The sequence below is a fragment of the Moheibacter sp. genome, from assembly GCF_049672845.1.
GTDB lineage: Bacteria > Bacteroidota > Bacteroidia > Flavobacteriales > Weeksellaceae > Moheibacter.
In genome coordinates this window covers 1-57,671 of sequence record NZ_JBATWT010000005.1, presented here as the reverse complement: position 1 = coordinate 57,671, position 57,671 = coordinate 1, and the positions used below count along the sequence as shown (strand labels likewise).

At 38.5% G+C, this 57,671-nt stretch carries 51 protein-coding genes, 1 pseudogene and 1 riboswitch (1 of these 53 running past the window's edge); of the genes and pseudogenes, 12 read left to right on the top strand and 40 right to left on the bottom strand.

The features are described 5' to 3' along the window. On the bottom strand, positions 1–1,205 hold the 5' portion of the coding sequence (gene lon / locus WBF63_RS00410) for an endopeptidase La (protein WP_424367709.1). Its footprint begins 1,228 nt before the window's first position; the window shows 1,205 of its 2,433 coding nt (coding positions 1–1,205); it begins with the start codon at positions 1,203–1,205; its stop codon lies off the left edge, out of view. A gap of 228 nt (positions 1,206–1,433) precedes the next feature. Here lon and idi point away from each other — a divergent pair, with 228 nt between their 5' ends. Next, positions 1,434–1,961, top strand: a complete 528-nt coding sequence (gene idi, locus WBF63_RS00405) for an isopentenyl-diphosphate Delta-isomerase (RefSeq protein WP_424367708.1) — start codon at positions 1,434–1,436, stop codon at positions 1,959–1,961. Next, positions 1,945–2,355, top strand: coding sequence for a 6-pyruvoyl trahydropterin synthase family protein (locus tag WBF63_RS00400; protein ID WP_424367707.1), 411 nt, complete (start codon positions 1,945–1,947; stop codon positions 2,353–2,355). The genes idi and WBF63_RS00400 overlap by 17 nt, the downstream gene beginning before the upstream one ends. Before the next feature lie 67 nt (positions 2,356–2,422). Here the strand turns inward: WBF63_RS00400 and WBF63_RS00395 are convergent, their stop codons facing one another. The 3 genes from WBF63_RS00395 to WBF63_RS00385 form a co-directional block, all read right to left on the bottom strand. Beyond that, complete coding sequence (locus WBF63_RS00395) at positions 2,423–2,983, bottom strand: inorganic diphosphatase (protein WP_424367706.1); 561 nt, start codon at positions 2,981–2,983, stop codon at positions 2,423–2,425. Position 2,984: 1 nt separating this feature from the next. Next, a complete protein-coding gene (gene crcB, locus WBF63_RS00390; protein ID WP_424367705.1) occupies positions 2,985–3,353 on the bottom strand; it encodes a fluoride efflux transporter CrcB in 369 nt (122 codons plus the stop codon). Between the two features lie 26 nt (positions 3,354–3,379). After that, a riboswitch (Fluoride riboswitch) is annotated at positions 3,380–3,446 on the bottom strand. A gap of 17 nt (positions 3,447–3,463) precedes the next feature. Next, positions 3,464–4,084 (bottom strand): YiiX/YebB-like N1pC/P60 family cysteine hydrolase, encoded by a 621-nt coding sequence (locus WBF63_RS00385; RefSeq protein ID WP_424367704.1) that lies wholly within the window; start codon positions 4,082–4,084, stop codon positions 3,464–3,466. 225 nt (positions 4,085–4,309) lie between these two features. On the opposite strand from WBF63_RS00385, the gene WBF63_RS00380 reads away from it, so the two are divergent. The 5 genes from WBF63_RS00380 (at position 4,310) to gcvT (ending at position 8,068) form a co-directional block, all read left to right on the top strand. Next, complete coding sequence (locus WBF63_RS00380; RefSeq protein ID WP_424367703.1) at positions 4,310–4,894, top strand: hypothetical protein; 585 nt, start codon at positions 4,310–4,312, stop codon at positions 4,892–4,894. 179 nt (positions 4,895–5,073) lie between these two features. Further along, on the top strand, positions 5,074–5,568 hold the full coding sequence (locus WBF63_RS00375) for a hypothetical protein (RefSeq protein ID WP_424367702.1): 495 nt from the start codon (positions 5,074–5,076) through the stop codon (positions 5,566–5,568). After that, complete coding sequence (locus WBF63_RS00370) at positions 5,541–6,296, top strand: sensor histidine kinase (RefSeq protein WP_424367701.1); 756 nt, start codon at positions 5,541–5,543, stop codon at positions 6,294–6,296. Before WBF63_RS00375 ends, WBF63_RS00370 begins: the two co-directional genes overlap by 28 nt. Next, entirely contained in the window at positions 6,286–6,924 is a 639-nt protein-coding gene (locus WBF63_RS00365; protein ID WP_424367700.1) for a response regulator, read from the top strand. The genes WBF63_RS00370 and WBF63_RS00365 overlap by 11 nt, the downstream gene beginning before the upstream one ends. Positions 6,925–6,991: 67 nt before the next feature. Next, complete coding sequence (gcvT, locus tag WBF63_RS00360; protein WP_424367699.1) at positions 6,992–8,068, top strand: glycine cleavage system aminomethyltransferase GcvT; 1,077 nt, start codon at positions 6,992–6,994, stop codon at positions 8,066–8,068. A gap of 149 nt (positions 8,069–8,217) precedes the next feature. On the opposite strand, the gene WBF63_RS00355 is transcribed toward gcvT, so the two are convergent. The 4 genes from WBF63_RS00355 to cdd form a co-directional block, all read right to left on the bottom strand. Further along, the gene (locus WBF63_RS00355) at positions 8,218–11,175 is read right to left on the bottom strand and encodes a T9SS type A sorting domain-containing protein (RefSeq protein ID WP_424367698.1); all 2,958 of its coding nucleotides are present in this window, start codon (positions 11,173–11,175) and stop codon (positions 8,218–8,220) included. Between the two features lie 82 nt (positions 11,176–11,257). After that, the gene (locus WBF63_RS00350; protein ID WP_424367697.1) at positions 11,258–12,847 is read right to left on the bottom strand and encodes a 2-oxo acid dehydrogenase subunit E2; all 1,590 of its coding nucleotides are present in this window, start codon (positions 12,845–12,847) and stop codon (positions 11,258–11,260) included. 3 nt (positions 12,848–12,850) lie between these two features. After that, on the bottom strand, positions 12,851–13,852 hold the full coding sequence (gene pdhA, locus WBF63_RS00345) for a pyruvate dehydrogenase (acetyl-transferring) E1 component subunit alpha (RefSeq protein ID WP_424367696.1): 1,002 nt from the start codon (positions 13,850–13,852) through the stop codon (positions 12,851–12,853). 55 nt (positions 13,853–13,907) lie between these two features. Next, complete coding sequence (gene cdd, locus WBF63_RS00340) at positions 13,908–14,381, bottom strand: cytidine deaminase (RefSeq protein ID WP_424367695.1); 474 nt, start codon at positions 14,379–14,381, stop codon at positions 13,908–13,910. A 72-nt stretch (positions 14,382–14,453) separates the two neighbouring features. Here cdd and WBF63_RS00335 point away from each other — a divergent pair, with 72 nt between their 5' ends. Both WBF63_RS00335 and WBF63_RS00330 read left to right on the top strand, forming a co-directional pair. After that, a complete protein-coding gene (locus WBF63_RS00335) occupies positions 14,454–15,989 on the top strand; it encodes a YifB family Mg chelatase-like AAA ATPase (RefSeq protein ID WP_424367694.1) in 1,536 nt (511 codons plus the stop codon). A gap of 121 nt (positions 15,990–16,110) precedes the next feature. Further along, positions 16,111–17,157 (top strand): T9SS type A sorting domain-containing protein, encoded by a 1,047-nt coding sequence (locus WBF63_RS00330; protein ID WP_424367693.1) that lies wholly within the window; start codon positions 16,111–16,113, stop codon positions 17,155–17,157. A 79-nt stretch (positions 17,158–17,236) separates the two neighbouring features. Here the strand turns inward: WBF63_RS00330 and WBF63_RS00325 are convergent, their stop codons facing one another. The 11 genes from WBF63_RS00325 to WBF63_RS00275 all read right to left on the bottom strand — a co-directional run bounded on the left by WBF63_RS00325 (position 17,237) and on the right by WBF63_RS00275 (position 26,424). Further along, entirely contained in the window at positions 17,237–18,847 is a 1,611-nt protein-coding gene (locus WBF63_RS00325) for a S8 family serine peptidase (RefSeq protein ID WP_424367692.1), read from the bottom strand. Positions 18,848–18,854: 7 nt separating this feature from the next. Next, entirely contained in the window at positions 18,855–19,460 is a 606-nt protein-coding gene (locus WBF63_RS00320) for a WbqC family protein (RefSeq protein WP_424367691.1), read from the bottom strand. Then, positions 19,460–21,040, bottom strand: a complete 1,581-nt coding sequence (gene lepB, locus WBF63_RS00315; protein ID WP_424367690.1) for a signal peptidase I — start codon at positions 21,038–21,040, stop codon at positions 19,460–19,462. Before lepB ends, WBF63_RS00320 begins: the two co-directional genes overlap by 1 nt. A 206-nt stretch (positions 21,041–21,246) precedes the next feature. After that, positions 21,247–21,954: a 4-hydroxy-tetrahydrodipicolinate reductase gene (gene dapB / locus WBF63_RS00310; protein WP_424367689.1), complete on the bottom strand. Its 708-nt coding sequence runs from the start codon at positions 21,952–21,954 to the stop codon at positions 21,247–21,249. A 167-nt stretch (positions 21,955–22,121) separates the two neighbouring features. Then, complete coding sequence (locus WBF63_RS00305; RefSeq protein ID WP_424367688.1) at positions 22,122–22,721, bottom strand: DUF5683 domain-containing protein; 600 nt, start codon at positions 22,719–22,721, stop codon at positions 22,122–22,124. Next, on the bottom strand, positions 22,718–23,596 hold the full coding sequence (locus WBF63_RS00300) for a ParB/RepB/Spo0J family partition protein (protein ID WP_424367687.1): 879 nt from the start codon (positions 23,594–23,596) through the stop codon (positions 22,718–22,720). The genes WBF63_RS00305 and WBF63_RS00300 overlap by 4 nt, the downstream gene beginning before the upstream one ends. A gap of 51 nt (positions 23,597–23,647) precedes the next feature. Next, entirely contained in the window at positions 23,648–24,418 is a 771-nt protein-coding gene (locus tag WBF63_RS00295) for a ParA family protein (RefSeq protein ID WP_424367686.1), read from the bottom strand. 153 nt (positions 24,419–24,571) lie between these two features. After that, positions 24,572–24,877, bottom strand: a complete 306-nt coding sequence (locus WBF63_RS00290; RefSeq protein ID WP_424367685.1) for a hypothetical protein — start codon at positions 24,875–24,877, stop codon at positions 24,572–24,574. Positions 24,878–25,039: 162 nt separating this feature from the next. Then, positions 25,040–25,291: a hypothetical protein gene (locus tag WBF63_RS00285; protein WP_424367684.1), complete on the bottom strand. Its 252-nt coding sequence runs from the start codon at positions 25,289–25,291 to the stop codon at positions 25,040–25,042. A gap of 43 nt (positions 25,292–25,334) precedes the next feature. After that, complete coding sequence (locus WBF63_RS00280; RefSeq protein WP_424367683.1) at positions 25,335–26,018, bottom strand: serine hydrolase domain-containing protein; 684 nt, start codon at positions 26,016–26,018, stop codon at positions 25,335–25,337. Then, on the bottom strand, positions 25,993–26,424 hold the full coding sequence (locus tag WBF63_RS00275) for a DNA alkylation repair protein (protein WP_424367682.1): 432 nt from the start codon (positions 26,422–26,424) through the stop codon (positions 25,993–25,995). Before WBF63_RS00275 ends, WBF63_RS00280 begins: the two co-directional genes overlap by 26 nt. Before the next feature lie 171 nt (positions 26,425–26,595). Here WBF63_RS00275 and WBF63_RS00270 point away from each other — a divergent pair, with 171 nt between their 5' ends. Next, complete coding sequence (locus WBF63_RS00270; protein ID WP_424367681.1) at positions 26,596–28,947, top strand: GAF domain-containing protein; 2,352 nt, start codon at positions 26,596–26,598, stop codon at positions 28,945–28,947. A gap of 35 nt (positions 28,948–28,982) precedes the next feature. Here the strand turns inward: WBF63_RS00270 and WBF63_RS00265 are convergent, their stop codons facing one another. Next, positions 28,983–30,191 (bottom strand): Pycsar system effector family protein, encoded by a 1,209-nt coding sequence (locus WBF63_RS00265; RefSeq protein WP_424367680.1) that lies wholly within the window; start codon positions 30,189–30,191, stop codon positions 28,983–28,985. Between the two features lie 18 nt (positions 30,192–30,209). Here WBF63_RS00265 and WBF63_RS00260 point away from each other — a divergent pair, with 18 nt between their 5' ends. After that, positions 30,210–33,917: a metallophosphoesterase gene (locus WBF63_RS00260; protein WP_424367679.1), complete on the top strand. Its 3,708-nt coding sequence runs from the start codon at positions 30,210–30,212 to the stop codon at positions 33,915–33,917. 2 nt (positions 33,918–33,919) lie between these two features. Beyond that, entirely contained in the window at positions 33,920–34,807 is an 888-nt protein-coding gene (locus tag WBF63_RS00255; protein ID WP_424367678.1) for a phosphatase PAP2 family protein, read from the top strand. A gap of 27 nt (positions 34,808–34,834) precedes the next feature. On the opposite strand, the gene WBF63_RS00250 is transcribed toward WBF63_RS00255, so the two are convergent. The 20 genes and pseudogenes from WBF63_RS00250 to WBF63_RS00155 all read right to left on the bottom strand — a co-directional run bounded on the left by WBF63_RS00250 (position 34,835) and on the right by WBF63_RS00155 (position 57,166). Further along, positions 34,835–35,446: a hypothetical protein gene (locus WBF63_RS00250; protein WP_424367677.1), complete on the bottom strand. Its 612-nt coding sequence runs from the start codon at positions 35,444–35,446 to the stop codon at positions 34,835–34,837. Positions 35,447–35,600: 154 nt separating this feature from the next. Next, entirely contained in the window at positions 35,601–36,347 is a 747-nt protein-coding gene (locus tag WBF63_RS00245; RefSeq protein ID WP_424367676.1) for an SDR family NAD(P)-dependent oxidoreductase, read from the bottom strand. A gap of 464 nt (positions 36,348–36,811) precedes the next feature. Next, entirely contained in the window at positions 36,812–39,313 is a 2,502-nt protein-coding gene (locus tag WBF63_RS00240; RefSeq protein WP_424367675.1) for a cation-translocating P-type ATPase, read from the bottom strand. A gap of 15 nt (positions 39,314–39,328) precedes the next feature. Next, complete coding sequence (gene chrA / locus WBF63_RS00235) at positions 39,329–40,453, bottom strand: chromate efflux transporter (protein ID WP_424367674.1); 1,125 nt, start codon at positions 40,451–40,453, stop codon at positions 39,329–39,331. 138 nt (positions 40,454–40,591) lie between these two features. Further along, positions 40,592–41,158 carry a cytochrome b/b6 domain-containing protein gene (locus WBF63_RS00230; protein ID WP_424367673.1) on the bottom strand — a complete coding sequence of 189 codons (567 nt, stop codon included), beginning with the start codon at positions 41,156–41,158 and terminating at the stop codon, positions 40,592–40,594. Between the two features lie 65 nt (positions 41,159–41,223). Next, positions 41,224–41,523, bottom strand: a pseudogene (locus WBF63_RS00225) (efflux RND transporter permease subunit); the annotation flags it as partial. Positions 41,524–41,603: 80 nt separating this feature from the next. Further along, positions 41,604–41,993 (bottom strand): hypothetical protein, encoded by a 390-nt coding sequence (locus tag WBF63_RS00220; protein ID WP_424367672.1) that lies wholly within the window; start codon positions 41,991–41,993, stop codon positions 41,604–41,606. A gap of 81 nt (positions 41,994–42,074) precedes the next feature. Next, positions 42,075–42,530 carry a hypothetical protein gene (locus tag WBF63_RS00215; RefSeq protein WP_424367671.1) on the bottom strand — a complete coding sequence of 152 codons (456 nt, stop codon included), beginning with the start codon at positions 42,528–42,530 and terminating at the stop codon, positions 42,075–42,077. 7 nt (positions 42,531–42,537) lie between these two features. Next, the gene (locus WBF63_RS00210; RefSeq protein ID WP_424367670.1) at positions 42,538–43,128 is read right to left on the bottom strand and encodes a TetR/AcrR family transcriptional regulator; all 591 of its coding nucleotides are present in this window, start codon (positions 43,126–43,128) and stop codon (positions 42,538–42,540) included. Positions 43,129–43,807: 679 nt separating this feature from the next. Continuing rightward, the gene (locus WBF63_RS00205) at positions 43,808–44,236 is read right to left on the bottom strand and encodes an arsenate reductase ArsC (RefSeq protein ID WP_424367669.1); all 429 of its coding nucleotides are present in this window, start codon (positions 44,234–44,236) and stop codon (positions 43,808–43,810) included. Next, positions 44,233–45,267 (bottom strand): ACR3 family arsenite efflux transporter, encoded by a 1,035-nt coding sequence (gene arsB / locus WBF63_RS00200; protein ID WP_424367668.1) that lies wholly within the window; start codon positions 45,265–45,267, stop codon positions 44,233–44,235. Before arsB ends, WBF63_RS00205 begins: the two co-directional genes overlap by 4 nt. Before the next feature lie 9 nt (positions 45,268–45,276). Next, positions 45,277–45,750, bottom strand: a complete 474-nt coding sequence (locus tag WBF63_RS00195; protein WP_070486568.1) for a DUF6428 family protein — start codon at positions 45,748–45,750, stop codon at positions 45,277–45,279. Between the two features lie 19 nt (positions 45,751–45,769). Next, on the bottom strand, positions 45,770–46,102 hold the full coding sequence (locus WBF63_RS00190; protein WP_424367927.1) for an ArsR/SmtB family transcription factor: 333 nt from the start codon (positions 46,100–46,102) through the stop codon (positions 45,770–45,772). Between the two features lie 391 nt (positions 46,103–46,493). After that, a complete protein-coding gene (locus tag WBF63_RS00185) occupies positions 46,494–47,408 on the bottom strand; it encodes a glutaminase (protein WP_115620122.1) in 915 nt (304 codons plus the stop codon). A 266-nt stretch (positions 47,409–47,674) separates the two neighbouring features. Continuing rightward, complete coding sequence (locus WBF63_RS00180; protein WP_424367667.1) at positions 47,675–48,121, bottom strand: DNA-binding protein; 447 nt, start codon at positions 48,119–48,121, stop codon at positions 47,675–47,677. Positions 48,122–48,132: 11 nt separating this feature from the next. Beyond that, complete coding sequence (locus WBF63_RS00175; protein WP_424367666.1) at positions 48,133–49,626, bottom strand: RNA-binding domain-containing protein; 1,494 nt, start codon at positions 49,624–49,626, stop codon at positions 48,133–48,135. Continuing rightward, on the bottom strand, positions 49,623–50,216 hold the full coding sequence (locus WBF63_RS00170; protein ID WP_424367665.1) for a DUF4062 domain-containing protein: 594 nt from the start codon (positions 50,214–50,216) through the stop codon (positions 49,623–49,625). The genes WBF63_RS00175 and WBF63_RS00170 overlap by 4 nt, the downstream gene beginning before the upstream one ends. 21 nt (positions 50,217–50,237) lie before the next feature. Beyond that, positions 50,238–53,624: an Eco57I restriction-modification methylase domain-containing protein gene (locus tag WBF63_RS00165; protein WP_424367664.1), complete on the bottom strand. Its 3,387-nt coding sequence runs from the start codon at positions 53,622–53,624 to the stop codon at positions 50,238–50,240. Between the two features lies 1 nt (position 53,625). Next, the gene (locus tag WBF63_RS00160; RefSeq protein ID WP_424367663.1) at positions 53,626–56,973 is read right to left on the bottom strand and encodes a helicase-related protein; all 3,348 of its coding nucleotides are present in this window, start codon (positions 56,971–56,973) and stop codon (positions 53,626–53,628) included. Between the two features lies 1 nt (position 56,974). Continuing rightward, a complete protein-coding gene (locus WBF63_RS00155) occupies positions 56,975–57,166 on the bottom strand; it encodes a helix-turn-helix transcriptional regulator (RefSeq protein ID WP_424367662.1) in 192 nt (63 codons plus the stop codon). Positions 57,167–57,671: the final 505 nt, after the last annotated feature.

Sequence of the window (57,671 nt, the reverse complement as noted above, 5' to 3'; positions counted from 1 at the left end):
AGCGCTTCTGCCACCGATTTTCCAAGCGAAGTTTTTCCCACGCCCGGAGGTCCATAAAGACAGATAATGGGCGATTTCATATCGCCTTTTAATTTTAGTACCGCGAGGTATTCGATGATTCTTTCTTTGATATCTTCCAATCCGAAATGGTCACGATCCAGTATCTTTTGCGCCTTTTTTAGATTGAAATCATCTTTTGTGTATTCGTTCCAAGGCAAATCCAGCATAAATTCTAAATAATTTCGTTGAATGCTGTGTTCGGGCATTTGGGGATTTAAGCGCATCATGCGATTGATTTCCTTGTCAAAATGCTGACGGGTTTCTTCGTCCCAATTTTTGGATTTTGCTCGTTCGCGCATTTCTTCCATTTCGGTTTCGTTTGAAACGCCACCCAGTTCTTCCTGAATGGTTTTCATCTGTTGGTGAAGGAAGTATTCGCGTTGTTGTTGGTCCAAATCTTGTCGGACTTTGGATTGGATATTATTTTTTAATTCTAATTTCTGAAGTTCAATTCCCATCAGGCGTAAAACATCGGTCGCACGATCTTTCAGGTTGTCAAACTCCAATAATCTTTGTTTTTCTTGAATGGTCAGATTTAAATTGGAACAAACAAAATTGATCAGAAAAGAAGAACTTTCAATGTTGCTGATGGCAAGACTTGCTTCGGACGGAAGGGCAGGATTGATTTCAACAATCTGCAAAGCCATGTCTTTTACAGACTCAATCGTGGCCTGATATTCCTTATTTTTTCCACCCGGTTTTTTTTCTTCAATTGTCTGAATGGTCGCTTTGAAATAAGGTTCGATCTGAACCATTTCTATCCATTTAAAACGTTTAATTCCCTGAAGGATAACAGTTGTGTTTCCGTCGGGCATTTTGAGCATTTTCAGGATTCGTGCTACGGTTCCGATTTCGTGAATATCCTTGGGCTCCGGCACATCTATTTTTGCGTTTCGTTGGGAAACGACTCCTACAATTCGGTTTTCTTTATAAGCATCTTCCAATAATTTGATGGATTGATTTCGTCCGGCAGTGATGGGAATTACCACACCCGGAAAAAGCACGGTATTTTTCAGTGATAAAATCGGAAGAACTTCGGGAATGGGTTGTTTTTTGAATTTTTTTTCGTCTTCCTCGTTCATCAAAGGAATTAATTCAATTTCTTCGCCCATAATTTGGTCAAATGACAAGTTGTCTATATTCATGTTTAGTTTTTCTGTAATTCTGTCAGCAAAATGCTTTTACTCCGATTTCCTTATTCAAATTTAATCATTTGAGAATAAATAAATTATGGGGAAATCAGGCTTTAAGCTTATTTGTCTGAAATCTGTTCATCATTATTAGTCAAAGGATATGCCAATAGCGCCTAGCGAAATTTGAACTTAATCATCTGACTTCTTAAACTTCCACTAAACTTTTCTACCTTTGCCTTTATGGAAGAATTTGTGGTTTTGATCAATGAAAAGGACGAGCAGATCGGTCTGATGGAAAAACAACAGGCGCATGTAGCAGGATTGTTGCATCGTGCTTTTTCGGTTTTTGTATTCAATTCAAAAGGCGAAGTTTTGCTTCAGCAACGTGCGCATGATAAATACCATTCGCCGGGTTTGTGGACCAATACTTGTTGCAGTCATCCGCGTGATGGAGAAACCTACGAACAAGCTGCACATCGTCGATTGGTGGAGGAAATGGGCTTTGATTGTGAGATTGAACCGAAGTTTCATTTCATTTACAAAGCACAACTTGGAGAGCAATTGTTTGAGCACGAACTCGATCATGTTTTTACCGGATTTTATGAAGGCGAAATCAAGATAAATCCTGAAGAAGTAGCGGATTATAAATGGATTTCAATGGAAGACCTGATTGCCGATATAAATGAAAATCCTGAAAAATATACCGTTTGGTTCCGCATCATTTTTGATGAATATGTAGCAAAACTTGAGTATGCAGGTAACGATTAGCAGAAAGGCACACTTCAATGCGGCGCATCGATTGTTCAATCCCAATTGGAGTGACGAAAAAAACTTTGAGATTTTTGGGAAATGTTCCAATCCGAACTTTCATGGTCATAACTACGAACTCATCGTCAGCATAACCGGAGAAATCAATCCTGAAACGGGTTTTGTGATGAATTTGGATGAATTGAAACAAATTATTCAGGAACAAGTGGATGATTATCTGGATCACAAAAATCTAAATCTGGAGATTCCTGAATTTAAAAATCTAAATCCTACGGTAGAAAATATTTCGGTGGTCATCTGGAACCGAATTCGTGAAAAATTAGATGCTAATTTAAAACTGAAAATTACCCTTTTTGAAACGCCAAGGAATTTTGTGGAGTATTCGGGAAGTTAATAAAGAACCTTGTCAAGGTTAATCACTGTAACGAAAATAACTTTGACAAGGTTGTTAAGAATTCAACTTAATTCTTCTTCGTTTCGCTTTTGATGCGTTTGTAGTTGTCTTTGTAATTCTGGATGGATTTCGTAACAATTTCTTTTGCGATTTCTGCATTTTGGAATTCTTCTACGATTACCACTTTGTTTTCCAGCTTTTTATAATCTTCAAAGAAATTCTGCAATTCCACCGTCAAATGGGGTGGTAGTTCGGAAACATCGTTTATGTGATTGACACTCATGTCATTGCTGGCGACAGCGATGATTTTATCGTCGCCTTCGCCGTTGTCAATCATGCGCAACACACCGATTACTTTTGCTTCGATGATACAAAGCGGATCCACGGCGATTTGACAAATCACAATGATGTCCAGCGGGTCATTGTCGTCACCCAGAGTTTGGGGAATGAATCCATAGTTATGCGGATAAGAAACTGAGGAAAAAAGCACACGATCTAGACGTAAAAGTCCAGAAGCTTTATCCAATTCATATTTTGCTTTACTTCCTTGCGGAATTTCAATAATGGCTTCAACGGTGTCGGGTTGTTTTTCGCCTACCGATACATGGTGCCAGGGATTAAATTTCATTTTAAATTATTTTAGTTAAGGTTAATCCTCCGTAAACTGCCAGTAGTCCCAAAAGGAAACTCCCAGCCGAATAAAGAAAAAAACCGATGTAATTTTGATTATTAAGCATCGATAAATTCTCGTATGCAAATGTGGAAAAAGTGGTAAATCCGCCACAGAAACCGATGGTCAGAAAAATTCTTAATTCTTCATTCATCCATTCGGATTTTTCCGCTAAACCAAAGAAAATCCCAATGAGCAGACAGCCTAAAACATTGACGATAAATGTGCTGTATGGAAAATTCAGTGGTAAAATTCTGGAAAAGCCCAAACCCATTCCGTAACGGGCAATGCTCCCGAGAAATCCACCCAATCCGACCAATAAAATCATCCTACCCATATTGAATTTTTAGGTTAAACAGAGCAGGAGTCATCAGCCAGAGGCGGTTTTGAATTCAGGGAAGACCCCATTTCCCGCTGCAAAGATAAGTCAATCCGTACTTATAAATCACCGATTTTTATCAGTTTTTCTGAAGCAGCCATTCCGTTTGGGTTGCAACCGGGTTGTCCTTCGGGGATTTCCATTCCCAAATTTTCGTAAAATTCAATCCAGCCGGGATTGAATTCTGTTTCTCCCGGATTTTTAAAAGTCATCGGGTTCATTTCAAATATAGAGTCTTTGGCAAAAGAATGGTAAACAAAATCAGAGCAATAATAAGCGGTATCGCTTAAAACATAGGAGAAATTATAGGGTTTGCCAAGCATGGTTTTAGCGGTTTCAATGGCATTATCAAAATCGGGCTGAAATTTTGGTTTGATACGGTAAACTTCGATTTGAGAACCGTCTTTTTTCTGATTTCGGATGAATTCTCTGAGCGGAATTCGTTCGGAACCGTTTTCCGGAGCGGCGTGTAAAACCCAGAATTCTTTTCCTGATTTTTCGAGAAGTGCAATGTGAGAAAAGTTTGTTTGTTTATCGGTCTGGGTTACTTCGTCAATCGCCTTGGAGAGATTACCCGATGAGTTTCCCACAAATAATAAATCACCGTTTCTCAGATCGGGATGATTGATGGTTTGGCAGGAAATAATCAGTAAAAAAGAGAAAATCAGAAATTTTTTCATACTACAAATATAGTCAGATTTGAGGTCTTTCCATCAAAAACAGGTATGCTTAAAACCATAATTTCCCTGTAAAAACTAAGGATTTTTCCTGTTTTTTTTAATATATTTCAGCTTAAATAGTTGATTTTCATTCAGATAAACAAATGTCATGCAATTATATTTTTTGTTAGATTCTGATTATTCCGTTATTTTAGCACCTTACAATCTTAAAAAACTTTAGAAAAAATGAAAATTATTAAACTTCTTGTACCGGTACTTATGGTATCAGCTTTGATTTCTTGCAGCCATCAGGCAGAATCTACTCAACCTGATGTAAACCCTCCTAAAACATTGATTTCCTATGAGAAGGCGTTTGAACAGTTGGACAATTACAGGAACGCTCATCCGGGAGTGAATGGTGATCAGTACGCGCTGAGGACTTGGATTTCAATTGAAGATCTTGAGAATTATATCGCTTATGCAAAAGCTGAAGGAAAAAAGAATAATATTTCTGTAAACGGAATTGATTTCATTTTTACGCAGTATAAAGAAGGGAAACCAAATATGCCAAACGAGTCCAACAAGGATTACGAGCTGACTTTTATGTATGCTCCAACTTATCGAGATACTGTAAACAATAAAAATGAGGCTTTTGACCCGATGAACTCCAAGCCGAATGAACCTCGTAAACTCAGTGTGGTATTTGCTGAGCCTGAGTTGACAGATTCAACTGCTGTTGCGTCAAAATCTGAAGCATCTTCAGATTCGTCCAATAAAGGACCGAGCGGGATAGCAAATAATAGTCAAAGTTGTCCAAACATTTGTCCATAATAATTCATTGACCTATTATTTATTCCTGACATTTCATGGAAATCCTTTTAAAAAGTGGTGTTTATATCCAATTGGTAACTTTCATTATCTCTTTGATATTTTTTAATAAGTATAAGCATACACCTATGAAAAGGCTGCCCTATTTTTACGGGCTTGTTGCCTTTGTTGAAATTTTTTGTATGAATTTCTATAAAATCGGAAATGTCTGGCTGTATAATATTTTGTTGCTGGTTCAAATCAACTATTTCGGTTATATTTTTTATCAGTACATAGAAGGAATAAACAAAAAGATAACTTTAGGTCTGGTCATTTTATTTAATATAATTTATTTTGGTACTTATTTGTTTGGTATAAATAATTTTATCACTGAATCTGCTCCTTACAGTTATGTGGCAGGTGTTATCCTGTTGATAATCATTTTGATCATGATGTTCAATCATATGCTGAAAATTGAAAACTATGTAGGACTGACACAAAATTTTTTATTTTGGCTGTGTTTCAGTTTGATATTTTTTCATGCGACATCTCTTCCTTTATTTTCCATAACGAGATGGAGCGATATTTTTGGAGATTTTAAAACCGGCGCTTTACGGTTATTATTTTTTTCCATCATTTTTTCCCACTTAATATTAATTTTCGGATTTATATGGAGCAAAAAGAAATATACTTACTGATTACATCTGTTTCAGTAACATTTTTGGTATTTAGTATTTCACTTATTGCCCTGTTTTTATTGTACCATAAACGAAAAGATTATTACCAAAAAGAAATTACCAAAACAAAAATTGAAATAGCCGAGCAAACATTGAGAAATATTTCCTGGGAGATCCATGATAACATTGGACAAATTCTTTCCACATTGAATTTATACAGCTATAAAGTGCAGGAAGAAGCACCGGTGGAATTGAAACCCAAAGTAAACGAACTCCAGGATCTCATTCAAACCGCTATAACAGAGGTGAGGAGTCTTTCCAAAGCTTTGAATACTGAATATATTAAAAACGTAGGACTGATAAAATCGTTGGAATTAGAATTGGCTCGTTTTGAGCGTTTAAAATTTATGGATACCCAGCTGACGGTTGATGGAACGCCTTTCATCATCCCGGACGATAAGGAATTGGTACTATTGCGCATCATCCAGGAATTCTTTTCCAATTCTCTCAAACACGCTCGAGCCACAAAAATGGAAATAGCTTTTATTTTCAATGGACGTGATTTGACCATCACTGTAAAAGACAATGGAGTGGGCTATGATAGTACGGCGGTGTTGGGAACCGGTATAATAAATATGCGAAATAGAGCCAAACTTATCGGAGCTTTTATTAACTTAGACTCAGAAATTAACAAAGGAACCCGACTCGAAATCACATACCGTAAAAAAACTACTGACAATGTCGCATAAAATCGTAATAGTGGATGATCATTATCTTTTTACAAAAGCTCTGGAAGATATGGTCAACAATTTTGAAGGATATGAAGTACTCTTCTGTGCTGAAAACGGTAAAGACTTTATCGACAAATTTTCAAAACAGAAAATTAAATCAGAAATCGTTTTACTCGATTTGAATATGCCACTAATGAACGGATTTGAAACCCTCGCATGGATCAGATCAAAGCAACCCGATTTAAAAGTCCTCATTCTTTCCATGAATGATGAAGAAAGCAATATCATTCAGGCGGTAAGAAACGGAGCCAATGGTTATTTGCTGAAAAATACAACACCTGGCGATTTGAAATTTGCTTTGGATCATGTACTTTCCAACGGTTTTTATCACAATGATGTGGTAAGTTCTGCTTTGCTGAACAGTGTAAATGCAAAGCCACAAAAACCTCATGAAGCACTTAAAGATCAGGAAATACGTTTCTTGAAGCTCGTTTGCACCGAAATGACCTACAAAGAAATCGCAGAAGAAATGTCGCTAAGTCCTAAAACAATTGACGGATACCGTCAGGTTTTGTTTGATAAACTCAATATAAAAAGTAGAGTAGGACTTGTTCTTTATGCCATGCACCAGAAAATTGTAGACTGATTTAAATCGCAAAATATCTTCGCTTATTTTAATACATTTGTAATTATCCATTTAAAACAGATTACAAATGAAAGTTACAGCCTTTAATCAGATTCATAAAGACTTAGGAGCCAAAATGGTTCCATTTGCCGGATTTGAAATGCCGGTTCAATACAAAGGAGTCAACCACGAACATATGATCGTGAGGGAAGGGGTCGGCGTTTTTGATGTCAGCCACATGGGACAGTTTTTTGCAAAAGGCCCTGAAGTTGAAAGTTTATTACAATATATCGGTACAAACGATGTGTCAAAAGTGTCCATAGGACAGGCTCAATATACTTGTATGCCCAACGAAAAAGGCGGAATCATTGATGACCTTATCATTTATAAAATTTCAAATGATGAATGGATGCTTGTGGTAAATGCATCAAATATCGACAAAGACTGGGATTGGATAAATAAACAAAATAAATGGAATGTGCAGTTGGAAAACCGTTCAGACCAAATGTCACTACTTGCTATTCAAGGGCCAAAAGCGATCGAAGCTATGCAATCCTTGACTGATGTGAACCTTTCAGAAATTCCTTTTTATCACTTCGAAATCGCAACATTTGCCGGAATTGAAAACGTGATAATTTCAGCTACCGGTTATACAGGTTCGGGTGGATTTGAAATTTATTTCAAAAATGAAGCTGCTCAAAGTATGTGGGAAAAAGTAATGGAGGCCGGAAAAGATTTCGGCATTGAACCTTGTGGACTAGCATCGCGTGATACACTCAGACTTGAAAAAGGATACTGTCTGTATGGAAATGATATCAGCGATGAAACTTCACCACTTGAGGCCGGATTAGGCTGGATTACCAAACTCGATACAGATTTCGTGGCAAGAGATATCATTGCTAAACAAAAGGAAGAAGGTGTTACCCGAAAATTAATCGGATTTAAAATGGTTGAGAAGGGAATCCCGCGTCAGGATTATAAAATAGTAGACGAATATGAAAACACGTTGGGAGTGGTAACATCCGGAACCATGTCGCCTATGCTCAAAGAAGGAATCGGACTGGGATATGTAAACATTGATTTCGCCAAAATCGGAACAAGTATTTACATTCAGATTCGGGATAAAAATGTTTTGGCCGAAGTGGTGAAAACACCTTTTGTCTGATCAGGATTTATAATTAAAATGTTTATAGTTCCTTTCGGTTTCGGAAGGAACTTTTTTTATGGTATGAAATTAAGTTAGAATAGAAAATATATTTTGTATAAAAAAAAAGCCCCGGATCTCCGGGGCCATTTATCAAAATTAATTAAAACTTACTTTTTAATGATTTTAAAGGTTTCAATCTGTCCGCCTTCAAGTGTTGCACGGAACACATAAGTGCCAGGCGCAAGAGAAGATAGATCGATTTCTTTGTTTTCAACCTTCAGATTGCTGATTACTTTCTGTCCGGTCATATTGAATGCAGATACAGACTGTACTGCTTTTTGTGAATCAATGTTCAGCGTGTTTTTCACTGGATTCGGATAATAAGCAAAATCAACGTTGCTCATATCACTTAATCCAAGTGTTTCACATTCACCTTCAATTGACATCACACCTTCAACATTACCACCGGCTCCGTCATCATACATAAACCAGGTCGTACCGTCATTTTGCCATGTCGGAAGAGTGCTTCCTGCCATATACTCAGTTGAGACCCAATAAGTGAATCCACCGCTTGAATCCAATTCAGATACGATAGCCACCCAGTATTTCTTATCATCAGCCGAAGTGGCAGGGAATATTTGGGCAGTCGGCAAGGTCAGCTCTACCGTGAAAATCGGATAGAAACCGAATAGATATCCGTTTGGTGTTACGGAAGTCGGAGTTATATTGGTAAATGTCTCACCAAACTGAGTTCCCACACCTGTATCACCTTCATAGAAACTTAAACTGAACGTAGTAGGATCACCACCAATAGTTGCGACATCAAAAGTGATTTTCTCAACTGTAAACTCTGTGTTGGCCATTACATTGAAATCATTCGCAGTTGTATATCCGCCACTGAAACCGATTCCGCTGTTTGGCTCTCCTGTATGAACTGGTGCACAAGGATCGTATACTGGTGGTTCAGAACAACTCAGGTTGATTACATATTCCCCTGTACTTGTACTGTAACCTTCTACCATGATGATATAAGTGCTGGTTCCGTCAGACAAGAAGCTTACTTCTGACTGTAATCCGCAGGAATCATCATTATATGCGATTTCATTGGTCATTGTACAGTCGCTGAATACTCTCAGAGTTGTGTCATAGAAAGATCCACAAAGCGAAACAGTCACAATCTGCTCTGTTCCTTCACCGGTAAAGCTGTAGAATACATCTCCTGCAGGATTTCCGCCTGAATCATTTGCACTCAGGGTGCTTCCTGAATGAGATTCTCCACAGGCAAGTTCCATGGCATCATCACAATCATCATTGGATGGTGGTGGTGGACAATCTTCAGAAAGGACATTCATTGTATATTCACCCAAAGTATTGAAAGCTGTATCTACAATCACGGGAAGATAATAAGTTCCTGCAGGTAAATTATAGAATCTTATGGTTCCGTTTCCGTCACCACAGGTAGTGAAATCATAAGTTCCAATTACAAAATCCGTAGTAGGACAGGAGTCTGTATAAACAATAAACATTTGTCCGTCCATTACGCCTGGAGTAGTACCACAATAATCTACGGTCAGGTTATTACAGTCTCCAGTCAATGTAACTGCTTCCCAAACTGCCGCATAGCCCAGAACATTGATTTCTTCAGTACTTCCGGTTGCGCCTTCGGTTGTACCGGTAAAGGTAGCCGGTGTACCATTGGTAAGCGTGGTAGGTGTTATATCTTCACAATTATCATTCGCCGGAGCAGGCGCCGGTAAATCACTACAAAGAAGATCTGAGAATGTAGCTTCTCCACCTCCCGGAATTGAACTGTTTACGATAATTCCGTTTTCATTGGCAATTGTAAACGAAGGTGTATTATCGTTCCAGGATCCCATAGATTCAATATATAATTCCACCGGATCAGCTGCTGATACAGTCTGAACATCCATAAATGGTGGTGAATCCATGTAAGGTCCGCCTGAAAGCAATACACTGCCATCTGAGTCACGGAATTCCCAGCTTACTTCGTCTCCAAGACCACTTCCAAATACAGTTACGGTCCACTCACAGTTACCACCTCCTCCTCCAGGAAGAAGAACTGTATAAGTTCCAAGTAAGGTAGCAGAAGGAATGTCGTCTGATGTATCTGCAGGGAAATAAATATTACCACTTGATGGAGCGGTTAGCATGGCAGCATACAATTCAGGAGTTATACTCCAAGTCGCCTCGCCGGTAAATGCTTGTGACCCGGTTGTGAAAGTAGTGGTTGCTGTAGTTGAATAGCTCCATATATTCATTCCGGAATCTGTATTCGAACCACGGAAAAGTGAGGGCGAATTGTCGGTAGGTACAGAAGCCGCAGTCAGGGTTGGAGTTCCAACATAAGTCGTAGTTCCAATAGCTTGAGTCCCTGCATTTGAGAAAAAGTTTTCCAAAATGAATCCAGTAAAAGTACTTCCGCTTGTTGTTGCTGAAGAGGCAGCAGTAGTTGCGGTGATAGTTACCTGATTTTCTACAGTAAGGTCTACAATCAATAAGTCATCACCACCACCTCCACCACTGGTTGCCAGAATTTCAACTTCCCAACCCAGTCGGTTAACAACAGTAGAGGCATTGAATTCAAAATGAAAGTTTCCGGATGAAGCGTTGAATACGCCCGAACCATTCGAAGCAATCATTTCAGTAAGGTCATAACCTCCAACATTAGAATCGAAGAGCAATGTACCAGAAGTATCTGTGCCATCATAGATTTTAAGCCAGTCCCAGTACCCAAATACTTCAAATGCATTGAATTCAATCTGAGAAACACCAGCAAGAGTAGAATTGGTTATACAACCACAGTTAGGATAATTCCCCGATGTCCCGTCAGGACCACCACCTGGTCCTCCCGGATCAAAAAAGAAGTCTCCTGTTGCTGGGTTAAATGTCTGAGTAGCACCGGCAGTCGGAATGAAATTTTCTTCAACTCCGTCTGAACCAAATTCAATAATACCCAAACCTGATTGAGAAAGTCCGGGTACCTCCATCATTGAAGCCTGAAAGGAAGCTTCAATTTCATTTTGTTCTTCCTGGCTGTAGAGCTGAGCGCTCAAACCAATAGGTAGCCATAGTAAAATGCAGCATAGAAAATAAAATTGTCTCATAAAAAAAGTGTTAATTTCCCTCTAAGATAGAAAAAAAAATTAACAACTTTATTCTTTATGTTAATGATTTTTAATTAGTTGATTAAACAAACATCGTAATAGGATTTTCCAGATACATCACCAAAGTTTGCAGGAATTGAGCGCCAGTGGCTCCGTCCACAGTTCTGTGATCGCAGGCCATACTCAGTTTCATTGTATTTCCAACAACAATTTGTCCGTTTTTCACAACAGGTTTTTGAATAATGGCTCCTACTGATAAAATACTGGAATTCGGTTGATTGATAATCGAAGTAAAGGATTCAATTCCAAACATTCCCAGATTAGAAACTGAGAAAGTACTTCCTTCCATTTCATCGGCTTTCAGTTTACGGTCACGTGCACGTTTTGCCATGTCTTTAACTTCGGTTGAAATATCAAAAAATGATTTGAAATCTGTGTTTTTAATTACCGGAACCAATAGTCCGTCTTCTACCGCAACGGCTACACCGATGTTGATATCGCCGTGAAGTACAGTTTCATCACCTTTCCAGGTTGAATTTACTTGCGGATGTTTGCGTAGGGCAAGGGCACAAGCTTTTACAATGATATCGTTAAAGGAAATTTTGAAATCCGGATTGGCTTTATTGATTTGCTCACGCGAACTGATACAGTTGTCCATATCCACTTCCACATTCAGATAATAATGTGGAGCTGTAAATTTAGATTCGGCAAGTCGTTTGGCAATCACTTTTCTCATTTGAGAATTAGTTACCGCTTCGCTTTCACGCTTCACATAATTTTGAGCAGATGCCGAAACAGCCCTTGGCTTAAAGTTCTCAACGTCTTTTTTAATAATTCTTCCGTTATCGCCCGAACCTTCTACATGACTCAGATCAATTCCTTTTTCTTCCGCTAGTTTTTTAGCAAGGGGAGAAGCAAAAATACGATCAGCTGAAGTTACAGCAACGGGTTTTGGCTTTTCTTCTTTCGGTGCTTCTGCCGGTTTAACTTCCGGTTGTTTGGTTTCTTTTTTATCTTCTTTAGGGGCTTCGGCTTTCTTTTTTGGCTTTCCTGTAGAAATGCCTGAAACATCTGTTCCTTCCGGACCGATGATGGCAAGAATTGAATCTACCGGCGCTGATTTTCCTTCTTCCGAACCGATGAACAACAAAGTTCCGTCGTATTCGCTTTCAAACTCCTGAACGGCTTTGTCTGTTTCAATCTCGGCCAGAATATCACCTTCGGCTACTTTGTCTCCAACTTTTTTATGCCATTTGGCAACCGTTCCTTCTTCCATGGTATCACTCAGGCGTGGCATGGTGATGACATTTACACCTTCCGGAATTTCATTCGAAGTTTCGGTCTCTTCAGAACTTTCAGATTGAGCTTCCGCTGCTTCCTCTTCCGTATTTTTTTCAGCTGAACTTTCATCGGAATCTGTAGAGAATTCCTCTCCTTCTTCACCGATGATGGCCAGAATAGTATCTACTTTGGCTGATTTTCCTTCTTCGATTCCTTGGTGAAGTAGGACTCCGTCGTATTCACTTTCAAACTCCTGAATGGCTTTATCGGTTTCGATTTCTGCCAGAATATCACCTTCCGAAACTTTATCGCCGACATTTTTATGCCATTTTACAACTGTTCCTTCTTCCATTGTGTCGCTCAATCGCGGCATTGTAATTTTTTCAGCCATAATTTATTTGTTTTCGAAAAGGTCTATAAAAGGATAATCGTTTTGCGAATAAGTATATTTGTACATGGTGTCTTGAGCAGGAAAAGCAGAATCTTCTGCATATTTTTCACATTCCTCCACATCGGCTTTTACTTCATCTACAATTTTGTCAAGTTCTTCCTGGGAAGCCCAGTTATTTTCAAGAATGGTATGTTGAACCAGTAAAATCGGATCTTCATCTTTGTATTTTTCAACTTCTTCCTTGGTACGATAAGGTTCCGCATCCGACATAGAATGTCCGCGGAAACGATAAGTTCTGATGTCCAGGAAAGTAGGTCCGTCACCGCGTCTTGCTCTCTCGATTGCTTCAAAAGCTGCTTCTGCAACTTTTACCGGATCCATACCATCCACCGGAAGCGAAGGCATTTCATATCCTAATCCAAGTTTGTAAATATCGTTGTGATTAGCGGTTCTTTCAACCGAAGTCCCCATGGCATATCCGTTGTTTTCACATACAAAAACCACCGGCAGTTTCCAGTTCATCGCCATATTAAAGGTTTCGTGAAGTGTTCCCTGACGGGCAGCACCATCCCCAAACAGACAAATCGTAACATTGTCACGTCCATTATATTTGTCTCCAAAAGCCATCCCGGCACCGACAGGAATCTGACCTCCCACAATTCCGTGTCCACCATAGAAATGATGTTCTTTGCTGAAAATGTGCATGGATCCCCCTAAACCTCTTGAAGTTCCGGATTCCTTTCCGCATAATTCTGCCATCACTCTTTTGGGATCAACACCCATGGCCATTGGCCATACGTGGCAACGATATGCAGTAATGACTTTATCAGCAGGTTTCATCGCATGCAGAAATCCTGCAGGAAGTGCTTCCTGACCATTGTATAAATGTAAAAATCCTCTGATTTTCTGTTTCAAGTATAGGGAACGGCATTTGTCCTCAAATCTTCTCCAGAAAGTCATTTCTCTGTACCACTGGAGATAAGTTTCTTTTGTAATCTTTTCCATAAAAACTTCGTGAAAGGCAAATTTAGGCGTAATAATTTATTTGTGCAAACCTCATTTAGGTTAACATATCATTGTTAAAATGCAAAGGCAGAAGCGAAGAAGCTGAAGGTAGTACGATTACCGTTCCGCTCATATTGTGCAACATGATTTCAATAGGCTGACCTTGAAGACTTTCGTATTCCAACAATGTTTGACGACAAAGTCCGCAGGGTGAAACATCTTTGGATGTATCCAGTACTGAAATAGCCAGTTTTAATTTTTTAGATTCCGGAAAATTGGCGTGAGCATAAGAAAGCAAAGTTCGTTCTGCACAAATACCCACCGGATAGGAAGCGTTTTCTTGATTACTTCCTGATAAAATTTCTCCGTTTTCTAAAAGAATTGCTGCGCCAACCCGAAATTTGGAATAGGGGGCATAGGCTTTTTCTGCTGCTTTTTTGGATAAATCAATCAGGTTTTGATTCTCTTCACTGAGTTCGTTTGGGTTGTTATATTTCTGATATTCAAATTGATAAGTTTTCTTCTCCATAAATTTTCTCTAAAAGGACAGCCAATTTAGAAATTATTATTAACTTTTAATTCCAAAACCTTCTTAAATATTATGTTAGTAAAAGTATTCGGCAGTGCCATTTATGGCGTTTCGGCAAAAACTATTACCATAGAAGTCAATTATGACATCGGAGTCGGCTATCATCTCGTCGGCCTTCCTGACAATGCGATCAAAGAAAGTAATTTCCGCATTTCTACTGCGCTGGTCAATACCGGATACAAAGTACCGGGAAAAAAAATCACCATCAATATGGCGCCTGCGGATTTGCATAAAGAAGGTTCAGCTTATGACCTGGCTATTGCAATGGGTATTTTGGCTGCTTCGGAACAAATTGAATCAGAAGGTATTTCTGATTATTTAATCATGGGTGAACTTGCACTCGACGGTGAAATCCGTCCCATCAAAGGTGTTTTACCTATTGCAATTCAGGCCAGGGAGGAAGGGTTCAAAGGATTTATACTTCCTAAACAAAATGCCAAAGAAGCTGCCATCGTCAATGGATTGGAAGTTCTCGGCGTGGAAAACATTTCGGAAGTAATTGAATTTTTCGATGAAGGAAAGCCCATCGAACCTACAAAAATTGATATTCAGAAAGAATTTTACGAACAATTAAACTCCTTTCCTTTTGACTTTGCCGATGTAAAAGGGCAGGAAAACGTCAAACGTGCATTGGAAATAGCTGCGGCAGGCGGACACAACATCATTCTCATCGGACCACCCGGAAGTGGAAAAACAATGTTGGCCAAAAGAATACCTTCTATACTTCCACCTCTAACAATAAACGAAGCACTCGAAACAACGAAAATCCATTCGGTAGCAGGAAAACTCGGTGAGAAAACTTCCCTGATGACCGTACGGCCATATTCTTCTCCGCATCATACAATCTCGGATGTTGGATTAGTCGGTGGAGGGTCTTTTCCACAGCCGGGTGAGATTTCTTTGGCGCATAATGGGGTTTTGTTTTTAGATGAATTACCGGAATTCAAACGGACGGTTCTGGAAGTGATGAGACAGCCCTTGGAAGATCGTGAGATTACAATTGCTCGGGCAAAATTTACCGTTACCTATCCATCGAGTTTTATGTTGGTGGCTTCCATGAATCCAAGTCCGAGCGGATATTTTCCGGATGATCCGAATAATACGTCCACTTTACAGGAGATGCAACGCTATATGAATAAGATTTCGGGGCCCTTATTGGATCGAATCGATTTGCACATTGAAGTCAATCCCGTTCCATTTGATGATTTGTCTGCTGAAAGAAATGGAGAGAAAAGTATAGAAATCAGAAAGCGTGTAGAGAAAGCGAGAAATATTCAAACCGAACGCTATAAGCATTTATCCAAAATCCATTACAATGCACAGATTGGTCCGAAACAATTGGATGAATTTTGCCAATTGAATGATTCGGGAAAAGCTTTGATTAAAACAGCCATGGAACGATTGAATTTATCGGCAAGAGCTTATGATCGAATTCTTAGAGTAGCTCGAACCATTGCCGATTTGGAAGGTTGTGAAAATTTAGAATCTTACCATATCAGCGAAGCTATTCAATACAGAAGTCTGGATCGGGAAGGATGGGGGATTTAGTGAATAATAACGATTAGTTAAGCAATTATTGCATTTGGTGAATTCAAAATGACATTTCCTAAAATAGCATATAAATGAAGATGGTTAATTATAGAACTTTACCCATAAAATAAATGTTATTATGAAAAATATATTTACCCTATTTACCTTATTTATAGGAATTTGTGTTTGGGCGCAAACCAAAATGTTTGTGCATAAGGCCACATCGGAAAATACAAGTGCAGCAGCTACCATGTTGGATCATCCTGATTTAAATGGCAATCCAAATGTGGGAGTGATTGTTGTCCATAATTGGAATCCAGGTGGAGTAGGAGGCGTTTACAATAATAGAGTTTCCGGTGTTTGGTATGATGGAGCTAAATGGTGGATTTTTAATCAAGATTTAACCAATTTGATTATTGGAACAAATTACAATGTATTGATTGGACCAAGTAGTAATACTTATATGCATCAAGCAACTTCTTCCAATACAACAGATCATTTTACTCAGTTACCTTCTCAGTATACGGATCAGTATTTATTTTATTCGACATATTATCCGGCTGTTTATAATAATCAAAGATATTCATGGGACTACATTAGTTCAACTCGTTATTTGTATAATCCTTCCTTTAACGACATTCCCAACAATGCACGATTTATCATTTATAAAAGTGCAGATGAAGTCACCTTCACCCATGTTACAAGTGCTTCCAACATTGTAGCGAATTACTCAATAATCGATCATCCCTTATTAAATGGCAATCCAAATGCTACCTTTGTTTTTAGTCATTTTTATGGTCTTTATGGTGAACCTACTCAACACAATATCGACAAAAATTTAGGGGTATGGTACGATGGTTCTAAATGGGCTATTTATACGGAAGATCAAACTTCTATGCCAGAAGGCTTAGCATTTGATATCTTGATTGCGGCCAATGAAATGAGCACGAATGAAGTTATTATTGCCGATAAAATCGATGTTTACCCCAATCCGGTGAAAGATGTTTTGAACATCAATTCCGAAAAACCGATTCAAAAAATTCAGGTAATGAATATGGCGGGACAAATTGTATATGAAGGAGGGGAAGTTTCTTCCATCAATATGCAGAATTTGCCCAAAGGATTGTACATTGTAAACATTCATACTCCCAACCAAATGCAGTCTAAAAAAGTGATTAAAGAGTGATGAGTTAACAGGAATAATTTAATTAAATAAAAAATCCCGCTTGAATTTCTCCAGCGGGATTTTGCTTATTCCGGAAAAATTATTTTTTGTTTTTATACATTTCTTCCGCCAATTTCACAGCGTTGTAGGCATCTACAACTCCTCCGGTTACGGAGATGTCTGCTAATTGTTCATTTTTATTGACCGATTTTAAAATGATTTCTTTCACTTCCAAAGCGGTTAATTTCGGATAGTGCGACCAAACCAATGCTGCTACACCGGCAACGATTGGGGAAGCCATACTGGTTCCTTGTTCTTCTTTGAATTCATCGTGCGGAACAGTCGAAAGGATTTCAGTTCCCGGTGCAAATACATCTACCGATTTTTTACCATAATTGGAGAAACTCGCTTTCAGTGCAGAAGCATCGGGAGTCGAAGCACCGACCGTAATGACCGCATCGATGACTTTATTTCCTTTGTCATCAAAATTGGACGGATAATGTACATCCACATCAATGTTCAGATCATCATTTCCTGCTGCTTTGATAAGTAAAGCACCTTTTTTCTCAGCATAACGCATAGCATCCCAAACGATGTCTCTTTCAGGCGAATGAGATTTACCGAATGACATATTCAGGATTTTCGCGCCATTGTCTACTGCATAACGAATGGAGTTGGCAACATCTTTATCACGTTCATCACCATTTGGAACGGTACGAACACCCATGATTTTCACATGATTCCCGGCGATTCCGTCAATTCCTTTGTTATTTCCACGAACGGCAGAAATTAATCCTGCAACGTGTGTTCCATGCCCTGCATCTGGCCCTTCCACATCGGCATTTCCATATTTACTTTCTTTTTTATCAGCATAATCATCCCCGACAATTCCTCTCGATTCAAAATCAACATTGTAATGGTAATTAATTTGTCCTTCGAAATATTCAATACCTCCCTGGAATTCATCTGTCAGTTGTTTTGAAATCGCAGCCATTGTTTTTCCTTCCCAATAATCTTTCGGGATAAAAGCAAAAAACTGCATGGCCGGCATGGTTTCTTCTGTTGGTGTATATTTTCCAAGACTTTCTTCGGTAACCAATTCAGAACCGAATGCTTCAACCAATGGCGGGAATCCGGTTTCTGCCATTTGTTTCATCATAGTGTATTGGACAAGCAAATTCTGTGATTCCTGAACTTTGCTGCTGATTTCTGCTTTGATTTCTTCGTAATCTGCAAAAGCTTCCGGATTTTTTGTTTTGTTCTCCGCATTTTTGGCAGCGTCAGCACCTTCAAACATCGGCAGATACGTATATTTATACATTCTGACTTTTTCCAGCGTATCGCCATCCACATTTTTACCATCTGCTCCGCCTATGAAATTCCATCCGTAAACATCATCGATGTATCCGTTTTTGTCGTCATCCTTTCCGTTACCGGCTTTCTCTTTGGGGTTTACCCACATATTGTCTTTCAGGTCAATATGATCTGCCTGCACACCACCGTCCAAAACGGCGGCAATCATCGCAACGGGTTTGCGGTTTTTTTCTTTCAGAAACTGATGTGCCTTTTCGGTATTTACGCCAAAAACACCTGTATCTTCTTTACTTTTATTGTACCATGCTTTTTCGGTTCTCAGGAGAATGGAATCCTGCGCGGTAATGGTCGCGGACAGCGTGAAAGCAAGTCCGAATGTTAACCAGAATCTATTCATTTTTTATCTATTTTTTATTACTTAATTCTTGCAGATATGTCGCAGATTTCGGCCCTTCGTTACAAAGTAAATCCAGAATGCTCAAATCGGGCATAAAATCAAATTTATCATCAAAAACCTGAAAGTATTCAGGGAAATTACCCACAGGTTCGGTTTTGGCATTGAAACGGTTCCGAAAATCAATTGATTCATCAACAAATTCATATTGATCGGTCAGATTTAATTCGATTTCGAGTTTTAATTTAGAAGCAATAAATTCAATCGTTTTCAGATTCAGCTCGAGCAGAAACTTTTCTTTCTTTTCAAAAATCGGAAGCAAATCATCTTCGTAAAACTCAAAATAAGGCGAACTTTTATAAGCCGAAACCAATGATTTGAAATGTTCCTTTTGCCAGTTATGATCATCAGAAACTTGGATGTCTTTCATTACCCTTGCACCATTGTGTTGGGTAGGAATTGCAAGCCGGAGTTTGCCGTTTGCACCCTGAATATAACAACGGTTCCGATAGGTTTGTTTCGGGAAATTTTCATTTGCTTCAAACCGATATTCGTCTGCTTTCAGCAGTTCTGCGAAATAAGAAACCGGTCCGAAATAAAAAGCGGGAAAAATCATTAATTACCTTCTTTTTCTTTTTGTTTCTTCTTTTTAATTCTATAATAATCCCAGGCGAAAAATGCACCCAATCCAATTAAGACATAAACCAAATAAGATTTTTTATCGGGATTATCATTGTTGATAGAAGTCATAAATCGGCTCCAGATAAATTTCTTAGGTGCTGGTTCAAACATTCCGTTCATATTGGCCCAAACCAAAATAGGTCTTCCGATGATGTGATCCTCCGGCACAGGTCCGAAATATCTGGAATCCAAAGACTGGTTTCGGTTATCACCACTCATAAAGAAATAATCTTGTTCAATCGTATATTGATTAGCTTCCTTTCCGTCAATGAATATTTTATCGCCCTCCATTTTTAAATCGTGGTGCTCATAATTGCGGATGATTCTTTTGTATAATTCTATATTGGATTTATCCAGTTTTACCACATCTCCTTTTTTCGGCACATAGTAAGGACCGTAAAAATCCTGGTTCCAGTTGCGGTCAACAGGGAAGGAGTTGGCTGAATCAAGTTTTGATGAATTGTGGAAGTGTTGAGATTCCTTTACTTCTTCAGGTGTATAAAATCTTTCAATTTTAATCTGAGGATTTGACTTGAATTTCTCAGCCATTTCAGGAGTCAATGCTTTGAACAGATAATTATACTGCTCGCCTTCTTTGGAAGAAGTTTCCATATAACCGTTCGGCCAGAAACCATAATCCACATCGGGCAATAATCCATATTCCTGATAAAGCAGTTCCTGACTGAATACATTACTGGTTGTTACTTTATACCGATGCTGAACAATTGCATCTTTTTTCGGAACAAATAATTTTCCGTTCACATAAAGTTCGCCTTCCTTGAATTGAACCGAATCGCCCGGCATTCCCACCAGCCTTTTTACATAGGCATCTTTACGGTCAATGGCATCGAAAATTGAATCGGCCGGATAGCTGAAAACCACAATGTCATTTGATTTCAAATCGCTCCATCCCGGAAGTCGCATATAAGGAAGTCTTGCTTTGTCCACATAAGCTTTACGATTGATGAATTCCGAAAAAGGAAGTCCGATGGGCGTGAAGGGAACCCTTACGCCATAACTCATTTTATCTACAAAAAGCGCGTCTCCGATTTTGATGGTGTTTTCCATAGAACCAGTCGGCACAACCATCGGCTGAATGAACCAGGTGTGAACCAGCGTTGCCAGTACAATCGCAAACAAAAGTGCCGCAATGAAAGTTCCTTTTCTTTCTTCCGGTCCTTCATAATCAGGTTTTTCGATATAATTCAGATAGAAAGCATAAAGTCCGACGGTTATAATCATCAGAATTGCATCGGTCCAGGTTCTTTTTCCGAAACTTCTTCCGAAATCCACCCAATAAACCCACCACATAATCGGTGCGACGATGGGCGTGAAAAATAAAATAATCCACCATTTCGGACGTTGAATCAGTCCCAGCCCAATCCAGAAATTATAAAAAGGAACAAATGCTTCCCAGGATTTACGGCCTGCTTTTTTGTAAAGCTGCCAGGTAGAAGCCCCGTAAATTATATTGTAAATTAAAAAACCGATCAGCCAGTTGACTAATAATTCCATTCAGATTAATTTTAGTGTGCTAATTTAATGTTTTAAGATAAGCGGAAACAAATAAACTGAAATTCAATTGTTATTTTTTGTTAAATCAGAGCGTCATTGACTCTTCCAATATTTAAGGAAACTCAAAGAATTCTCGCATTTCTTAAATCAATTTGTTGAGCTTAACAAATCTTGAAATCAAAAGATTGGAATAAATCTTAATGTTTTTAAGAATTCAGTCCCAATACATCTTTCATCGAGAAAAAACCGGATTTACCGTGAATCCATTCGGCAGCGAGAACTGCGCCCAAAGCAAAACCTTTCCGGCTGTGTGCCGTATGTTTGATTTCAATCGAATCAATTTCCGAATGATAATTTACCGTATGCGTCCCGGGAACATTATCGGTTCTTTTGGCATAAATCGGCAGATTTTCATCGGCAGACTTTCTGTCCAATTCCCACTGATTAAAATTTGAATTTTCAATTATCTGATTGGCAAGCGAAATAGCCGTTCCGCTGGGTGCATCCAGCTTTTGGGTGTGATGAATCTCCTCGATTTCAACTTTATATTCCGGATAATTATTCATCAAACGCGCCAGATGTTCATTCAGTTCAAAAAACAAATTAACACCCAGACTGAAATTAGAACCATATAAAAACGCTGCCTGATTTTCTAAGTTTATTTTTTTGATTTCATCCAGTTTGTCAAGCCAACCGGTCGTTCCGGAAATCGTAGGGATTTTATTTTCAAGCAAAGATTTGATGTTCTCAAAAGCTGCTTCAGGATTGGAGAACTCAATTGCAACCTCAACATTTTGAAGATCATCGGACTCAGGCTTATGGTTTAGTTTGGCTATCACATTATGCCCGCGTTCAAGAAGAATTTCTTCAATCGCTTTTCCCATTTTTCCGTATCCGATAATCGCTATGTTCATATTTTTTCGCTTTTAGAAATTCGAAACTCGAAATTCGCATTATTCAATCACTCATCCATTCAATCATTCACCCATTCAATCATTCATTCATTCATTCATTCAATCAATCAATCAATCAATCAATCAATCATTCATTCATTCATTCATTCATTCATTCCCTCCCTCACCTAAAAACTATACTTCACCCCAAATCCCATCGCCATATCGGAGGTTTTATAATTCTGAATAACCGAAGGTTTTACCGATAGGTCAGGGTCTTTTTTGATGCCGAATAAATGTGCATCGACTGTTGCATCCAAGATGTTCAGAACATAAGCCAGAGCGGTCAGGGCAATGGCATAATCACGTGATCTTTTTCGGTCGTCTTGGATATTTGCCAATTGCTCAATACTCATATTGTTCAACGTAGGATTTTCCAGTTCGTAGCCGTAAAGTTTGTCTAAATAATAGCCACGAAATTCTTTGTGTTGATTGTTGTAATGCACGATGAATCCTACACCCGTTCCAAGGATTCCCCAAACAAGCGGTGCTTTCCACCATTTTTTATTGTAAATCTGACCCATTCCGGGAAGTATGGCCGAATAAAGCGAAGCGCGAATCGGATTTTTCATTGTCAGATAATCCACCGTATCAATCACCGCATCATCCACCGCTACGATTTCCGGCTCTGCCACAACTTCCGCAATCGAAGTGCTGTCAATAGGTTCAACCTGCGCCAACGCCCAGACCGGAATCAGAATCAATATGGACAGAATCAGATTTTTCATTCAAATATTTTACGAAGACGTTCAAATTCCTGATCCGAATTAAAATCAATGATGATTTTTCCTTTACCGTTCTGTGAACGTTTGATTTCAACTTTGGACTGTATATTTTCCGAAATCAGCATTTGCGCTTTTTTGTATTCCGATGGTAAATCAGTTTTTTTTGTTTTGTTGGCCGTAGGTTTTTTGTACGAACGGATTAAATTCTCCGTTTCACGAACCGATAGATTATCAGAAATCACTCTTTCATAAATCTCAAGTTGCAAGTCCAAATCATCAATCGCAATGATGGCACGCCCATGCCCCATACTGATCATTCCGTCACGGATTCCCGTTTGGATAATCGGGTCGAGTTTCAATAGTCGCAGATAATTCGAAATCGAAGTACGGTCTTTTCCCACACGATGGCTCAATTGTTCCTGCGTCAGATTGATTTCATCCAAGAGTCGCTGATAGGAAAGTGCGATTTCGATCGCATCCAAATCCTGACGCTGAATGTTTTCCACCAATGCCATTTCCAGCATTTCCTGATCATTGGCAAGTCGTACATAAGCCGGAATACTTTCCAGTCCCACGATTTGCGAAGCACGGAATCTCCTTTCACCCGAAATCAGTTCGTATCCGCTTTCAATCTTCCGAACAGTAATCGGTTGAATTACACCCAAAACTGCGATGGATTTCACCAGATCTTCCAGTGCATTTTTATCGAAATTGGTTCGTGGCTGATAAGGATTTGTCTTGATTTTTTTCAGGTCAATGTCCAGAATATTTCCTACCAGTTTTTCTGCACCTTTGTCTGAAGCCGAAACCACATTTGGTTCATCCTTCAGCAATGCAGAAAGTCCTCTTCCCAATCGGTTATTATTTGTTTTTGCCATTTTTTACGATTAAAGTTTAAGGTTCAAAGTTTAAATTTTTAAATCTAGAGTTTAAACGTCTTTGTTCTTTACCAAAAACTCACGTGCCAAATTTAAATAATTTTCAGCACCCTTACTTCCTGCATCATAAGCGATAATCGCTTCACCGAAACTTGGTGCTTCTGATAATCTTACATTTCGCTGAATGATCGTATCAAAGACCATTTGCGGAAAATGACTGCTCACTTCATCCACCACCTGATTGGAGAGTCGAAGCCGTGAATCATGCATGGTCAGCAGAAGTCCCTCAATATCCAGATCCTTGTTGTGATGCTGCTGTACACCTTTGATGGTGTTCAGAAGTTTTCCCAGACCTTCCAGTGCGAAATATTCGCATTGAATCGGAATAATCACCGAATCCGCCGCCGTCAATGCGTTCAGCGTGATGAGTCCCAACGAAGGGGCACAATCGATGATGATGTAGTCATATTCATCTCTGATTTCCTTTAATGCTTCTTTCAGCAGGTATTCCCTGTTTTCGTGGTCCACGATTTCAATTTCGGCCGCTACCAAATCCACATGCGCCGGGATAATGTCCAGATTGGGCGTCTGGGTTTTCTGAATCGCTTCACGGGCGCTCACTTCATGCTCCAATACTTCATAGGTTCCTTTCTCCACTTCTTCCACCACAATGCCCAGTCCCGACGAAGCATTGGCTTGCGGATCTGCATCGATAAGAAGTGTCTTCTTTTCAAGAACCCCCAATGAAGCCGCTAAATTTACAGCCGTTGTGGTTTTTCCTACTCCTCCTTTCTGATTGGCGATTGCTACTATTTTACCCATGTCTGTTTTCAAAAATCGACCGTAAAATTAAGGATTAAAAGCCGGATGAAAGAATAGGAGAGAGGAATTTTTTGAACAATGAAAATTCAATCGAAAATTATACTTCCGATATTTTATAACTTAATCGATTAGATAAAAGGAATTTTTAAATGCTTAGAACACATCTTTTGAAGCCCCGACAAATTGAAGAAACTCAATTTGAGGTACAGAAGCCAGATTTTTATCACGTTCTTCTTGAAAACGAAGAAAGCTCGGCGTGTTCAATAAAATCTGTTGGATTTCTTTGTTTTTATATTGGGAAGTATGGATAAAGGTTTTTCCATCCTCTGTTTGAAGAATCGTATACAAGAATTCCGTTTCGTCCAATCTTTTAAAATCGGCAAGAAAGTTTTGAATCATTTCTTTGTTGGTGTTTACATACGCATCCTCTATGGTGTAAGTTACTTTTACTACAATCATTTTTTTTGAATTTTAATCCGGATTTTTCAAGTTCCGGGGATTCTAACGAATCTACACAAACCATAGCAAGCTCACAAAAAGTAGCCTGATTTTTCAAAAAATATGAAGAGTCGGTTATTTATAAAATTGATGATATAGCTGTTTTTTTTTTTTTATTCCCACTCACTCCCGTCCTTCCAAAAATGCTATTTTATTGTCTTTTGTAAATGAGATAAGAACTTCGAGAATGTCTTTACTAAAATACAATCGGTAATGATGCAATCGGTTTCCATCTTCGAGATCTTTTCTGTAAAGTGGTTTTAAATCTTCAAAAGTTCCCTTGCTATTTAAAAAGTTAGCTGCCTGTTCGGAGTAGGGAAGCATTTCCTGCCAAAATTCAGCAGTAAACATATCAGCAGTTAATTTTTGATCCATCTGCTTTATGATAAAATCCTTCACTAAGGCTGTTGTTTTTGGTTCATCGTCCGGAATTGGTTTTAAGCTCAGTTCCGGCTGGTAGAATTCCATTATTCTGGTAGCAATTTTTTGGGTATTGGTTCTTCTTAGGTATAACAGCGATCTTTTGCTCAGGGTATCTTTTGATGGTTGCTGAAAATCCTTGCCAGTTACCGTCGTGTGCCAATATTTTATGATCCTGTACAGCATCAATTCTCCAACCAAATCCATACGGATGCGTGCTGCCGTCATTGAGTTTTACCGGCGACCACATCATTTCATAACTTTCTTTTTTCAGTAATTTTTGCGCATTCAATCCGGCTTCCCATTTGGCCATATCCAGCGCCGTCATGTACAGAGAACCGTCAGCCGTGGTATTGATGGAAGGAGAAACCCATTCCTGATTTTTTAATTCTCCATCCACCAGGTCGTATCCTGCAGCGCGATTCGGGACAATGTCAGCTTCCGAAATTACCATCGCTGTTGTCATGCCCAAGGGATCAAAAATGCGTTCTCTTAAAAAATCGCCATAGAATTTACCGGCTGCTTTACTGTAGAGCCCGGTTCTTTCACCGAGCGCCACACAATCTTGTCTGAATTTCTTCTCATACACCCCGATCCATCCCGCCGTGAAATTCATCGCCCATTGCACTTCGGGATTTTCATTCTCAATCCTCTTTTCAATTTTTGGAAAGCAGTTCTTCACTATCAGTCTGCGGTTTTCCCGTCCAGCGCAACCGGCCTTTGTAATACCAATAAATTCTTCTTTTCAGAGAAACCGGACTTTCATCCCAACTTTCAATCAAAGCAATTATCTTTTTGTCTTTCATAAGCTGATTGGCCATCAGCCAGTCGATCAGTTGAAGCTTTTCATTTCCACTTTGTAAGTCAATCTCATTAATTAAACGGTCAATAATTTCTTCACTGAGAAGTTTTTTATCCATGATGAGAATAGCCAATTGTCTTGCAAAATAATTCCCGGTTTCCCAAAGTTCCATTGCCAATGCATGGTCTTTTTTTATTTCCTTGGCGATGACCCTCAAATCACCCAATTTGGTATCCTTACCGCTGATTTCTTTTAGTATTTTTTCTGCTTTTGTCGAAAGTTTCATCTTAGAATTTGTTTGCTCAATTATTCAAATATAGGAAACTATGATTAAGTAATTTTTCCTTAATCTTTGATTAGAAACGGTCCACGTCAACTAGACACACAATCTTCCATCTTCCTATCACTATCCACCATTTCCCAACATTCCTTACCTTTACATCTAAATTGATTTCAAATGGATTCTTATAGCATAAGTCCTTTCAAGCCGGTCATTTCCCTGTACAAAGTGCTCGATGAACTCGAAATGACCAAAAATAATCTGACCGAATTTCAGCAAAACTATGTTCAGTCACTAATTGAAGAAATTAATAAGTATCCCGAACTCCTCAAAGGAATCGAAAATATTGAGCTTCTGGACCAATATGAAGACCGAATCAAAATCTTATTGGGCGATTTGTTTCCCTATTTGCTTTCCGAAAATGAAATCAAAGCAGTTACCATTCCTTTTCACCTGAAAATCCTGAATCTCACCAAAAGATTGGAGCGCATCCTGGCCGATGCAGGTGGTGAATTTAACTTAAATCTCCGCGATTTTTCAGACCATGATTTCTATGTGATGAACTGCTGTGTCATCATCAAATCTTATTTTAATTATCCGATTGAAATTACCGATACTCCTTTATTCATCGACATTCCAGATGCCAATGAAATTACTAGGCACTACCGGGTTTTGTTCAATTCCGATTTTATGGAAATCATCCCGACCGAAAATTCCAAACTCCTGACGCCGGAAGAAATCCGTGAGTTGCTCGACAACAAAGACGATCTGGCACTTTGGAAAGAAAAATTCCCAGAAAAAAGCTGGATTTTAAAAGGTTTTTCCATCATGACACTCTTTGATGCTACCATCGAAAATGCACTTTCGACTTTCAAGGGAAATCTCCTGTCCGAAGGAAACAACAAACTCGAAAACGTGGAAGGTATCTTCAAATCGATTTTTAAAATTCCACAACTCAAAATCGGATTTACACTCATCGGAAACTTCCTCCAAAAGCTGAATCTGAAAGTGATGGAAGAGAAATATTTCAGTCATTTGCTCAACGAATCTTCCATTCGCGATTGTGAAGCTTTATTTGACGAAGGCGCACTGCGAAACATTCTCCGAAACCGTACCTACTGGGCGGTTTCAGATATTGACAACTGCAAAGAAGTTCATCCCGAAGAACAGAAATTACTGGAAATACTTCGGAAGCAGAATGTTAAAAGTTTCATTTTGGTACCGATTTTTGATGAGGATAAATTATTGGGAATCCTCGAACTTTCTTCTCAGCGCGTGGGCGATTTTAATTCCGTTAATGCTTTTAAACTGAATTATATTTTACCATTTATTCAGGACAAATTATCACATGTCACCACCGATTTGGAAAATGAAATCGAAGCCATCATTCAGAACGAATATACTTCCATTCATCCCAGCGTGCTTTGGCGTTTCAAAGAAGAAGCTTTTGAATTCATCCGCCATAAAAGATTGGGATTGGAATATGCGCTGAAGGAAATCGTTTTTCATGATGTTTATCCGCTTTATGGTCAAATCGATGTGCAGGGTTCGTCAAACTCAAGAAATCAGGCCATTCAAAAAGACCTGATTTTGCAAGTTCAGGATTTGATTCATCTTTTTGAACTGATTTATGAAAAGGCCGGACTTCCGCTTTTTGAACAGAAAATTTATGAATTAAAAAATTATCTTCAAGAACTCAAACTGCTGATTTCCAGCAATACCGAACAACTAATTCAGAATTATATTTCGACCGAAATCCATACCATTCTGAATAATTATAAATCCAATTCCAACGACCGGCATATCAGAGCCGAAATCGATTATTATTTTGAAAAAACCATTCCTCAGAACGGAATTTTTCACAAGGAAAGAAGGGAATTTGACGAATCGATTTCCATCATCAATAAAAAACTTGCTTCGATTCTGGATGAAAAACAGAAAGAAGCCCAAAGCTATTTTCCGCATTATTACGAACGCTTCAAAACCGATGGGGTGGAGCACAGTATGTACATCGGTGCTTCCATCGTTCCTGACAAGGATTTTCATGATTATTACCTGCGGAATCTTCGTCTGTGGGAAATACAGGTAATGTGCGAAATGGAAAATTATTTCTATAAACTTCGTCCGACTTTGCCTCATGACCTTGATGTGAGTTCCTTGATTCTTGTTTTTGGCTCGCCGATTTCCATCCGGTTCCGTATGGATGAAAAGCAGTTCGATATCGACGGTTCGTATAATGTTCGCTACGAAATTGTCAAAAAACGAATTGACAAGGCAAAAATTAAAAATTCCGAAGAACGAATTACCCAACCCGGAAAACTTACGATTATTTACCAAAATCGGGAAGAAGAAAAAGAATACCTGAATTACATCAAACTGATGCAACACAAAGGAATGCTGGAACTCAACATAGAAAATCTCGAAGTAGAAGATTTACAGGGAATCATCGGACTCAAAGCCTTGCGGGTCGGATTTATTTACCACGAATCCGAAAAAGTTTACACCGATTTCAAAATCATGGAAAACTGATTCAGAGCCTTAAGTCAAAACATTAAGCTGAAAAATCAAAGGTTCTCAAATCCGATGTTGAACTTTAAAAACGCCCACACAAAAGTGATGACCGATAAAATAATTCCAATTGTAAAGATTCCATAGGTAATGCGGAGCAGATAATATTTCCGGTTGAGCACAAGCCCGAGGTAATACAAATCTCGTGTCAGCGCATTGTAAAGTGCTTCCCGATCTTTCATCAAATCATTCATCGCCCATTCGTATTCAGAAATCGGCATTTTATGAAAGTTACCGAAAAACAGCAGATTGACCTGCCTTTTCTCGATTTCTTCCCTTGAAAAAGTTCCTTCCGTTACCTTCGGACGGGTGGACATAATGGCAAAAATGATCGTAATCACACTGGAAATCATCAGCACAAAAGTCGGGATGATCAAATGAAAATTCCTTGCGGCATCCAGCTTAGGAATCAAAGTTCCCAAAATGATGGAAATGATAATCGCATTAACCGAAAGCAAAATATTGGCCTTGCTATCTGCAATTTCACTCAGCCGGGTATGATTGTTCAGCGTCACACGAAACATCGTATCGATCGCTCGTGAAAATCGCTCGTCTTTGGGTTCTTTCCCTTTGGATTTGCCTCCTTCACCTAGATTTAATTTCTGAATTTTTTTCTGAAGAGCCGCAATGTTTTCATTCTTGGCTTTTGACCAGTTTTCTCTTGCGAAATCTGTATAATAGCGGTGCTCTTTTAAAAGATGACTCCGGTTAAGTGAAGCCCATTCTTCGTCGGTATAAAACTTATTTTCAGTCAGTTCCCATTCCGCGCGAAGCAGTTCTGAAATCGCCGGATATGTTTCTTCCGCAAAATGCGATGTATCGGCATCTTGTATGATTTTTTCCAATAAATCTACTGGTTCATGTCCGTGTGTAGTAGCCAGAATGATTCGCTGAACTTCCCTTATTTTTTCATCTGGAAATCCTTCTTTTCTCAGAAATTCCTCCGCAATTTTCGCGCTTTTTTCTTCGTGATTTTCTCCTGAATCCGAATAGCCGGCATCATGAAACCAGGCCGCAAGCATGAGCATTTCCATTTCTTCTTCCGAAAGATGATGCGCCTTGCCCAACAAATCAGAGGATTGAACCACCCGAAATATATGTTGGAAATTGTGGTAAAGATAAGCTTCCGATACCTTATCTTTGAATAACCCGAAAATAAAATTTTCTGCTTTCTGACTAAGCATGAGATGGTGAATAAGTGACATACGAATATATGTTTTTTTATGAAAAGAATTAAACTAAAACCTCTAATAATCTTTGGAACACTTCTGCCGATTTTTTTGACGCAGTCCTGCACAACTTATTCACCCCAATATGGTAAAAACATCAGTCAGCCTGTTGAAGAAAAATCAGACAAATCAGAATTATTCCATCGCCTTTTCCTGATTGGCGATGCCGGAAATGCGGAAGAACCTGAATCTCAGAAGACTTTGCAATTTTTTGAAGAGAAAATCAGCCAATCCGAAGAAAATGCAACCATTTTATTCCTCGGCGACAATGTTTACCCAAAAGGAATCCCAGACAGTTCCAATCTAGAAAAACGAAAACTGGCTGAAGAAAAATTAAATTACCAACTGGAAATCGCTAAAAAGTTCAAAGGTAAATCCATCTTTATGCCGGGTAATCACGACTGGTACAGCGGCTTGGAAGGCTTGGAGGAACAAGAAAGAATCGTCAGTGAAACTTTGGCCGATAAGCATGCTTTTCTACCACGCAAAAACTGTGGCATCGAACGTCTTAAAATCAACGGCGAAATCATCCTTCTGGTCATTGATTCCCAATGGTACCTTGAAAACTGGAATAATTATCCGAAAATCAATGATGATTGCGATATCAAAACCAGAGAAGATTTTTTTGATGAAATAAAAAGCGAACTCGATAAATTCCAGAATGAAACAATGATTCTCGCCATTCATCATCCCCTTTTGTCAAACGGTTCGCACGGCGGAAGACTTATGTCCGTCAACCAACAGCTTTATCCTATTGACAATGTTCCATTGCCTGTTGTGGGTTCTGTTTTTGCCTTTATGCGAAAAACCATCGGAATTCCACAGGATCTGCACAGCGCACCTTATCGGGAGCTGGCCAACCGCATCAAAACGGAAATTACCGACCGTGACAATGTGATCGTGGTTTCGGGACACGAACATAATTTACAGTACATCGAACATCAGAATATCAAACAAATCATCAGTGGAGCAGCTTCCAAAACCGATCCTGCCCGGGCGGTTTATCCAAACGATTTCTCCTACGGAAAACAAGGATACGCCATTCTGGATTTATACAAAGACGGTTCGGCAACTGTATCCTATTTCGGGAATCAGGAAGGCGTGGAGAAACTTCTTTTTTCCCGACAGATTCAGGAGCCGACCGCAAAAACTGATTGGAATACTAAATTTCCCGATGAATTTCCAAAGAAAATTACTTCGTCCATTTATCCGCCCGATAAAACCCAAAAAAGCGGAATTTACAACTGGCTTTTCGGACGTAAATACCGGGATTATTATGGAATGCAGATCGAAGCGCCTGTCGTAGAACTCGATACGTTGCTCGGTGGGCTGAAACCTTTGAGAGCCGGCGGAGGAACGCAGTCCAATTCATTGAGACTGGCCGATAAGGACGGAAAGGAATATGCCATGCGTTCGCTGAAGAAAAATACCACGAGATTTTTACAGACTTTGTATCCGGAGCAATACGTGGAACAGGATTTTGAAAATACAGGTGTTTCAACTTTCCTTTATGATTTCTATACTTCGTCCAATCCTTTTTATCCTTTTATTCTGAACGGATTAGCCCAACCTCTGGGCATCAATCATACTTTGCCCGAACTTTATTATGTGCCCAAACAGGCCGCATTGGGAAAATACAATGAAGATTATGGTGACGAATTCTACATGATCGAGGAACGTCCCATGTCGGAGCACAGTAAGAAAACCAATTTCGGGGAAGCAGACGATATCGTAAGTACCATGGATTTGCTGGAGGCCATTCAGAAAAATGAGAAAGCAAAAATCGATGAAGAAGCCTTTATCAGAGCGCGTTTATTTGATATGCTGCTCGGGGATTGGGACCGTCACCAGGACCAATGGCGTTGGGCGGAACATGACTTGGGGGAAAATAAATTGTACCGCCCGATTCCGCGCGACCGAGATCAGGTTTTTGCCCGATATGACGGCGTTTTATTGAAACTCATGATAAGTATTCCGGCGACACGACACTTTCAGCATTTTGATGAGGAACCCAAAAGCCTGAAATGGCTCAACAAATCGGGGAATCCGCTGGATATGGCTTTTATTCATCAGGCAACAGAAGAAGATTGGGTAGCGCAGGCGAAATTTATTCAGGAAAATCTCACAGATGAAGCCATTGAAGCGGCTTTTGCACAACTTCCCGAAAACCTTCAGGATGAAAATTCAAAAGAAATCATCGAAAACTTAAAAATTCGAAGAAATAAACTTCAGGATTGGGCAAAAGAAAGATACAGCCAATTGCAAAAGCTTGTAGTGCTGACCGGTACCGATAAAGAAGACCGCTTCGAAATCAACCGTCTGGAAAACGGTAAAACCGAAATAAAAATTTATCGGATTAAAAAAGAAGGGGAGGTTTTCATTTCGCAGAGAATTTATTCGCTTGATGAAACCAAGGAAATCTGGGTGTACGGACTGGACGATGATGATATTTTTGAAGTAAACGGCGAGAGTGATCAGTACATCAAAATTCGATTGATTGGCGGACAAAATCACGATGTGTTTAAAATTCAAAACGGAAAGAAAATCATCGTTTACGATTATAAAACCCGAAATAATACGATTGAAAATCAGGGAAATGCAAGAGTTCGTCTGACCGATAATTACAATCTGAATAATTACGATTATCGGAAACCTCAATACGATGTGCTTTTTGCTTTGCCGGGCGTCGGATATAATCCCGACGATGGTGTAAAACTGGGTGCTGATCTGAGTTATGAAGTCAATCAATTTAACCGTGATCCTTTTTCACAAAAGCATAATTTCCGGGGAATGTATTATTTTGCTACGCAGGGTTTTGAGTTCGAATACGAAGGCGAATTTGTGAATTTCCTTTGGGACTGGAACCTGAATTTGCAGGCAAGATGGACGAGTCCCAATTTCAGTCAGAATTATTTTGGTTTTGGAAACGAAACGGAAAATCCCGAAGATGAATTCGGCAAAGATTATAACCGCGTGAAAATTCAAAATTTGTCTTTTGCGCCCTCTTTGATCCGAAAAGGAAGATACGGTACCGAAATTTCTTTCGGGATGGACGTTGAACAAATGAAAGTAGATGACACAACGGATAGATTTGTCCTGGTTTCAGATGAACTGAATCCGGACGTTTTTGAATCCAAATATTTCGGGACTGTTCATCTCGGCTATTCTTATGAGAATTATGACGATAAAGCCTTTCCTACATTGGGTTTCACTTTCAATGCAAGAGCAGAATGGACGATGAATCTAGACGAAACATATAGAAATTTTACCACTTTGGAATCACATCTTGGATTTACTCATAAACTGATCCCGAGCGGAAAATTGGTGTTTTCTACTTTATTCAAAGGGAAAATCATTCTGAACGACGAATTTGAATTTTATCAGGGAGCCAATCTGGGCGGAAATGACGGAATCAGAGGATTCAGAAACGAAAGATTTTTGGGAAATAAATCTTTTTATCAAAGTTCCGATCTCAGATTATTATTGGGTTCGGCCAAAGGATTCATACCGGCCAAATATGGAATTTCAGGTGGATTTGATTACGGAAGAATCTGGCATGACGGCGAGCATTCAGAAAAATGGCATACTTCCTACGGTGGAGGAATCTGGCTGAACGCCGCTGCACTGACCAGTCTGCATTTGGATTTTTTCCATTCGGAAGATGGAAACCGTTTTAGTTTTGGACTTGGATTTAATTTTTAATTGTGAAAGCGAAATTTATTTTTATACTATTCATTTTTTTGAGTCTGAAAGCCTTCGGACAAGAAGACAGTTTGCATTTAACAACGGATTCAATTCAATTAAAATCCAAAAATAAATTATGGAAAAACCTGAAATATGATGTCACCGCCATTGCTGGCGGAACTTTGAATGGTTTTACTCAACCCATTCGTTGGGAAAAAGATGATTTCCTCATTGCGGGTGCTACCGCAGCCGGATTATCGGTTTTGTATCTGGCCGATGAAGAAACCAGTAAGTTTTTTAGAAATCAGTCAGACGATATTCCCGGATCCGTTAAAGAATTCGGATGGCTATTTGGTCGGCCCGAAGCGAATTATAGTTTGACTGCTGGTGTTTATCTGGTGGGATTGATTACGGACAATGAAAGAATACGGGAAACGGGGGTTTTATTGGTGACTTCTTCCATCATAGGAGGTGTAGCGCAACAAACAATGAAAACCGTAGTAGGGCGGGGAAGACCTGACCTGGAAAAGGGACATAATCAGTTTCGGTTATTCCGCGGTGGGCATGCTTATGGTTCCTTTCCTTCGGGGCATACGATTTTATCGACCACCACAATCTATGCTTTGTCCAAACAATTTGAAAATCCCTGGATAAAAGGAGGTTTATATACCATCGGACTTGTGACGCCGGTTTCCCGACTTTGGGCGGGTGCGCATTGGTTGACCGATGTTACTTTGAGTTTGGTGATGAGCGTTGCCATCGTGGAAGGTGTTGACAGTTTTCTCAAACGCAAACAAAAATATGGAAACCTAGATGCTGAATCTTTGTCTTATCTAAACAGAAACCGCGAAATCAAATGGAACCTGAGTTTGGGGCCGGGAACGGTTGGTTTGGTAGGTGTTTTTTAAAAATAACATTAAGAAATTCCTGATTTTTCAGATTTCCCTCAACTCATTTTCTATATTTATTCGGGCAGCTTTTTCATATTTCTGATAAAAATAATCGGTCTTGAAAATTCTTTCTCTTTCGAGAAAATCTTTTAAAACTTTTCTGCGACCGGATTTGTAAATAAAGTCAGGATAAATGCTGAACTCCTTCCGGACATTTTGGGAATAAATCGAATAAACCTCCTGAGTTTGACCCAATATGGAAAGATCAGCATCGATTAAATACTGGGTGTCATTTTCCAGAGAATGATGGGATTTTGTGGCCAGAATCTGTTCTTCAGTACGCTTAATGTCAGCATCGGGGACGCTTAGTTCTTTCATTCGCCGGGCAGCGGATTCAGCACTTTTTTCTTCGTTATTATTTGTCGAAGGATTGTAAATGATGTCATGATAAAAAAGACTAAACAGGATTGCTTCGGGATGATGAATTTTTACGACTACTTCATCAAGCTCCTTCAACATATTTTCCAAATGGGTTAAATTATGATAATGCCTTTTTTTGGCAGAATAGTTACGCTCAATTTCATTCCATAATTCATTAATCAAACTATTATCGTTTGTGTAGCTGCCGATTAATTCTTTAAATTTTTTCTTTAGCATAATGCTGAATCACGTCTAAAATTAATGAGTACCTGACTAAAAAAGTTCAGAAAATCCTGTCCTTCGTTTTTGGAAGGAGTAAGGATTCTCCAAACCTGAACCATTTTTAAAACCTTAAAGTTTAAAACTTCTGATGTCTAATTTGTGAAATTTACTAAACCGCAGTGTATCCGCCATCAATCGGTAAAGTAATTCCGGTAATGAATGAAGCATCATCACTCGCCAAAAACAAAACCGTTCTCGCTACCTCAATCGGTTCTCCCAAACGCCCTATCGGATGCAAACTTACCAGATTGTCGATTACTTCTTGTGACAATGTATTTATCAGTGGCGTTTTGATATATCCCGGTGCAATCGCCACCGCACGGATCCCGTCTTTGCTCACTTCTGCAGCAATTTGCTGGGTCAATAATTTAACACCGCCTTTTGTAGCGGCATAAGCGGCCAAACCTTCTCTCGCCACAAGACTATGAATGGAGCCCGAGTTGATAATTACGCCGCCAGTTCCTTGTTTTCTGAATTGTTTGATCGCATATCGGTCGCTCAGGTAAACACTCTTCAGGTTTACATCGATTACTTTTTGCCAATCATCGGTTTCCAGATTTTCCAGCGTTTTTTCTATATTAATTCCGGCATTCGCAAACATAATATCCAGCTTTCCGAATTTTGCAACCGTTTGTTCCACAAGGTTGACAATATCGCCTTCGTCGGCCACATTGGTTTTAACGAATATCGTAGAATATCCGTCGGCATTCATTTTCTCGGATAATTCAGCTGTTTGATCAGAAATATCCGCAAGCACAACACTCGCTCCTTCTTTTGCAAATTCCAAGGCAGTAGCTTCTCCCAGTCCGCTGCCGGCTCCTGTTACAATCGCAACTTTGTTTTCAAATCGTTTCATTTTTATTTTTTTATGATTAATATTTTTCTCGAATTATAATTGCTTTCTTACAAATTTACACAAGACTTCCCGGAAAAAAATTGATCTGTGTTAAGAATACAATTTGAGAGTATTAAGTTATCATCAGCTGCAGCAGATTGTTTCCTTTCTGCCTCCTTGGTGTCCCATGTGGTTAAAAAAATCAGCGAACATCTGCGCCATCTGCGGGAGATTAATTAAACCACATAGTTTAATTAGTTACATAGTTTGAGCATATATAAGCACGTATAGTTGCTTGCATATCATTGTGTTCTGAACTTAATTCATTAAATGGTTAAAAATTATACACTTTACAACTAAAGAATTAAGATGAATTAAACCCACAACCCAACTTGTAAATCGTCAGCAAAAAGTGGACATTATAATATAAAAACTTAAGGAGTGTTTTCAGAGAGAACAATACCTTTCTCTGAAAAATCACTTATTTACTTTCTTCTTTTAATCCATTTGTACATCTCAAACCACAAAACTGAAGTTGCTGCGATTAAAAATGTCATTCCTAATTCTGGGATGTTTAATCCGGTTACGTGAAAGAAACCGGCAAATATCGGTATGTACAATATGGCGAAAAGCAATATCAAAGTTGCTCCGATGATCACTGGAAATAAACGGTTTTTGTATTTGAAACTCTCAAACATACTGTAAACAAATGAACGATTAACCAGACTCAAAAACACATTCGCAAAAATCAAGGTCGTAAAAACCATTGCTCTTGTCGTTTCTTCGTTACTTCCTTTTTGAACGGCAAATTGATAGGCAAACAATACACCTGCTGTAATGATCAAACCTTGAATAATGCTGATGCTTAATTCTTTCCAATTCAAGAAAGTTTCGGACATTTTCCGTGGTTTTCGTTGCATCGTGTCTTTTTCCATCGGTTCATTTTCATAGACAATGGAACAGGTGGGTCCCATTATCAACTCCAGAAAAATAACATGTACCGGCGTAAAAATATGCGGATAAATCCACCCCAAAAACAAAGGCAGCGAAACGATCAGAATAATAGGAATATGAATGGAGATAATATACTGAATGGCTTTTTTGATATTGGCATAAATTCGTCTCCCTGCTGCAATTCCTGTGATGAGTTTGTCCAAATCATCATTGGTAATCACTAATGAAGCTGCTGCTTTCGCTATTTCCGTTCCTTTGCTTCCCATTGCTACACCAATATGAGCGGCTTTCAGTGCAGGAGCATCATTTACTCCATCGCCCAGCATCGCCACGACTTCGCCGTCTTTTTTGAACGCATTGACCATCGCTAATTTTGCTTCGGGAAACATCCGAGTGAATAAAGTTGTTTTCTTTGAAAGTTCAATCAATTCCGTTTCGGTGTGGTGGATAATTTCAGCTCCGTTTACAGCCGGAGTTTCATTGATAATTCCCGCTTGCCGGGCAATAGCATTAGTGGTATCGGCATTATCGCCTGTAATCACCTTTACTTTAATTCCGGCATCGTATATTTTTTGGAATACTTCCTGAATATTTTTCTTTGGTGGGTCGTAAAACACGGTAAATCCTAAGAATTCAAAGTTGAAATCCTGTTGTTTTTCGGGGAAATCATTTTCTTCAAAATTTGACTTGGCTACACCCAATACCCGATAGCCCTGTTTGCCAAAATCACTGATATGCTGACGCATTTTTTCTTTTTCACCTTCTGAGAGATTGGATACGGCAAGTATGGCTTCGGGAGCACCTTTGGCGGCTATTATTCGCTCTCCCAATCCATTTTCAAAAAGATGGGTCATCATCGGTGGTTTTCCTTCCAAGGGATATTCGTGTATCATTTGGAAGTTCTTCCGTTGGTCATCAGCTTGAGTTTGTTCATAAACCTGATGCAGCGTTTTCTCCATCGGATCAAACGGAACAGGTTCACTACTCCACATCGCAAACGCAATGAGTTCTGAAAGTTCGGGTGCGTTAAAATCAGCTTCGTCAAAAATATTGTTGGATTTATAATCGAACAAAGCTTTCAAGTGCATTGAGTTTTCGGTAATGGTGCCAGTCTTGTCTGCGCAGATCACCGTGGTACTCCCCAATGTTTCGACTACACTGCTTCGCTTGATGATAATTCCTTCTCGCATCAGTTTCCAGGCTCCCAATGCCATAAAAGTGGTAAAAGCCACAGGGATTTCTTCCGGCAAAATGGACATCGCCAAAGTCAGTCCAACCAATAAACTTTCAATAATATCTCTTGATTGCCAAAAACTGTATGCCCAAACTAATAAAAAAACAACAATACCGATGACCGCCATCCATTTGACAAATTTTGTAATCTGAATTTGTAAGGGAGATTGCTCTCCTTTGATGTTCTGAATGGATTGTCCGATTTTTCCCAGCTTGGTTTCCGCACCGATTTTTTCCACTTTGAAAACCGCCAGTCCAGAAACGGTCAACGAACCGCTATATACTTTCCGGTCTTCGGTTTCCTGACTTTTGAACACCGAAAAGCTTTCCCCTGTTAGCGATGCTTCATTGACCGAAAAATCATTGCTGTGCACAATCTCACCATCCGCATTGATCATCTTTCCTTCTTCGGTAATGCACAAGTCGCCCACGGCAATTTCGTGGGTAGGGATTCGTATTACTTTTGAATTTCGGATAACGGTACTGAGCGGTTCGTTCAGTTTTTCCAAGGCTTCCAATGCCTTTTTACTACGATTGTCCTGATAGAACGAAATACCCGAAACGGCTATAATCGCTCCCAACATAAAAATTGCTTCGGAATAATTGCCCACAATCACATAAATAATCGCCACGGCAATGAGCAAAAGCAACATCGGCTCTTTCAGGATGTCCAATAGCATCGTGTACCAGATATTTTTTTTAATGTTGTCTGCCTGGTTGTAACCGAATTGGCTACGAGAGATTTTCAGTTCCTCTTCCGAAAGTCCGGTCAGGTGTTTGGGAATGTTATAGGGTGTCATAAAACAATATTTTAATTATATTAGATGTAATAAATAGCCCGTCAAAGACCCCAGAAGTATGATAACGACGGAGCTTATTTTTCGGAAGCCAAAGGTTAGAAAAAGGCTGATGATTGCAATGGATATCGTCCGCCAGTCGGTTATTACTTCTCTTCCCATAATGATGCAGACCGAAATAATGAGTGCTACCGAAGCAATATTTACTGCATCTAAAAAGGAAGAGAAACGTGTTGATTTTCGTAAAAATTTCAAAATTGGATTCAATAATGCGACGAAAATAAAAGAAGGCAAAAAGACAGCAAATGTTGAGATAATTGCACCCCAAATTCCATTGATTTGATAACCAATAAATGTAACCGAAGACGTAACGGGGCCGGGCGTAAACTGCCCCACGGCAATGGCATCAATCAGTTCTTGGCGACTTAAAATACCTGTGGTCACGAGTTCAGAATCTAAAAATGCAAACAACACATAACCACTTCCGTACAAAACTGCTCCTATCTTTAGGAAAATCCAAAACAGTTTGAGGTTGGTAACAGAAATTGTGGTCATTAAGGGAATGGACAAGAACGGAATCGGGAAAAAACTGTTGAGTGTATGCTTCTCTTTAAGTGATTTATAAAGCATAAATAGTAAACCGAAACCAATCATTAATAAGATTTCATTTTGCACAAAAAATGAAAAAATTAAAACCAATAATCCAACAATAGCCAACTCTTTAGATTTTACAGATTGCTTGCCTAATGGATAGACTGCTGCCAAAATAATGGCAATAATTGCGGGTTTGATACCATAAACAAATGGTTCGACTTGAGGAAGTTGTCCATATATTTTGTACAAATAAGCAAAAATCCCCGTGATAAGTACGGCAGGAAGAATAAAAAGACTTCCGGCAACAAGCATTCCCTTCCAGCCGCCTTTTTCTTTACCAATATGTATGGCGAGTTCAGTACTGTTGGGACCAGGAATTAAATTTGTAGCTCCCATCAAATCAAGAAATTGCTGCTCGGATAACCAATTTCTTTTCACTACAACTTCCTCCCGCATCATAGCAGTATGACCAGCAGGACCACCAAATGCCGTAAATCCCAGTTTCAGAAAAAGTCGGGCAATTTCTTTGATGTTGTTATGTTCGCTCACTAATGAAATCTTTGCGTTAAAATTATTGGTTATTACGGTTCATAATCATTTAATTAATATATATTTTTCCAAAATATATAAGGTCGATAGGTTATATTATTGTAAAGTATTTTGGCTTATCAATATCAAAATTTTTCTTTAATCCCCACCAATCATTTTTGAGGTGACTCCTTTTTTACTGGATAATTCAGCAATGACAATTCCCACAAAATGCAATAGAATAAAAATAGGAAACCAATAAACACCCCATTTATGGACAGCTTCAATATTTTCTTTCCATTGTGGAAAAAATCCTTTTTCAATACAAATACCTGTAACGGCTGAAATAAAAACAAAAAGATAAAAGTACACGTAAGTAAAACCCTGTAACCGTTCTTTAAGTGGTTGATTGCTTTTAAATGGGTTAGGAAAGCGAATACCTTTTACCAACATATAAATTATTCTTGCAAGGAATGAAAATATCATAATGTGGGCAAATACTTCGTGCCACTGCCACATTGGTTCACGAATGCTTTTAGCGATTTCTGTCATCTGCTCTTTGGGTATTGCCGATGTTTTACTTTCAATAATTCCTGTTATGTGATTTTTATTCATCCAGTACATACGAAGAAAACCGGTGAGAAATAACACAGGCATTGTAAAAGCCATTATCCAATGCAAAATTCGATGGATAAGCGTAAAATGAATTTTAATATCTGTTTTCATAATTTAAAAATTTTAGTTCTTTCTTTGAAATAATTTATTCTTCACTTTCATTTTTCAGTGCCATTATCATCTTCAAAAACAATCGTTACCACGGACAATCCAAAGCGTGAAAAACTGCGGAGTTCTATCAGTCCGGGAATGTTGTTGTTGACCTGTTCGATAGGGAAGGTAATGAGGCGTTCCACATCGGGAGCACCCAATGCAGGAGCTACCGTAATTACCTGCACCTGGTTGTTTGTTATATCGGGGACGGCATCAATTGGAAGCTTTCTAACTTCATAAATTCCGTAACAAATAAGGGCAAGTACAAACAGCCCTATGATGAGTTTGTTATTTATTGAAAACTCAATGATTTTATTCAGCATAATTCATTTAATTAATGGTTTTGAGAAATGTGCAATTGCGATAGGCACAGTAAAAAGCCTATCGTTCATTCAAAAAATGATTAACTAAAGCGTGGCGGTTGCCAGATGCTGTTCAGATATGCGTTTGAATAGCTTTGTTGGCTGTAAGCAGGTAATTTTATAGATGTTACAACTAAAGTGTTGTTAGAAATCACAATAGAAGGCGATGCAGCAATGGAAACAACCGACGAGAAGTGACCATCAATAGCCTTAAACGGCAGTTGGTCGTGGTGGTTGTGGTTTTCCCGATGATCGTGATTTTCCCCTTCTGTATAATGCTGCACTAAAAATTTGAAGATGGTAACATCTTTCTCCTCACTGGTATGTTCCAGATAATGTTGTACAAGCATTGGCAATTTCAGTACCTCTCCGAATGCCGTATTTGCACTCAGAAAGGTAAAAAGAAAAAATATTGCCAATAATCTTTTCATACTACAAAGGTATGTATTTATTTAAACGTGTTGATTAGCAACCATTATGTTCTGTTTATTTTATACAAATAAATATTTAGACTAATTAAAATACTGATGATAGTGCTGATAAGAATATTGCAGTTGCGAAACAATTTCATTTGCTTTTATTGCATCTGTTTCATTCTCTAATGTCTTAACTATGTCAAGGTGTGGGTGCAGCCATTTGTGCAGTTCATCGTGGCTTTTTCCGTCCATTGTACAACTTTTTATGAGTTGGCTGTTTTGGTCTTTTAGTTGTTCGGCAAGCGTTTTATAATCCGTCTTTCCGTCCTGAATATAGGTATTAACCAATTCTTCACCTTTCAATACAAAGGGTTTCATTTCTTCGTTCACAAGCCATTTTTCGCCATTGTTGAGTTCAATAGCTTCTGAATTTTCATCGTGATGATGCTCTGCGTGATTTTCAGTTTCCTGATGTGTTGTTGATTTTTCAGTGGAATTATTACAACTCCACAACAACAAAATGCCCATTCCGAATACAATTACTTTTTTCATAATCTGATTATTTCTTTTCAATCATTTTTAAAATTCCCTCTAAAACTGCTGTGCCGTCTTTCATCAGGTTAGACTTATGCCCCGAAAGTTTCCATTTCAAAACCGTCATTCTCATTCCTCCAAGTATAATGGTGGTAAGCGTAGATGCACCTATTAATTTGTTGTATGTTCCGCCTTTTTGTCCTTTTTCGATGTTCTTATTGACGTATTGATGCATTAAGTCCATTATCTCGGAAACCTTATAACTTAATCCTTCATCATAATGAAAAATACTTTCTGCAAAAATCACACTGACAATCGCCGGTTTATTGGTAAATGTTTGTAGTTGTGAATTGAAAATGGCTCTCAATTTATCACCTTCCGTATCGTTTGGTTTGAAGGGAAGAGACTGAATGCGGTTTTTCATTTCGCTTTTGAAATACGACAATAAGCTCAACAAAATTTCATTTTTACTTTTGAAATGTCGATATAATGCGGGTTCAGATAAACCAATGTCTTCGGCAAGTGTTTTAATGGTCAAATTCTGAATTCCAAATTTTGAAATCCTGTTTGTTGCTGCTTCCATTATCTCAATTTGTCTGTCTGTAAATTCTTGCATACTTCTAAAATTAAATGTTAGTTAGTATTCACTCGCAAAGGTAAGTAAACTTTTTAATTCAACAAGTTCTTTACAAAAAAAATGAATTTGTTGTTAGGGCAGGTAAAATTGGCTCTTTTCAAACTTTGGGTGGTGGGTGGGCTTGGTGCGGTTTGCAAATGTGCCAATGTGTGTCAGCTGAAATTATTTTTTAAAATGTGCGGTGGGAAAATTTTTTAAAACCTTTCGGGTCTGTCTGTGTCAAGTTGTAGCGAAACTGTCTGTTTTGTCGTGAATGTTGATAGTAGTACGGTCGTTGTCTTGTCCTGCTATAGGTTGACTCTTTTTTTGTTGTTATGTAATCAAATTTACTCATAAATATTTTTGCAGTTATCGGAATGGTGAAAACTTTTTTAGCCTTTGGAAGGGGCCAAAAAGTTTCCAACATTTCTTAGGTAGCTGCTGCTTAAATAATTTTTATGGGTAGGGGAAGGTCTGTGCCAGCCTTTACTAAAACAACTACAAACGCCCACGAAAACTACTGCCACAAAAAAGCATACATATTCTGTTTGCAAAGTGCCCTGTAATCACCAATCAACAACTCCATAGATAGCAAAGCGGCTACCATCGGTTCCGTTCAACAGATTTTTCATTTCTTGCCCTGCGGGCAAAACGAAAACTTAGTTATTAGGTGCTGCCCTTATTGGTTTCCCTTTAGATTTTCCGCTATAAATCGTTCGCAGTATTCTTTAATTTGCTGTCTGACTTCTCTGAACTGTTCATTAATTTCTTCGTCTGTTCCTGTTGCTTTTGCTGGGTCTGAAAAGTTGTGATGAAACTTTTTTGCTTTAGTTGGAAAAAACGGACAACGTTCTTTGGCATTGTCGCAAACTGTAATGACAAAATCAAAATCAATGTCGAAATATTCATCAATGTTGGTTGACGTATGATTTGAAATATCAATTCCGTCTTCTTGCATTATTGCAATGGCTTTTGGGTTTACTCCGTGTGTTTCGACACCTGCACTGTAAACTTCTGCATTTCCGTTCACAAAATGTCGTAAATAACCTTCAGCTATCTGACTTCTGCAACTGTTTCCTGTGCAAAGCACTAAAATTTTCTTTGTCATTGTTTATAATATTTTCGTTTTAAAAATAGACTTGCTCTGACTAATAATATCAAAACAGGAACTTCAACTAAAGGCCCGATTACACCCACAAAGGCTTGAGGCGAGTGTATGCCAAATACCGCAATGGCGACCGCAATTGCCAATTCAAAGTTGTTGCCAGTAGCTGTAAATGCAATAGATGCATTTTTATCATAAGGGACTTTTAGAAATTTACTAATGAAAAAACTCACGAAAAACATGAGTACAAAATAAATGATTAATGGTATCGCTATTTTTATGACATCTAAAGGCAACTCCAATATTTTGTCGCCTTTTAAACTGAACATCAGCACAATGGTAAACAGTAAAGCATACAATGTAATAGGCGATATTTTTGGAACAAACTTTCTATTATACCATTCAATACCTTTCGATTTCACTAAATAATAACGGCTCACGAAACCAGCAAAAAAAGGAATGCCTAAATATATCAAAACGCTTTGTGTAACTTCTTTCATTGAAACACTTACATTGAAATTAGCAATCCCTAATTTATTGGGCAATATGTTGATGAAAAGCCAAACGAAAAAACTGTAAGTCAATATCTGAAAGATACTGTTTAGGGCGACCAATAATGCCGTGTATTCTCTGTTTGCTTTTGCCAAATCACTCCACACAATAACCATTGCGATACACCTTGCCAGACCAATTAAAATTAATCCCGACATATATTCGGGTTCGTTTCGTAAAAACAGAACGGCTAAACCAAACATCAAAACGGTCCCGATAACCCAATTTAATATCAAGGAAATGGCAATTACTTTTTTGTCTTTTAGAGCTTTAGGTAACAAGCTGTAATCTACTTTTGCCAAAGGTGGATACATCATCAATATCAATCCGATAGCCAACGGCACATTGGTTGTGCCAACTGAAAGGGAATTCGTAAAGGTTGAAATGTTTGGAAAAAAATTGCCTAAACCAATGCCAATAAGCATTGCAAGGAATATCCATAGGGTCAGATAACGGTCGAGAAATTTTAATTTTGGTTGCATAGCTTATACTTAACAGCATCCACCACCTGGTGTGCAAGAAGCATTTTGATTTACAGATAGTTCGGATAAATTCTTCTTTACTTTCTCGGACGGAATTCCACACGCATCTTGTGCTAAACAAGCAGTTGTTTTGTTTTGCAAAATGAAATTTGTTCCGTCAAAAGCCAACGCATATTTTCCAATTGTGTCACTTTGATATTCTACTTCAATTTCTGCATCTTCAATGCCTAATTTTTCTTCGGAAAGTTTAATGATGTTTAAAAGTTTAGCAGGTTTTAAACGATGTTCAAAATCATCGGCATTCCATAGCTGAAAATTTACGGTTTTTTCTGTACGAATTACTCCACCACAATCAATGAAGTTTTTTGTAATCATTCCGACTTCGGTTACGTGAAAATGTTCTGGAACGAAAGAGCCGTTTTCCAATTTGAATGTTACATTTTCTAAGGTTGGTAAAAGTGCTTTTACTTGTGATAGTTTCATTTTTGTATTATTTATATGATTAACAACAATTGTTGTTTTTTAGGGTAAGTTTTGCCGAAATATTTGTAAAATATTTTTGCAGTTCTTCAATAGTATTTTCGTCAATGCAATAGCAAATCGTGTTACCTTCAATGGTTCCCTTAATTAGTTTTGCATTTTTAAGTTCTTTTAAATGCCTTGAAACAGTTGGCTGTGCTAAAGGAAGTACATCAACAATATCTCCGCAGATACAAGTGTCAACTGATAATAAATATTCTATGATAGCCACTCGAGCAGGATGTCCCAATGCTTTTATAATGTGAGCAATTTCGTGTTGGCTGTCTGTAAAATCCTTTGGTTTTGTTTGTTCTATTTCCATTTCTATATTTCTATATTGCAATATTACGATAAAGATATTAGTAGTCAATTATTTTTTGAAATAAATTTCAACTGTCTATAAAAGTTAAATAAGTTTGATTTTTTAGAGTATTGTCGATTTATGTACGAATGTTCGATAGGGTTGCACCTAACGTTTTGGGGCTTTGCGATGGCGGGGAGTTTTAGCACTGAACGTTATTAGATGCACTAAGCTTGAATTTAGGACTTCACTTTCATAGAAGCACAAAACCCCCGCTTTTGCAAAGCGGCTGTTGTGTACAGTTTTCATGTGTTATTATTTATTTTTATGGGTCACATGGAATACGCCAGATTGGTTATAATATCATCTTCGGTTGGTGATTTGTTCCAATCATGGCTATTTCATCTCAAAATATCGATAACTGAGATTTTGTTGTAAACTCTTCAAGAAATTTCATCCCTTTATATGAATTTCCTTTTTCATTCAATTTCGGACTCCAAACTGCAATCGCATAATGATTTGGATGGATTGCAACAATCCCTCCTCCAACACCACTCTTTCCAGGAAGTCCAACTTTAAAGGCAAATTCTCCAGATTCGTCATAAAAGCCACAAGTTTGCATTAGTGCATTTATTCTTTTGCATTGGCTTTTGGTAAGTATCGAGTTGTTAGCAAATATGTTACAGCCATTGTTTGCTAAAAACAAAAATAATTCTGAAAGCTCTTTGCAATTCATTTCAAGAGAGCAAAGATCAAAATAGAAGTCAAGAACATCTGAGGGTTCATTTTCAATATTTCCAAAGGATTTAATGAAATTACATAATGCCACATTTCGAAATCCTACGCTTTTTTCTGAAGCAGCTATTTTGCGTGAATAGTTTAATTCTGAATTATTGGAAATGCTTCTAATAAAAGATAAAAATTCTTCTTTTGGGTTTTTCAGATTGCTAAGTAGAATATCTGAAATAACAATTGCTCCAGCATTTATAAAGGGATTTCGAGGTATGCCTTTATCTGCTTCAAGTTGAACTAGAGAATTAAATGCTGTTCCTGAAGGTTCTACTCCAAGTCTTGTCCAAATTTTCTCGCCAAGAATACTATATGCTAAGCTTAGTGAAAGTACTTTTGCAATACTCTGAATCGAAAATTTTTCGTTAAAATTGCCAATACCAAAATTAGTGTGGTCAATTGTTGATATAAATACTCCAAAACTTTCCGAATCAACGTTAACCAACTCAGGAATATAAGATGCCAATCGTCCTTTGTCATCTGTATTTTTAACCTCTTCATAGGTTGCCCTAACTATTTCTTCTAAATTCACCTCTTTTTTAATTTAATTGTACACAACGGTCTCGGCTATGCGTAGTGCGGGATTTCAAGGCACTTCACTTTCCGTTTAGCTGTTAGTTTATTTAATGTAATTACTTTCATATCAGCACTTTCGCCCGCATTACGCTTATACATTGTTGTGCAATCGTGCTTTCTCTTCGGTCGTCCGTGGCGTTGGGGCAGACACACTCTTTGCCAAGCTTTGGTTTGAGCGTGGGCTTGTGCGGCTTGGTAATGTGTGTGGCTTTGAAGCGGGGATTAAACATGGTCAAATTTTAAGTTCGTTAGTAATCTGTCTAGTTGTCCATTGGGTGATTTGTACCCAACCACTATATTTTCGCTTAGACTTAGAATTGTTTCATTTTTATGAATGGCAGTTTCTCTCGTCACTCTTGTAATGTCTATCGCAAAGGGTGAAACAATCAGCAATCTGTTTTTCTCTATATTTTCAAGCCAACTTTTGTCCCAACGCTTTTTTAGTCCCCTGGGTAATACCAATACAAGCGGTTGTTCTCCCTTCAATAGAATTTCAAATACATCTCGTTCAATTTGTGAGTGATTACCACAGACCACACAGTTCCCTTTGTTTCTTTGAAGCTTAGCCCATTCGTAACTTTTGAGGACGACTTCTGCCGGGCATTTTCTTGAACTTAGAAAGCCTGTCTTGTGATGTTTCAGTATGTCCTTGTTTCCGAAATATTCCATTTTATAACGGTCTATTTATCCTTTAGCAAAGCAGAAAACTTTTTAGTTATTTCATAGCCTCCTGCTCTATTTGATCCTTTGTACTCTATTGCATTTAATTGTTTCAATATTGAAATGTGGCGTTCTAGTGTTTTGTAAGGCTTGTTAAGCTTTTCAGCAATTTCAGAAGCTCTAATACTTTTTTCCGTGAGAATTATTGAAACGATCTGTGTCATGGACTCTTTTACACCCTCGGTTATTCCCTCAATTACTCCCTCAGATACTCCCTCTTCAATCAGTTTGGTTATTCCCTCAGTTATTCCCTCAGTTATTCCCTCATTGTAGTTAAAAGGTACTATCACATCAGGAAACGTTACCGAAACAGTATTGTCTTTCACCTTCCAAGTAGGTGATTTAAAACCTAATTTATTGCAATGAGCAATCATCTTTACCGTTCCGATACCAATCTTCTCTATCCAACCTCTTAAAAAGAAAATGTGGGCAATGTCAGGATTGACAGGAATCGACAAATGATCTTCAGACAACGACTTAACACTTATACCCTTTGGCAAACTACCGTAACTGTTAACCTCTAATTTATCAGGATAAATGTTGATGGCTATACTACTTGAAAACGAAGAATAATCCCGATGAACAAAAGCATTTAAAATGGCTTCTCGAATAGCAAGTCTTGGAAAAGACGCTTTGTCTGTACGGGTCCATTTGGTTGATTGAAACGAACTGGAAACGCCATAAGCTAAATCAAAGAAATCAGTTATTTGTCGGATAGATTTGAAAAGGTTGTCATCAAATATTTTATCGTACAAAAGGGCTTCACCTGTTTTATCGGTTTTAAAAACAGATAGGCGAACTCTTACTTGAGGGAAATACTTAACAGGTTGCTTTCCAAATAAAACAACTGCTGCATTGGTAAAATCACCATTTTTATAAAGTCCATACTTACTCAAAAATTGCAAGGGATTGTCAGGTAAGCTTTGCTCGCGACCGGTATTGTTTGCATCTTTCATGCAATCCAACACTTCATTCAAGTCAATATCTTCTACATCTACTTCAATGGCAGATTTGCTTTCCCAACGTTGGTTGCGATCGGTTTCTTTATGAATCAAGTCCGCCAATTGCTTGGAGTTTGCTTGAACTGTTTTAGCTCCTAAACGATAATATACACCGCCATTATAAATGTATGGCTGGTTGGTTCCTTTCCAAACGGAAATAACCAAAACATCCATTTTATCAACTTTTTGAATATCCACTGAAATTGCAGGTTCGGGTACAATTTCAGCTATTAAAAAGTTTTGGAATTCTGAGGCTATTTTATCTGCATTTTTTAGCCCGATTACTTTTTGAGAGTCTTCAACACCAATGACCAAATGGCCACCATCTCGATTTAAAAAAGAGCATATTACTTTGGCAGACTCCTCTTTGTTGAAGGTAGCTTTAAACTCCAATGTTGCAGATTCTTTCTTCTGCAAAATGTCTTGTATATAGTTTACATCACCTGTTTTCATACCGTTTTCATTTTTTCGATGATGTCGAATATTCTATCCATTTTACCAAATTGCGTTTCAATAACCTTTTCAATGTCCTTGATATTGAAATACTCATCTGCCCAATGGCCAACTCGTTCTTCGGGTGGAATGTCATTCAAAATGGTATCGTTGTACATGTCAATAACCCGAATGTCATCCATCAATTTATTGGGTCTATAGGCAAATGTTGGATTTAATGTTCCATCTGGTAAATACCTGTATTGCTTTAGCAGTACTCTTGCCACCCGAATATCTCGATGAGCTACAAACCACCTTGGCTTTTTCAGTTCAATGGCCTTTTTCATCTCTTCGTGGGTAATGGACGTATCTCCAATCACACCTGTGCCGTAATTTGGTCTGATGATTCCAAAAAAAGCATCACAATTTTCAACAGCAGTAAGGCAGTTTTCCAAATTGGATTTTGATGGGTCAACAGGCATGGTTTTGTAATGTGAGCTTATAGGCTGATACCCCATTTGCTCAAAAAGACCGCATACACGTTCTACCTGGTCTTCATATCCCAAGACTGAAGAAGCTACCATGATTTCTATTTTTCCATCTGCTGTCATCGTTATAATGTTATTGTATGCTTATTCCTCATCCTCCTCACTTTCATCTGCCTCCCCAAACAAGGCCTTGCCCATGCGGTACTTGATATCGTAATTGATGATAAAATCCAACTCCGCCTCCGTAAAACCGTAATGCTCTGCTAATATCACATCAATACAATCAATAAAGGGCTTTGATTTTTTCGGGAAATATTCATCATATTCAACTTGTCCTGTTGATTTATAATTTGCTTTTTTCCGGTTTGTCTTACTTTTTAGATCAATCATAAGGGCGTTTACTGCTCGTATTAAATGCTCGTAATCTTCATTTTGATTATAGTCAAATGGGAAGTTACCAATTACCGTCTTTGTGAAATTGTGACCGTCTGAGGAATTAATGTAATACCAGTAGAACAAGGTGCTGTTGAGAATGCCAACGAAAACGTCTCTATCAAATTCATTACTTAAATAGTAGTATTTATCACCAGTGCTTTCAGATACATTTTCTCCCCAAAAATGTGATTTATAATTTAATATTTTGCCAAAATAGCCGTATCCATATCCATAATAAACAAAATTTTCATTCTTACCTTTCGGTAGTTCGTGAAAAGAAATTGTTTTCTTTTTAGACCACAACTTTTGAATTATATTATGTTCTAAGCTATTTGAAACTTTCAGCACACAATACGGCAACCTTGAGTTGTCATTATTTGTATAATTAATATTTTGAAACATGTCATTTCTATGCTCAGAATAGAATTTTATATAACCAGTTGTTTTGATGAATTTGGAATAATCACCTTTCTTTAAAATGTTTATCACAACTCGAATATGTTCTAATCCATCAAATAGCTTTCCTGGCCGGTCATCAAAAAAAGCAATTGATGATATTTCTGCCCTTCCTAACCAGAGGTTCTGGAAACTCGCCATCCTTGGGGTACAAAAAGCTGACATTTGAATAATCATACCATTGTAACCAGAGGTAGATTGGAATAGTAATGATCTTTCAATTACAAACGCATACAAATTACCTGAGGAAATGCATTCAATGTTTTGTAATGAATATTGTTTTTTGGTTTTTGAATACTCAACATAAGGCGGATTCCCAATAATGCAATCAAAACCACCATTAGCGGCAACAATCTGATAAAATTCTGCAAACCAATGAAAGGGTTGGTGGCTGTGTAGCCAAGCTTCATACTCCTTGGGTTTTCGCTCGGCATCTATGCCGTAGTTGGTAGCAAGATAGACGTTAAGTTTATGGTTGAGTTCTTTTAGCTTGGCTACCAATTGGGCTTTTGTTTTCTTAAAACTTTCACTCCCTTGGTCGGTCATTAATTGACTATCTTGAAATCGCTCAAAGGCTTGTGCCGTCAATTGAAATTCTTCCTTAAATTCTTCTAATTTATCGGCAGCAAAGAGAGGCTCTTTCTTTTGTATGGTTTGCAGCAGTTCGTTTTCAGTGGCAAAACCAATCAGGGTGTTTCCTGCACGGATGTTAAAGTCTATATCGGGTAAAGGTTCTAATCCAAAGTTGTCTTTTCGGGGATTTACATCTACGGTGGCTACCAATTTTAAGAACAAACGCAGTTTGGCAATTTCCACCGCTTCGTTCATAATGTCCACGCCATATAAGTTGTTCAGGATAATGCTCTTAAAAATGAAGTATTGCAGATTGGGATGTTGGTCGCTTTTTACTTCCGCAAGTGTTTCTTCAAAGAATTTGTGTTTGCCCGGTTGTTCGGCTACAAACTGCTCCATGCGAATGATGCAAGCTTCATAAAGCGGTTCTAAAATATTGAGTGCTGCAAACAAAAATGCACCTGAACCACAAGTTGGGTCAAGTATCGTAATCTTATTGATGGCTTTGTAGAAATGACGGATAAAAGCAGCATCCTCTGTATTCTCAATAAAGTCTTGGGTAAACTGACGGATATTGAGGTTGTAAGTAATAAAATCGTTGATGTGGTTGATTTCGCCTTTTTCTATTTTGGACTTGATGTCTGCAAAGCGTTTTCTGCGTTCAATCAATTCACGGTAAATCTCGGTTGGCAGACCAATTTCGGCAGGTGTTTTTTGGTTCCATGCTTGGCGGACTTCCCACAAATGCGGTTGGGTGGAGGCTACTACTACTTTATCCTCCAAAGGGTGATGAATGCCTGTTTGAACATCCTCAGGTAAATCGGCAAACAAATCATCGCCCTCAGGAATTCCGTGTTTTACTGCATCGTAGATGTAGGTATTGCCACTGTCTTTTAAGAACTGCCAAAGCTCAGCATCCGGTTTAAAAGCTTCTTTGTAATGCCGTTCGGTTTCGTCAAACAGAAACGGAATGATGGTGTTTTTGCCAATATAGTCGGTAATGTCTTCTTTGGTGTAATAAGCACCCATGGCTGCCCGGTCGTTGATGTACTTTTCAAAAATGTAACCAATTACATCCGGATTGATGTCTTTACCGGTGGACTCGATGCTGCTGTCCAGATGCCAATTCCATTGGTCAAAAAAGTTAAAAATCTTTTTGAAGGCATCATCATCGATTTCAATTTGGTCAAATTGGCGTTCCAATTCGTGCACATCAAACAAACCACCATTGAGGTAGGGAATTTTGCCCAAATCAACTGGCAATTCCGATTTGCGCTTGGTTTTTGGTTTGCCCAAACCGTCATGAAATAGTTCCAATAAAAAGCTGCGGTAAAAACTGTAGAAATTCGTTTGCCCTTCGAGTTCTTCACATCGCTTGAGCTTGTTTTGCAGGTAATTCAAATCTTGGTCAAGAAAACCCTTCTTTTGGATGAAGTAGCAAAACATCAAGCGGTTAAGCATTAGTGAAGCATACCACTGTTTATTCTGGTTTTCCTTGTTGCCAATGTGGTCGTCAATGCCTTCAATAAAATCGAGAAAAGCAACATGCTGCTTCTTAAACTCGGTGTAGAATTTTTTGGTGACCTGCTCTGAGTTTTTGGCAAAATTTTCCGAGACACGTTGCTTTACGTCAACAATGGTGATGGTTTCTTCTTCATCCAAAGTGAACAGAAGGTTCTTCATCCTTTGGAACAAGCCTTCCACATCCTGGTGACTGTACCAACTTACCTCACGTACTTGCTTCGGTTTGTTTTCTTCCTTAAATGCTAATTGCCAAATTTGGTGCTTTTGGTCTTGATCAGCATAGATAATCAAGTGTTCAAAGTAGTTTTTGGCCACTTTGTTTTCAATCTGTTTACGAATGTTGCTAACGGGAATTTTTCCATTAGGCAGTGGCGGACAAAGCAGAATGACAAAACCTTTTTTCTGTGCCACACCTTTGAGCATAAAGGCATCATCATTAACGGCAACAGGCAATTGGTTGTTAAATGTGTCCCATCCTAACTCATTGAAGAGCGTTTCGAAATCAAAATCCTTGATGTAGTTTGTAAATGTCTGTTTCTTCATACTACTTGATTTTTAATCCCATGGAACAAATGATTTGTGGCTCTTTTTGCTTGCTATCATCATCACCAATCAAACTTAGCTTGACATCTTCCCGCAATGACACCACAAGGTTCGCTAATTCTTCATCGGTAATGCCTGTTTTCAATTGACGGTTGATGGTTTCACGCGCAAACTCGCGCATAGGGTAATCGTAAATATCCTGAATAGCACGCTTGAGTTCTTCGGTTATCCAAAGCGTACCTTCATTTTGTGATGCATAACGTTCCAATCGATTGTAAGCCCGATAACGAGCACCTGTTTTTTTGCCCAACTGTCCGCCTACTTTGGCTTCCGTTTCCTTAATGTGATTGAGTCCGAATTTTACCAATTCATGATGTTTTTCAAAGCGCTCTAAAGGTTCAACATCAGGGCCACATTTCACCGCTTTGAGAATTTGAAACTGAGACTGAGTAACGATTTTATATTTTTCGTCCACCCAAGCCAAGATGTCATTTTCATTGTGTGTTTTGGTGTAAACAATGGAACCGTTTAACTTTTGGTCTTCACTTCCTTTCTTGGTGGCATAAATCACATCGGGTAAATCGGGAATAGTTTTCGCTAATTCAGGTTCGGCATCAATGGCATTTTTCCAAATTTGGTAAGCGTAAGAAGCTAAGTCCACTTCAATATCTTCTTCCTCATCTAATAAGCCTGATTTTTCGTTGTATAAATCGGCTATATTCACTGGGTCACCTTCAAAAAATACTTCATCAGATCCTACTGTTTCTGCATTTTGCTTAATGCGTTGTTTTAACCTTCCTCTGAGGTTGATAATATTTTCTATTCCATCTTCAGGTAAAAATGAATAGCACAAAATTTCATGGTGCTTTTGGCCAATTCTATCCACACGACCTGCTCTTTGGATGAGCCTAATAAGTGCCCATGGCAAATCGAAATTGAGTACAATATGAGCATCCTGTAGATTTTGACCTTCACTCAAAACATCAGTCGTGATAAGTATACGAATTTCTTGCCCTTTCGGAATATCCTTCTCGTTGCTTCTGGGACTGAATCGATGAGCAAAGGCTGTAGGATTTTCATTAGCGCCTGTCACACATTCTACTTTTTCAAGTCCTCTTTTCTTTAAGGATTGATAGAGGTAGTTAGCCGTGTCGGAAAACTGAGTGAAAATCAATATTTTTTCGTCCTTGTGTTTTTTGGTAACAAGGTTGTAAAGTGCATTTAGCTGGCGGTCATTTTCTTGATGCCAATCTTTACCTAATTTCAACACACTCATGAGTTCTTTGCTGTCGCCAATGAGATCATTTTTTAATTTCTCATTAAACAACTGACTTCTAATCCACTGGTATTTAGATTTCTTGGCGAACAGTGAATCATAATATTTTTCAGCTCTTTCAAGATACTGCTTTTGAGTGGTCAAAATTTCGGAATTGTCGTCATCTTCATTATCTGAATCCGAATACATGAAATCATCTATCAAACCTGCTTCCTGTTTGCCAATAGGAAAAGGTAAGTCATTTTCTATGGCATAAATAAATAGATAATTCCGAAGAATATGTCGGCTAATGGAAAGTAAAAATGAGTAACCGCTACTTTCCAAGCGTTTGAATAAGTTGGTTCTTGCAAAACCAATTAACCTTGTACCTGCACGACCAAGGTTCTCTTTGATGATAATTTCCTCGTTCGTAATGGTTACACTCGGTGTTTTGTTTTCATAGCCTTCTTGCCCTAAACCATAGCGAGGAAGAATTAAATCATCTATGGCATCAACTACCTTCTTGGAATACAATTGTGCATATTGGTCTTTGGGATCTTTTGGGTCGAAAACATACTCTACTTTTTTAGGTAATCTGTCCGGAAAGTAGGATCGTGTACCATCGGGAAATTCAAGATACTTTCGTCCCACCTCATGGTCGTCAATTGCATAATTCGATTTAATAAAACTACGTGTTCTTCTTACCAAAAAGAGTCGCATCAATTCAGCCCAATCGTCAGAAAATGGACTTTTTTCAAATGCAGGTATGGATGTTTCCGAAACTTGGTGATTGGCTAAAAAGTGAACTCTGCCGCCAATGCTTTCAATGTATTGTTCGGGGCTAATTCCCAAATTGTACTCTTCGTCTAAAAACAATCGCAGTTGATTGCTTAAATCGAGATACGTCTTGTTATATGGCGTTGCTGTTAGCAAGATAACCTTACTATCATTTAAATGGATATATTCTTGAATCGCACGATATCGTTTCCCGTCCCGATTTCTAAGATTGTGGCTTTCGTCAACAATAATCAGTCGGTATCTTCGCTCATTGGCCAATTTAGTTTGAGCCTGTGTAACTGAAATTACTTTTGCTCGCAATTGGAATTTGTGGACATAATCACGCCACATTTCCACCAAGTTTTTCGGACAGATGATTAAAGTTTCCAGGAAAAAATCATCCTCAAACATTTTGGCTAAAGCCGTTGCGGTAATAGTTTTTCCTAAACCAACTACGTCTCCAATGATAACACCACCTCGATGATGCAAATGATGGGCAGCTACCTTAACTGCACTTTGCTGATAGGGAAGAAGGGATTTTTCAAAAACCTTGGGAAGTTGAAATTCTGAAATTCCTGCTCTTGCTTCTCTTGAAAGATGATAGGCAATTTTCAAATAGACATGATAAGGGGAGTACAGTTTTTCAGTTGCCCAACTTTCGTCAATGATTTGAGCCAACTCTTCTGTGATATCAATGCTCCACCTGTCTTCCCAACGGTCTTGATACCATTTAGAGAGTTTTTTTGCGGCATCACCTTCAACAACGTCAACATTCAGTTCACCTTGTTTGCTAATACCTGCAAAAGTTAAATTCGAGCTACCCACGAAACCAATGGTTGGGCTATTATAGTCGTCACGATGAGCAAGGTATAATTTGGCATGAAGGGTATGCTTTAAGTGAAGCTTCACAACTACTCTCTTTTGCCTTAATTGTTTGGAGAGTTTTTTTAAGGCGATTTCATCTTGATTGGTTGGATTACCTATGACTAATTGCTCTTTAAACTCCTTTGCAATCTTCTTTTTTAGCTCAAGTGCAATATTGTTGTCTAAAGCTTTTTTTTCGTTTGAAAAGAAGTCTCGAATTTCTTCCTCAGGTAATCTCTGCATCCCAATCAATACTCGGCAATGGTATTTAGTATCATCATCGAATTCTTCCGGTATATGTCCACCCGGAAGTTTGTCAATCACACTGGCAACTTTTTGCCAACCTCTTAAATTGAAGTAGCCAATGCAAAAATCTGCACGTTCCGATTTTGCCAAGGTTTTATTTAGTCCTTCCTCAAGGTGTTTCTCAATGTTGTCGAATATTGTTGGCATACTATCTTTCTTCTTTTATTAAATCTTTGACTTCTACATCAAGTATTTTGGCAATTTCGAAAAGTACTTCAAGTCTTGGTTGCTGTCGGTTCTGCACGTATCCGTTGACCATATTGTAACTCTTTCCAAGTTTTTCAGCCAACCATGTTTGTTTTATTCCTTTCTCTTCGAGTACTTTCTTTATTCGGTTCATGTCCGTATAAATTTAAGTCGCTAAAATAGCCCAAAATTTTCGTTTATCTCATTTTTCAATATACATTTCGTTCGTTTCATTGTTAGTTTGTCCGAGCGTTGGCAAAAAAATATGCTCTTTTGGTTTTTTGCGTTTGGTTGTGTGTCGGCAAAAACCAAATGTGCCTATTTGCGCGTTGGCTTTTTCAGCATGTTGCACAACGTTTTGGCGCTTGGCGATAGTGTGGGATAAATTGGACGAAAGGTTCAATTTAGTACGAACGTGAGCCAATGCTGTGAGCCGTTGGCTAAATTACAAAAAATGCCAATGCAAACAGCATTGGCGGCTAAAAAGCACAAATGTTGAATTTAGCACTTCTGCCCGCATTTCGCCAAACCGATGTGCTTGTTGCACAACTCCCCATTATCAAAAAAAATGTGTATCTTGTTGTATGCAAGGACGGAAGAAATTTACCCCCAAACTATTCTATCAAACCAGCTTAGAGAACTTGGTTCCAGAAAATGAT

Excerpts from the sequence above, each read along its gene's own strand:
- idi (WP_424367708.1), top strand. The coding sequence starts at position 1,434 with ATGGAAGAATTTGTGGTTTTGATCAATGAAAAGGACGAGCAGATCGGT.
- WBF63_RS00400 (WP_424367707.1), top strand. The coding sequence starts at position 1,945 with ATGCAGGTAACGATTAGCAGAAAGGCACACTTCAATGCGGCGCATCGA.
- WBF63_RS00395 (WP_424367706.1), bottom strand. The coding sequence starts at position 2,983 with ATGAAATTTAATCCCTGGCACCATGTATCGGTAGGCGAAAAACAACCC.
- crcB (WP_424367705.1), bottom strand. The coding sequence starts at position 3,353 with ATGATTTTATTGGTCGGATTGGGTGGATTTCTCGGGAGCATTGCCCGT.
- WBF63_RS00385 (WP_424367704.1), bottom strand. The coding sequence starts at position 4,084 with ATGAAAAAATTTCTGATTTTCTCTTTTTTACTGATTATTTCCTGCCAA.
- WBF63_RS00380 (WP_424367703.1), top strand. The coding sequence starts at position 4,310 with ATGAAAATTATTAAACTTCTTGTACCGGTACTTATGGTATCAGCTTTG.
- WBF63_RS00375 (WP_424367702.1), top strand. The coding sequence starts at position 5,074 with ATGAATTTCTATAAAATCGGAAATGTCTGGCTGTATAATATTTTGTTG.
- WBF63_RS00370 (WP_424367701.1), top strand. The coding sequence starts at position 5,541 with ATGGAGCAAAAAGAAATATACTTACTGATTACATCTGTTTCAGTAACA.
- WBF63_RS00365 (WP_424367700.1), top strand. The coding sequence starts at position 6,286 with ATGTCGCATAAAATCGTAATAGTGGATGATCATTATCTTTTTACAAAA.
- gcvT (WP_424367699.1), top strand. The coding sequence starts at position 6,992 with ATGAAAGTTACAGCCTTTAATCAGATTCATAAAGACTTAGGAGCCAAA.
- WBF63_RS00355 (WP_424367698.1), bottom strand. The coding sequence starts at position 11,175 with ATGAGACAATTTTATTTTCTATGCTGCATTTTACTATGGCTACCTATT.
- WBF63_RS00350 (WP_424367697.1), bottom strand. The coding sequence starts at position 12,847 with ATGGCTGAAAAAATTACAATGCCGCGATTGAGCGACACAATGGAAGAA.
- pdhA (WP_424367696.1), bottom strand. The coding sequence starts at position 13,852 with ATGGAAAAGATTACAAAAGAAACTTATCTCCAGTGGTACAGAGAAATG.
- cdd (WP_424367695.1), bottom strand. The coding sequence starts at position 14,381 with ATGGAGAAGAAAACTTATCAATTTGAATATCAGAAATATAACAACCCA.
- WBF63_RS00335 (WP_424367694.1), top strand. The coding sequence starts at position 14,454 with ATGTTAGTAAAAGTATTCGGCAGTGCCATTTATGGCGTTTCGGCAAAA.
- WBF63_RS00330 (WP_424367693.1), top strand. The coding sequence starts at position 16,111 with ATGAAAAATATATTTACCCTATTTACCTTATTTATAGGAATTTGTGTT.
- WBF63_RS00325 (WP_424367692.1), bottom strand. The coding sequence starts at position 18,847 with ATGAATAGATTCTGGTTAACATTCGGACTTGCTTTCACGCTGTCCGCG.
- WBF63_RS00320 (WP_424367691.1), bottom strand. The coding sequence starts at position 19,460 with ATGATTTTTCCCGCTTTTTATTTCGGACCGGTTTCTTATTTCGCAGAA.
- lepB (WP_424367690.1), bottom strand. The coding sequence starts at position 21,040 with ATGGAATTATTAGTCAACTGGCTGATCGGTTTTTTAATTTACAATATA.
- dapB (WP_424367689.1), bottom strand. The coding sequence starts at position 21,954 with ATGAACATAGCGATTATCGGATACGGAAAAATGGGAAAAGCGATTGAA.
- WBF63_RS00305 (WP_424367688.1), bottom strand. The coding sequence starts at position 22,721 with ATGAAAAATCTGATTCTGTCCATATTGATTCTGATTCCGGTCTGGGCG.
- WBF63_RS00300 (WP_424367687.1), bottom strand. The coding sequence starts at position 23,596 with ATGGCAAAAACAAATAATAACCGATTGGGAAGAGGACTTTCTGCATTG.
- WBF63_RS00295 (WP_424367686.1), bottom strand. The coding sequence starts at position 24,418 with ATGGGTAAAATAGTAGCAATCGCCAATCAGAAAGGAGGAGTAGGAAAA.
- WBF63_RS00290 (WP_424367685.1), bottom strand. The coding sequence starts at position 24,877 with ATGATTGTAGTAAAAGTAACTTACACCATAGAGGATGCGTATGTAAAC.
- WBF63_RS00285 (WP_424367684.1), bottom strand. The coding sequence starts at position 25,291 with ATGGATCAAAAATTAACTGCTGATATGTTTACTGCTGAATTTTGGCAG.
- WBF63_RS00275 (WP_424367682.1), bottom strand. The coding sequence starts at position 26,424 with ATGAAACTTTCGACAAAAGCAGAAAAAATACTAAAAGAAATCAGCGGT.
- WBF63_RS00270 (WP_424367681.1), top strand. The coding sequence starts at position 26,596 with ATGGATTCTTATAGCATAAGTCCTTTCAAGCCGGTCATTTCCCTGTAC.
- WBF63_RS00265 (WP_424367680.1), bottom strand. The coding sequence starts at position 30,191 with ATGTCACTTATTCACCATCTCATGCTTAGTCAGAAAGCAGAAAATTTT.
- WBF63_RS00260 (WP_424367679.1), top strand. The coding sequence starts at position 30,210 with ATGAAAAGAATTAAACTAAAACCTCTAATAATCTTTGGAACACTTCTG.
- WBF63_RS00250 (WP_424367677.1), bottom strand. The coding sequence starts at position 35,446 with ATGCTAAAGAAAAAATTTAAAGAATTAATCGGCAGCTACACAAACGAT.
- WBF63_RS00245 (WP_424367676.1), bottom strand. The coding sequence starts at position 36,347 with ATGAAACGATTTGAAAACAAAGTTGCGATTGTAACAGGAGCCGGCAGC.
- WBF63_RS00240 (WP_424367675.1), bottom strand. The coding sequence starts at position 39,313 with ATGACACCCTATAACATTCCCAAACACCTGACCGGACTTTCGGAAGAG.
- WBF63_RS00230 (WP_424367673.1), bottom strand. The coding sequence starts at position 41,158 with ATGAAAACAGATATTAAAATTCATTTTACGCTTATCCATCGAATTTTG.
- WBF63_RS00220 (WP_424367672.1), bottom strand. The coding sequence starts at position 41,993 with ATGAAAAGATTATTGGCAATATTTTTTCTTTTTACCTTTCTGAGTGCA.
- WBF63_RS00215 (WP_424367671.1), bottom strand. The coding sequence starts at position 42,530 with ATGAAAAAAGTAATTGTATTCGGAATGGGCATTTTGTTGTTGTGGAGT.
- WBF63_RS00210 (WP_424367670.1), bottom strand. The coding sequence starts at position 43,128 with ATGCAAGAATTTACAGACAGACAAATTGAGATAATGGAAGCAGCAACA.
- WBF63_RS00205 (WP_424367669.1), bottom strand. The coding sequence starts at position 44,236 with ATGACAAAGAAAATTTTAGTGCTTTGCACAGGAAACAGTTGCAGAAGT.
- arsB (WP_424367668.1), bottom strand. The coding sequence starts at position 45,267 with ATGCAACCAAAATTAAAATTTCTCGACCGTTATCTGACCCTATGGATA.
- WBF63_RS00195 (WP_070486568.1), bottom strand. The coding sequence starts at position 45,750 with ATGAAACTATCACAAGTAAAAGCACTTTTACCAACCTTAGAAAATGTA.
- WBF63_RS00180 (WP_424367667.1), bottom strand. The coding sequence starts at position 48,121 with ATGGAATATTTCGGAAACAAGGACATACTGAAACATCACAAGACAGGC.
- WBF63_RS00175 (WP_424367666.1), bottom strand. The coding sequence starts at position 49,626 with ATGAAAACAGGTGATGTAAACTATATACAAGACATTTTGCAGAAGAAA.
- WBF63_RS00170 (WP_424367665.1), bottom strand. The coding sequence starts at position 50,216 with ATGACAGCAGATGGAAAAATAGAAATCATGGTAGCTTCTTCAGTCTTG.
- WBF63_RS00165 (WP_424367664.1), bottom strand. The coding sequence starts at position 53,624 with ATGAAGAAACAGACATTTACAAACTACATCAAGGATTTTGATTTCGAA.
- WBF63_RS00160 (WP_424367663.1), bottom strand. The coding sequence starts at position 56,973 with ATGCCAACAATATTCGACAACATTGAGAAACACCTTGAGGAAGGACTA.
- WBF63_RS00155 (WP_424367662.1), bottom strand. The coding sequence starts at position 57,166 with ATGAACCGAATAAAGAAAGTACTCGAAGAGAAAGGAATAAAACAAACA.